The 41,220-nt window shown below is 72.2% G+C and carries 39 protein-coding genes and 1 pseudogene (1 of these 40 only partly in view); 23 read left to right on the top strand and 17 right to left on the bottom strand.

Translation table 11 applies throughout. From position 1 onward, the window contains the following. Positions 1 to 144 precede the first annotated feature (144 nt). Positions 145 to 582 carry a DUF3052 domain-containing protein gene (locus ACIBCJ_RS08735; protein WP_166661640.1) on the bottom strand — a complete coding sequence of 146 codons (438 nt, stop codon included), beginning with the start codon at positions 580 to 582 and terminating at the stop codon, positions 145 to 147. Positions 583 to 1,014: 432 nt separating this feature from the next. Here ACIBCJ_RS08735 and aceE point away from each other — a divergent pair, with 432 nt between their 5' ends. Next, positions 1,015 to 3,771 (top strand): pyruvate dehydrogenase (acetyl-transferring), homodimeric type, encoded by a 2,757-nt coding sequence (gene aceE, locus ACIBCJ_RS08730; protein ID WP_362099002.1) that lies wholly within the window; start codon positions 1,015 to 1,017, stop codon positions 3,769 to 3,771. Between the two features lie 346 nt (positions 3,772 to 4,117). Here aceE and ACIBCJ_RS08725 read toward each other — a convergent pair whose 3' ends face one another. Together ACIBCJ_RS08725 and ACIBCJ_RS08720 are read right to left on the bottom strand one after the other, a co-directional pair. Next, on the bottom strand, positions 4,118 to 4,426 hold the full coding sequence (locus tag ACIBCJ_RS08725; RefSeq protein ID WP_365979282.1) for a small hydrophobic protein: 309 nt from the start codon (positions 4,424 to 4,426) through the stop codon (positions 4,118 to 4,120). Positions 4,427 to 4,732: 306 nt separating this feature from the next. Further along, positions 4,733 to 6,343 (bottom strand): MFS transporter, encoded by a 1,611-nt coding sequence (locus ACIBCJ_RS08720; RefSeq protein WP_362099005.1) that lies wholly within the window; start codon positions 6,341 to 6,343, stop codon positions 4,733 to 4,735. 114 nt (positions 6,344 to 6,457) lie between these two features. On the opposite strand from ACIBCJ_RS08720, the gene ACIBCJ_RS08715 reads away from it, so the two are divergent. From ACIBCJ_RS08715 to ACIBCJ_RS08705, 3 genes are all read left to right on the top strand, one after another. Continuing rightward, positions 6,458 to 7,141: a TetR family transcriptional regulator gene (locus ACIBCJ_RS08715; protein WP_365979207.1), complete on the top strand. Its 684-nt coding sequence runs from the start codon at positions 6,458 to 6,460 to the stop codon at positions 7,139 to 7,141. A 54-nt stretch (positions 7,142 to 7,195) separates the two neighbouring features. Beyond that, the gene (locus tag ACIBCJ_RS08710; protein WP_362099010.1) at positions 7,196 to 8,416 is read left to right on the top strand and encodes an alpha/beta hydrolase family protein; all 1,221 of its coding nucleotides are present in this window, start codon (positions 7,196 to 7,198) and stop codon (positions 8,414 to 8,416) included. Between the two features lie 66 nt (positions 8,417 to 8,482). Next, positions 8,483 to 9,343, top strand: coding sequence for a DUF4429 domain-containing protein (locus tag ACIBCJ_RS08705; protein WP_365979206.1), 861 nt, complete (start codon positions 8,483 to 8,485; stop codon positions 9,341 to 9,343). Positions 9,344 to 9,377: 34 nt separating this feature from the next. Here ACIBCJ_RS08705 and ACIBCJ_RS08700 read toward each other — a convergent pair whose 3' ends face one another. Further along, the gene (locus ACIBCJ_RS08700; protein WP_365979205.1) at positions 9,378 to 10,391 is read right to left on the bottom strand and encodes an aldo/keto reductase; all 1,014 of its coding nucleotides are present in this window, start codon (positions 10,389 to 10,391) and stop codon (positions 9,378 to 9,380) included. Beyond that, positions 10,388 to 10,873 (bottom strand): MerR family transcriptional regulator, encoded by a 486-nt coding sequence (locus tag ACIBCJ_RS08695; protein WP_365979204.1) that lies wholly within the window; start codon positions 10,871 to 10,873, stop codon positions 10,388 to 10,390. The genes ACIBCJ_RS08700 and ACIBCJ_RS08695 overlap by 4 nt, the downstream gene beginning before the upstream one ends. A 96-nt stretch (positions 10,874 to 10,969) precedes the next feature. On the opposite strand from ACIBCJ_RS08695, the gene ACIBCJ_RS08690 reads away from it, so the two are divergent. Both ACIBCJ_RS08690 and ACIBCJ_RS08685 read left to right on the top strand, forming a co-directional pair. Further along, positions 10,970 to 11,437 carry a GNAT family N-acetyltransferase gene (locus tag ACIBCJ_RS08690; protein ID WP_365979203.1) on the top strand — a complete coding sequence of 156 codons (468 nt, stop codon included), beginning with the start codon at positions 10,970 to 10,972 and terminating at the stop codon, positions 11,435 to 11,437. Positions 11,438 to 11,456: 19 nt separating this feature from the next. Then, positions 11,457 to 12,275: a serine hydrolase domain-containing protein gene (locus tag ACIBCJ_RS08685; protein ID WP_365979202.1), complete on the top strand. Its 819-nt coding sequence runs from the start codon at positions 11,457 to 11,459 to the stop codon at positions 12,273 to 12,275. A 10-nt stretch (positions 12,276 to 12,285) separates the two neighbouring features. Here the strand turns inward: ACIBCJ_RS08685 and ACIBCJ_RS08680 are convergent, their stop codons facing one another. Further along, positions 12,286 to 12,942 (bottom strand): pirin family protein, encoded by a 657-nt coding sequence (locus ACIBCJ_RS08680; RefSeq protein WP_362099309.1) that lies wholly within the window; start codon positions 12,940 to 12,942, stop codon positions 12,286 to 12,288. A 61-nt stretch (positions 12,943 to 13,003) separates the two neighbouring features. On the opposite strand from ACIBCJ_RS08680, the gene fasR reads away from it, so the two are divergent. From fasR to ACIBCJ_RS08655, 5 genes are all read left to right on the top strand, one after another. After that, a complete protein-coding gene (fasR, locus tag ACIBCJ_RS08675) occupies positions 13,004 to 14,209 on the top strand; it encodes a fatty acid biosynthesis transcriptional regulator FasR (protein ID WP_362099028.1) in 1,206 nt (401 codons plus the stop codon). An 89-nt stretch (positions 14,210 to 14,298) separates the two neighbouring features. After that, positions 14,299 to 15,225, top strand: a complete 927-nt coding sequence (locus tag ACIBCJ_RS08670) for an ACP S-malonyltransferase (protein WP_365979201.1) — start codon at positions 14,299 to 14,301, stop codon at positions 15,223 to 15,225. Between the two features lie 16 nt (positions 15,226 to 15,241). Continuing rightward, positions 15,242 to 16,309 (top strand): ketoacyl-ACP synthase III, encoded by a 1,068-nt coding sequence (locus ACIBCJ_RS08665; RefSeq protein ID WP_362507691.1) that lies wholly within the window; start codon positions 15,242 to 15,244, stop codon positions 16,307 to 16,309. Between the two features lie 102 nt (positions 16,310 to 16,411). Beyond that, on the top strand, positions 16,412 to 16,660 hold the full coding sequence (locus ACIBCJ_RS08660; protein WP_362099037.1) for an acyl carrier protein: 249 nt from the start codon (positions 16,412 to 16,414) through the stop codon (positions 16,658 to 16,660). A gap of 87 nt (positions 16,661 to 16,747) precedes the next feature. Further along, the gene (locus ACIBCJ_RS08655) at positions 16,748 to 18,037 is read left to right on the top strand and encodes a beta-ketoacyl-[acyl-carrier-protein] synthase family protein (protein ID WP_362099040.1); all 1,290 of its coding nucleotides are present in this window, start codon (positions 16,748 to 16,750) and stop codon (positions 18,035 to 18,037) included. Positions 18,038 to 18,113: 76 nt separating this feature from the next. Here ACIBCJ_RS08655 and ACIBCJ_RS08650 read toward each other — a convergent pair whose 3' ends face one another. Continuing rightward, complete coding sequence (locus ACIBCJ_RS08650) at positions 18,114 to 18,608, bottom strand: DUF3145 domain-containing protein (RefSeq protein ID WP_365979200.1); 495 nt, start codon at positions 18,606 to 18,608, stop codon at positions 18,114 to 18,116. 257 nt (positions 18,609 to 18,865) lie between these two features. On the opposite strand from ACIBCJ_RS08650, the gene ACIBCJ_RS08645 reads away from it, so the two are divergent. From ACIBCJ_RS08645 to ACIBCJ_RS08635, 3 genes are all read left to right on the top strand, one after another. Further along, positions 18,866 to 19,777 (top strand): SGNH/GDSL hydrolase family protein, encoded by a 912-nt coding sequence (locus ACIBCJ_RS08645; RefSeq protein WP_365979199.1) that lies wholly within the window; start codon positions 18,866 to 18,868, stop codon positions 19,775 to 19,777. A 37-nt stretch (positions 19,778 to 19,814) separates the two neighbouring features. Then, on the top strand, positions 19,815 to 20,804 hold the full coding sequence (locus ACIBCJ_RS08640; protein ID WP_362099047.1) for an aldose epimerase family protein: 990 nt from the start codon (positions 19,815 to 19,817) through the stop codon (positions 20,802 to 20,804). Positions 20,805 to 21,077: 273 nt separating this feature from the next. Next, positions 21,078 to 22,367 carry a pyroglutamyl peptidase gene (locus ACIBCJ_RS08635; RefSeq protein WP_365979198.1) on the top strand — a complete coding sequence of 430 codons (1,290 nt, stop codon included), beginning with the start codon at positions 21,078 to 21,080 and terminating at the stop codon, positions 22,365 to 22,367. Here the strand turns inward: ACIBCJ_RS08635 and ACIBCJ_RS08630 are convergent. From ACIBCJ_RS08630 to ACIBCJ_RS08620, 3 genes are all read right to left on the bottom strand, one after another. Continuing rightward, complete coding sequence (locus tag ACIBCJ_RS08630; protein ID WP_365979197.1) at positions 22,339 to 23,163, bottom strand: EI24 domain-containing protein; 825 nt, start codon at positions 23,161 to 23,163, stop codon at positions 22,339 to 22,341. The two genes, ACIBCJ_RS08635 and ACIBCJ_RS08630, sit on opposite strands and share 29 nt — an antisense overlap. 82 nt (positions 23,164 to 23,245) lie before the next feature. After that, on the bottom strand, positions 23,246 to 23,665 hold the full coding sequence (locus ACIBCJ_RS08625; RefSeq protein WP_133885903.1) for an organic hydroperoxide resistance protein: 420 nt from the start codon (positions 23,663 to 23,665) through the stop codon (positions 23,246 to 23,248). Positions 23,666 to 23,826: 161 nt separating this feature from the next. Beyond that, a complete protein-coding gene (locus ACIBCJ_RS08620; protein WP_365979196.1) occupies positions 23,827 to 24,849 on the bottom strand; it encodes an NADP-dependent oxidoreductase in 1,023 nt (340 codons plus the stop codon). A 107-nt stretch (positions 24,850 to 24,956) separates the two neighbouring features. On the opposite strand from ACIBCJ_RS08620, the gene ACIBCJ_RS08615 reads away from it, so the two are divergent. Continuing rightward, on the top strand, positions 24,957 to 25,403 hold the full coding sequence (locus ACIBCJ_RS08615) for a MarR family transcriptional regulator (protein ID WP_362507706.1): 447 nt from the start codon (positions 24,957 to 24,959) through the stop codon (positions 25,401 to 25,403). 91 nt (positions 25,404 to 25,494) lie between these two features. On the opposite strand, the gene ACIBCJ_RS08610 is transcribed toward ACIBCJ_RS08615, so the two are convergent. After that, a complete protein-coding gene (locus tag ACIBCJ_RS08610) occupies positions 25,495 to 26,337 on the bottom strand; it encodes a hypothetical protein (RefSeq protein WP_365979195.1) in 843 nt (280 codons plus the stop codon). A gap of 214 nt (positions 26,338 to 26,551) precedes the next feature. Here ACIBCJ_RS08610 and ACIBCJ_RS08605 point away from each other — a divergent pair, with 214 nt between their 5' ends. From ACIBCJ_RS08605 to ACIBCJ_RS08570, 8 genes are all read left to right on the top strand, one after another. Continuing rightward, the gene (locus ACIBCJ_RS08605; RefSeq protein ID WP_133885895.1) at positions 26,552 to 27,718 is read left to right on the top strand and encodes a mandelate racemase/muconate lactonizing enzyme family protein; all 1,167 of its coding nucleotides are present in this window, start codon (positions 26,552 to 26,554) and stop codon (positions 27,716 to 27,718) included. After that, the gene (locus ACIBCJ_RS08600; RefSeq protein WP_362099068.1) at positions 27,715 to 28,731 is read left to right on the top strand and encodes an alcohol dehydrogenase catalytic domain-containing protein; all 1,017 of its coding nucleotides are present in this window, start codon (positions 27,715 to 27,717) and stop codon (positions 28,729 to 28,731) included. Before ACIBCJ_RS08605 ends, ACIBCJ_RS08600 begins: the two co-directional genes overlap by 4 nt. 141 nt (positions 28,732 to 28,872) lie before the next feature. Then, positions 28,873 to 29,844 (top strand): hypothetical protein, encoded by a 972-nt coding sequence (locus tag ACIBCJ_RS08595; RefSeq protein ID WP_365979194.1) that lies wholly within the window; start codon positions 28,873 to 28,875, stop codon positions 29,842 to 29,844. A gap of 95 nt (positions 29,845 to 29,939) precedes the next feature. Next, positions 29,940 to 31,049: a multiple monosaccharide ABC transporter substrate-binding protein gene (gene chvE, locus ACIBCJ_RS08590; RefSeq protein ID WP_362099073.1), complete on the top strand. Its 1,110-nt coding sequence runs from the start codon at positions 29,940 to 29,942 to the stop codon at positions 31,047 to 31,049. A gap of 32 nt (positions 31,050 to 31,081) precedes the next feature. Further along, positions 31,082 to 32,641 (top strand): multiple monosaccharide ABC transporter ATP-binding protein, encoded by a 1,560-nt coding sequence (mmsA, locus tag ACIBCJ_RS08585; protein ID WP_362099076.1) that lies wholly within the window; start codon positions 31,082 to 31,084, stop codon positions 32,639 to 32,641. Then, positions 32,638 to 33,882, top strand: coding sequence for a multiple monosaccharide ABC transporter permease (mmsB, locus tag ACIBCJ_RS08580; RefSeq protein WP_362099079.1), 1,245 nt, complete (start codon positions 32,638 to 32,640; stop codon positions 33,880 to 33,882). Before mmsA ends, mmsB begins: the two co-directional genes overlap by 4 nt. A 65-nt stretch (positions 33,883 to 33,947) precedes the next feature. After that, positions 33,948 to 35,096, top strand: coding sequence for an aldose epimerase family protein (locus tag ACIBCJ_RS08575; RefSeq protein WP_365979193.1), 1,149 nt, complete (start codon positions 33,948 to 33,950; stop codon positions 35,094 to 35,096). A 113-nt stretch (positions 35,097 to 35,209) separates the two neighbouring features. Then, positions 35,210 to 36,943: a histidinol-phosphate transaminase gene (locus tag ACIBCJ_RS08570; RefSeq protein ID WP_365979192.1), complete on the top strand. Its 1,734-nt coding sequence runs from the start codon at positions 35,210 to 35,212 to the stop codon at positions 36,941 to 36,943. Positions 36,944 to 36,958: 15 nt separating this feature from the next. On the opposite strand, the gene ACIBCJ_RS08565 is transcribed toward ACIBCJ_RS08570, so the two are convergent. The 6 genes and pseudogenes from ACIBCJ_RS08565 to ACIBCJ_RS08540 form a co-directional block, all read right to left on the bottom strand. Next, complete coding sequence (locus tag ACIBCJ_RS08565; RefSeq protein ID WP_365979191.1) at positions 36,959 to 38,251, bottom strand: lytic murein transglycosylase; 1,293 nt, start codon at positions 38,249 to 38,251, stop codon at positions 36,959 to 36,961. A 96-nt stretch (positions 38,252 to 38,347) separates the two neighbouring features. Beyond that, positions 38,348 to 39,127, bottom strand: coding sequence for a hypothetical protein (locus ACIBCJ_RS08560; RefSeq protein ID WP_365979190.1), 780 nt, complete (start codon positions 39,125 to 39,127; stop codon positions 38,348 to 38,350). A 47-nt stretch (positions 39,128 to 39,174) separates the two neighbouring features. Next, entirely contained in the window at positions 39,175 to 39,723 is a 549-nt protein-coding gene (locus tag ACIBCJ_RS08555) for a nuclear transport factor 2 family protein (protein WP_362099094.1), read from the bottom strand. A gap of 26 nt (positions 39,724 to 39,749) precedes the next feature. Next, a pseudogene (locus tag ACIBCJ_RS08550) lies at positions 39,750 to 40,283 on the bottom strand (hypothetical protein); the annotation flags it as partial. A gap of 410 nt (positions 40,284 to 40,693) precedes the next feature. Then, positions 40,694 to 41,206 carry a hypothetical protein gene (locus tag ACIBCJ_RS08545; protein WP_362507726.1) on the bottom strand — a complete coding sequence of 171 codons (513 nt, stop codon included), beginning with the start codon at positions 41,204 to 41,206 and terminating at the stop codon, positions 40,694 to 40,696. Beyond that, on the bottom strand, positions 41,203 to 41,220 hold the 3' end of the coding sequence (locus ACIBCJ_RS08540; RefSeq protein ID WP_365979189.1) for an MlaD family protein. Its footprint extends 1,302 nt past the window's final position; only the last 18 of its 1,320 coding nucleotides appear in the window; its start codon lies off the right edge, out of view — the gene reads right to left on this strand; the stop codon is at positions 41,203 to 41,205. The genes ACIBCJ_RS08545 and ACIBCJ_RS08540 overlap by 4 nt, the downstream gene beginning before the upstream one ends.

Raw genomic sequence — 41,220 nt, 5'->3', positions numbered from 1 at the left:
GGCGTGGTTTTGGGGTGCTGCTCGTGTGTTCTTTATTCTTGTCCCCCCCCCCCCCCCCGCGGGGCGCCCCCCCCCCCCGCCGGGGCCGGCGCCCCCCCCCCCCCCCCCCCCCCCCGGGTCCGGAAGCTCACGGAGCCCGGCGGGCTACCGCTTGGACTTGGCGGCCTTGGGCGTCGCCAGCCGGCTGCCGCTCCAGTCCTTGCCGACGCTGACGCTCTTGGACGCCGTCAGTCCGGCGGTCGTCGCGGCTTCCGAGATGTCACTGGCCTCGACGTACCCGTCACGGCCGGTCTTCGGCGTGAGAAGGAGGATCGACCCGCCCTCTTCGATGTACGTGGTGGCATCCACCAGCGCATCCGTCAGGTCGCCGTCGTCGTCACGGAACCACAGCACGACGGCATCGGCCACGTCCTCGTAGTCCTCGTCCACCAGCTCGCCCTCGACGGCGCCCTCGATGGCCTCGCGGAGCTCCTGGTCGACGTCGTCGTCGTAGCCGATCTCCTGGACCACCTGCCCGGGCTGGAAACCCAGCCTGGCGGCAGGGTTCGTCCGCTCCTCCGCGTGGTCCGCGGTCGCGCTCACGGGTTGCCTCCTGATCAATTTTCGGATGGGGTGCCCCCGGGCCCGTCCACCGGGCCTGGGGGAATCTTCAGCCACGCGCGTGCGCGAAGCTTGGCCGTAGTCCACACGGGCGGGACGGATCGCGCAAGTACCCGGCGTCTGGGACCGCCGAAACGGTGACGATCCCGGCCGTGTCGCCGCAACTCCAGCCATGCCGTCCAGCCCGAAGGTGACGTACACCACACCTATCTGCCCCGTTTGCGTATTTGGGAACCACGTGTGGGTACGAGACTCGAATGAACGTGCCCCCGATTCTCATGGGAGAACCGGTTACCCCACGGTACAGATGACGATTGCCCCCGCGAGGTACACGATGGGGAACCGGCGGGGGAATCGGCGCAGACACCCGGGTAGAACCCCGGAAACACGGCCCTCTGACAGCGAAGGAACAGCGTGGCTTCCGCATCCGATCGCAGTGATCGCAGTCCGATCATCATTGGCGGCCTTCCGAGTCAGGTCCCTGACTTCGATCCCGAGGAGACCCGGGAGTGGCTCGACTCCCTGGACGCCGCCGTCGACGAGCGCGGCCGGGAGCGGGCCCGGTACCTGATGCTGCGGCTGATCGAGCGGGCCCGCGAGAAGCGCGTGGCCGTGCCCGAGATGCGCAGCACGGACTACGTCAACACCATCCCGACCAAGAGCGAGCCGTTCTTCCCCGGCAACGAGGAGATCGAGCGCAAGATCCTCAACGCCACCCGGTGGAACGCGGCGGTGATGGTCTCGCGCGCCCAGCGGCCCGGCATCGGCGTGGGCGGCCACATCGCGACCTTCGCCTCCTCCGCCTCCCTGTACGACGTGGGCTTCAACCACTTCTTCCGGGGCAAGGACGAGGGCGACGGCGGCGACCAGGTCTTCTTCCAGGGGCACGCCTCCCCCGGCATCTACGCGCGCGCCTACCTGCTGGACCGGCTGAGCGAGCAGCACCTGGACGGCTTCCGCCAGGAGAAGTCCAAGGCGCCGCACATGCTGTCGTCGTACCCGCACCCGCGGTCGATGCCGGACTTCTGGGAGTTCCCGACGGTCTCCATGGGCCTCGGCCCGATCGGCGCGATCTTCCAGGCGCGGATGAACCGCTACATGCACGCGCGCGACATCGCGGACACCTCGAAGTCGCACGTGTGGGCCTTCCTCGGCGACGGCGAGATGGACGAGCCGGAGTCGCTGGGCCAGCTGTCCATCGCCGCCCGTGAGGGCCTGGACAACCTGACCTTCGTGGTCAACTGCAACCTCCAGCGCCTGGACGGCCCGGTACGCGGCAACGGGAAGATCATCCAGGAGCTGGAGTCGGTCTTCCGCGGTGCCGGCTGGAACGTGATCAAGCTGGTCTGGGACCGCACCTGGGACCCGCTGCTCGCCCAGGACCGCGACGGCGTGCTGGTCAACCGCATGAACACGACCCCGGACGGCCAGTTCCAGACGTACGCGACCGAGTCCGGCGCCTACATCCGCGACCACTTCTTCGGCGACGACCACCGGTTGCGCGCGATGGTCGAGAACATGACCGACGACCAGATCCTGCACCTGGGGCGCGGCGGTCACGACCACCGGAAGATCTACGCGGCCTACAAGGCGGCCCTGGAGCACAAGGGCCAGCCGACGGTGATCCTGGCCAAGACGATCAAGGGCTGGACGCTGGGTCCGAACTTCGAGGGCCGCAACGCCACGCACCAGATGAAGAAGCTGACGGTCGACGACCTCAAGCGCTTCCGCGACCGGCTGCACCTGCCGATCTCCGACAAGGAGCTGGAGTCCGGCCCGCCGCCGTACTACCACCCGGGCCGGGACACGGAGGAGATCCAGTACATGCACGACCGCCGGCTCGGCCTCGGCGGCTACGTGCCGACCCGCGTCGTGCGGTCCAAGCCGCTCGCCCTGCCGGACGACAAGACGTACGCGACCGTGAAGAAGGGCTCAGGCCAGCAGTCCATCGCGACCACGATGGCCTTCGTGCGGCTCCTCAAGGACCTCATGCGGGACAAGGAGCTGGGCAAGCGGTTCGTGCTGATCGCCCCGGACGAGTACCGCACCTTCGGCATGGACTCGTTCTTCCCGAGTGCGAAGATCTACAACCCCCTCGGCCAGCAGTACGAGTCCGTGGACCGCGACCTGCTGCTCGCCTACAAGGAGGCGCCGAACGGCCAGATGCTGCACGACGGCATCTCCGAGGCCGGCTGCACGGCCTCGCTGATCGCGGCCGGCTCGGCCTACGCCACGCACGGCGAGCCGCTCATCCCGGTCTACGTCTTCTACTCGATGTTCGGTTTCCAGCGCACCGGCGACCAGTTCTGGCAGATGGGTGACCAGCTGGCGCGCGGTTTCGTCCTGGGCGCGACCGCCGGACGTACGACCCTGACCGGCGAGGGCCTCCAGCACGCGGACGGCCACTCGCAGCTGCTGGCCTCCACCAACCCGGCGTGCGTGGCGTACGACCCCGCCTTCGGGTTCGAGATCGCGCACATCGTCAAGGACGGGCTGCGCCGCATGTACGGCGGGGACGACCAGCACCCGCACGGCGAGGACGTCTTCTACTACCTCACCGTCTACAACGAGCCCATCCGGCACCCGGCCGAGCCCGAGAACGTGGACGTCGAGGGCATCCTCAAGGGCGTCTACCGCTTCAGCGAGGGCACCGGCGGCTCGATCCCGGCGCAGATCATGGCCTCGGGCGTCGCGGTGCCGTGGGCGGTGGACGCGCAGCGGATCCTCGCCGAGGAGTGGAACGTGCGGGCCGACGTCTGGTCGGCGACCTCCTGGAACGAGCTGCGGCGCGATGCCGTGGCCTGCGAGGAGCACAACCTGCTGCACCCCGAGGAGGAGCAGCGGGTGCCGTACGTGACGCGGAAACTGGCGGGTGCGCAGGGGCCGTTCGTGGCGGTGTCCGACTGGATGCGGTCGGTGCCGGACCAGATCGCGCGGTGGGTTCCGGGGACGTACCAGTCGCTGGGCGCGGACGGCTGGGGCTTCGCGGACACCCGCGGCGCGGCGCGGCGCTTCTTCCACATCGACGCGGAGTCGATCGTGGTGGGCGTGCTCAGCGAGCTGGCGCGGGAGGGCAAGGTCGACCGGTCGGTGCTGAAGCAGGCGATCGACCGGTACCGCCTGCTCGACGTGACCGCGGCGGACCCGGGGGTGGCCGGCGGGGACGCGTAGGACGGACACGGACGGGACGCCGGCCGCCGCGGCAGCGCGGCGGCCGGCGTGCACGTGCGGGGGCCGATGTGCACGTGCGGGGGCCGGCGTGGACGGACGGCGGCCGGCGGGGACAGGCGGCGGCCGGCGTCGGCGTACGGACGGCGTGGGCGGGACCTGGGTCGGCGTCGGCGGCCGGGAAGGGCATGGACATACGCCGGTGTGACCTGTGGCGCCGGTGAGACCTGCGGCGCCGGCAAGAACCTACGGCGTCCGACGACGTGGCCCGCAGCGCACATGGCTCACCCCCGCCCGTGACGGGCGGGGGTGGGAACACCCGGGCGACGGGTGATGCCGCGATGTGCGGCTAGAACATGCCGTAGCCCGGACTCGCCGCTCCGACGAGCCAGATGAGTGCCAGGAGCATGTCGATGGCCCCCAGGACCAGGGCGACGACGGCCGGCACCGAGCGGGAACCCGCCCAGCTGCGGCCCATCGCGAGCCAGCCGCAGACCATCGCCGCGGGGCCGAGCAGGATGCCCAGCGCGAAGAAACCGACGATCGCGCAGACGATTCCGATGATCCCGAGTGTCGCGCGGTCCGGCCCGCTCCGTGACCCCGTCCGGCCACGTGAGCGGGGGTGCCTGCGCGATTCCTGTCCGAAGCTCGCCATCATCAACTCCCTCGACTCCTTGTGGAGTTCGGGTACCCGCGTGTGACGTGTCATGCCTCTTTCAGGCCGTTTCCGAGCCCGCCTCGGGCGTGCCGCCCGCGCGCCGCCCCCCTCCGGCGGCACGCCGCGGCCTCTCACCCTCCGTGCCCTGCGGAGGACTTGACCCACTGTGACCTGCGGACACCGGCGGCGGGGGCGTTCGTCCGCCCGGTCACCCTGATGGCGGAACCGGGCGACGGGGCGGGCCGAAAAAATCACGGGCCCGTGCGGCCACGAGGCCGCACGGGCCCGGAGATTCCGGGGTGTGGGTCAGATGTGGCCCACGCCCGCGCCCGCCTCCGCGTTCTCACCGCGCTTGGTGAGGAAGGCGACGAACACCGCCACGACCGCGACCCCGGCCGCGACCAGCGAGGCCAGGCTCATGCCGGAGATGAAGGTGTCGTGGGCGACGTCCGCGATCTTCGCGGCGACCGCGGCCGGGGTGCCCTCGGGCACCGGTGCGATGCCCTGCTGCACGGCCTGGCCGGTCAGCTCCTGCTGGGCCGGCGTGAGTTCGGGCAGTCCGGCGTCGGCCCAGTTGCCCGCCAGGTCGTTGTCGACCTTGGAGGCCATGACGGCTCCCAGCACCGCCGTACCCAGGCTGCCGCCGATCTGCATCGCCGCCTGCTGGAGGCCTCCCGCGACGCCCGACAGCTCCATGGGGGCGTTCCCCACGATGACCTCCGTGGCGCCCACCATGACCGGGGCGAGACCGAGACCGAGCAGCGCGAACCACACGGACATCGCCAGGCTGCCGGTGTCCGTCTCCAGGGTGGACATGCCGTACATGGCGATCGCGGTGCACACCATGCCTCCCGCGAGCGGGATGCGGGGGCCGACCTTGGTGATCATCGCGCCGGCCAGCGGCGAGGCGACGATCATCATGGCGGTGAGCGGCAGCAGGTGCAGGCCCGCGTCGATCGGGCTCATGCCGTGCACGTTCTGCAGGTAGAAGGTGACGAAGAACAGGCCGCCCATGAAGGCGATGGCCATCAGGACCATCAGGACCACACCGGCCGACAGCGGCACCGAGCGGAACATGCCCAGCGGGATCAGCGGCTCCTTGACCCTGGTCTCCCAGAAGGAGAACAGGGCGAAGCCCACCACCGACCCGCCTATGTACAGCCAGGTCTGGCCGGAACCCCAGCCCCACTCGGGCGCCTTGATGAGCGCCCAGACGAGAGCGAACATCGACGCGGACAGCAGCACGATGCCGACGACGTCGAAGGAGCGCGGGGCGTTCTCGGCCCGGTGGTCCAGCAGGATCAGCACGCCGAGGACCACGGCGACGACGCCGACCGGCACGTTGATGAAGAACACCGACTGCCAGCTGACGTGCTCGACCAGCACCCCGCCCAGGATCGGGCCGCCCGCGGTGGAGGCACCGATGACCATGCCCCAGATGCCGATGGCCATGTTGAGCTTCTCGGCCGGGAAGGTGGCCCGCAGCAGGCCGAGCGCGGCCGGCATCAGCAGCGCGCCGAACAGCCCCTGGAAGACGCGGAAGACGATGACCATCGCGATGCTGTCGGACAGCCCGATGGCGCCGGAGGACGCGGCGAAGCCCGCCACACCGATGAGGAAGGTCTGCCGGTGACCGAAGCGGTCGCCGAGCTTGCCCGCGGTGATCAGGGAGACCGCGAGCGCGAGGAAGTAGGCGTTGGTGATCCACTGCAGTTCGGACCAGCTGGCGCCCAGGTCCTTGCCGATGGCCGGGTTGGCGATCGCCACGATGGTGCCGTCCAGGGCCACCATCATGACCCCGACCGCGACCGTGACGAGGGTGACCCACGGATGGCCGCGCCATCCCTTGGCGGGCGACGAACCCGCCGGGGTGCCTTCACCCGGTCCCAGCTTGTCGATGGTGGTCTGACTAGTCATACCGCTGAGGCTAGTGACAGCCGCTGACAGTTGACAAACGGATTCACGAGTCAGTAACTGACAGGACATCCCCCGATAGCCTGAGCTGCGGAAACCGCACGAAGGAGACGACTTTTGAAGGTGGCCGGCACGTCGGCGCCGCCGGGGACCGCTGCCGCGGCCTCCCGTCCCGGCCTGCGCGAACTCAAGAAGCAGCGCACCCGGGACCTGCTGCTGCGCTCCGCCCTCGAACTGTTCACGCAGCGCGGTTACGAGGAGACGACCGTCGACGACATCGCCGAGGCGGCGGAGGTCTCGCAGCGCACCTTCTTCCGCTACTTCGCCTCCAAGGAGGACGCCGCGTTCTTCGTGTCGCGGCTCGCGGAGTCGCGCTTCGTCGAGGCCGTGCACGCGCGCCCGCCGGACGAGGCCCCCCTGGACGCGCTGCGGACGGCTCTCGGCGAGAGCTGGAGCACCATCGGCGAGGCGGTCGAGCAACTGATCCCGCTCGAACTGCACATGCGCTTCTACCGGGTCATCGAGTCGACTCCCGCCCTGCTCGCCGCCCACCTGCGGCGGGCGACGGAACTGGAGGAGGAGATCGCCCGCGTCGTCGCCGCGCGGGAGGGCCTCGACCTGGACGCGGACCCGCGGCCCCGCGTGGTCGTGGCCGTGTTCGGAGCGGTGATGCGGGTCACCGAACGGATCTGGTCGGCGCGCGACGACGCCGGCCTGGCCGACCTGCGGGACCTGACGGCCGCTTACCTCGACCAGGTGACGCCCGCGCTCACCGGGAACTGGCGTCGCGCCGAAACGTGATCCGTGTCACTGGATTCACGCGAGACCGGCCCGTTCTCCTAGTGTGTCCTCCCAGTGACTTCCTTCGACACCTCCCCGCAGCTGAACGTCTGGCGCGCCCTGCTCGCTCTGGCCGTGGTGTTCGTGATGCTGGCGACCACCGGCTGGACCGCCCTGCGCAACCAGCGGGGCCCCACCGCCCTCGAAGCGTCGGTCTCGGCCTGGGAGCACGGCCGGATCGACGGACGGCGGCTGCCCGACGCGCAGGCGGCTCCCGCCCGCCTCGCCCGCTTCTTCTCCTCGCTCACCGCGTGGCAGCGCACGAGCCTGGCCCACCGCTATCCGCTGGCCGTCGGCAACATGAACGGCGCCCCCGTCGAGCTGCGCTACCTCGCCAACCGTTCCGCACTGCGCAAGGCGCGGTCGGTGGAGCTCGGCCGGGTGCACGACAAGCGCCTGTCCCTCGCCGGGCAGCGCGAGGCCGGGCGGCGGATGCACAGCTACGAGTCGCTGCTCGAACCCGGCCGGCACATCCTCGCCTTCGACCCGGCGGGGTCGGGCCGGGTCGCCGAGGTGTTCGGGAACCTGAACCGCGCCGACCGGGTGTCCGTCGTCGTGCCCGGCGTCGACACGGAGCTGGTCACCTTCCAGCGCACCGACCACAAGAAGTACGCGGCGCCCGTCGGCATGGCCGAGTCGCTGTACGCGGCCGAGCGCGCGGCGAGCCCCGCCACCGGCACGGCCGTGATCGCCTGGGCCGACTACACCTCCCCCAGCGGCCTCGGCATGGAGGCGGCCACCGCGAACCGGGCCGAGCACGGGGCCGCGCGGCTGAACGCGCTGCTGCGGGCGCTGCCCGGCCGGTCCCCGGTCTCCCTCTTCTGCCACAGCTACGGCTCGGTGGTGTGCGGCCTGGCCGCCGACACACTGCCCCGCCGGGTGACCGACATCGCGGTGGCCGGCAGCCCCGGCATGCGCGCCGCGAGCGCCTCCCGCCTGGACACCGACGCCCGGGTGTGGGCGATGCGGGACGCCGACGACTGGATCCAGGACGTGCCGTACCTGGAGGTCGGCGGCCTCGGGCACGGTGCCGATCCGGTGTCCGCCGGCTTCGGGGCACGGGTGCTGTCGGCGCGGAGCGCCCGGGGGCACAGCGGCTACTTCGTCCCCGGGACGGACAGCCTGCGCAACTTCGCGGGGATCGGCGTTGGCGCGTACCGCACGGTCGCCTGCGCCGGCGACTCCGACACATGCCGGGCGGATTTGTCCGTGGCGACGGCGGCCGGACGCGCGTAGAGGCGCAGAAACTCCGGTTTGCACGGAGAGGGGACGGAGAGGCTCGTGCCGCATACGATGAGCCGCATGGGTGACGTACTGGCCGGATTTCATGCCACCTGGGAGTTCGAGTCCGACTCCGTGCTCATCCGCTACGAACGGGGGATTCGAACACCCAAGCTGTTTCAGGCCCTGGGGGAGCGCCGTGTGCCCCTGGCGGCGATCGAGGGCGTCACGCTGACGCCCGGCCGGCGCGGCAGCGTCGTGCTGCGCCTCGAACCGCGCGCGGGCGCCGATCCGCTGATGGAGGCGGCAGCCGGGCAGCTGAAGGAGGGCTGCGACCCCTACCGGCTGGTGCTGCCGGCCGAGCGGGAGACGCTGGCGGAGTACTACGCCGACGAGCTGCGGGCGCTGCTGACCGGGTCCGGCAGGACGGAGCGTTTCCTGGTGGCCCCGCCCGAGGCGCCGCTGCACTTCAAGGCGTACGACGGCAAGGCGTCCTTCGACGGGGAGGCGGTGTCCTTCCGGTGGTTCTGGACGGGCGCGTCCTCGGCGAAGTGGAAGGCCGGCGACCAGCGCTTCCCGGTGGCCGGCCTGGGCGGGGTGGAGTGGCGCTCCCCGGAGGTGTTCGACGGCTACCTGCGGCTGCTGCCGCGCGACGCGGACGCCTCGGCCGCCCCGGCCGTGCCCCAGGCCGACCAGGATCCGGCGGCGGTCGTCTTCGGGCTGGGATACGGACCGGTGCACGAGTCGCTGCCGTTCGCGGCGGCGGTGGCGGCGGCGGTGCGGGAGCGGAGCGCCGTGGCGCCCGTGCCGGTGCCGGCGCCCCGGCGGGACCCCGCGGACATCGCCGAGCGGATACGGCACCTCGGAGAGCTGCACCAGCAGGGGCTGGTGACGGACGAGGAGTTCTCCTCCAAGAAGGCGGAGCTGCTCGCCCAGCTCTAGCGTCCGCCGGGTGCGGTCCCGTTGCGGGTGCGGCTCACTCCCGGCCGGCGGAGCTGAACGTCATGTCCGCGTAGCGGTCGCCCGCGACCTTCTCCGCGATCGGCTCCAGCAGGGACAGCTCGTCCTCCGTCAGTACGATCCCGGTCGCCGCGGTGTTCTCCTCCACCCGCGCCGGCTTCCGGGTCCCCGGGATCGGGATCACCGGCAGGCCGTGCACCCGGGCACGCTGCTGCACCCAGGCCAGGGCGATCTGGCCGAGGGTGGCGCCGTGGGCCTCGGCGACGGTGCGGACCGGGTCGAGGAGGGCCGCGTTGGCCCGCGCGTTGTCGCCGGTGAACCGGGGCTGCTGACGGCGGAAGTCGTCGGCGGCGAGACCGTCGGTACCGGTGACGGAACCGGTGAGGAAGCCCCGGCCCAGCGGCGAGTACGGCACCAGGGCGACGCCCAGCCCGGCGGCGGCCGGCACCACGCCCGCCTCGATGTCCCGGCTGAACAGCGACCACTCCGACTGGACGGCCGCGATCGGGTGGACGGCGTGGGCGGCCCGCAGTTCCCCGGCGGTGACCTCGCTCAGGCCCAGGTGCTTGACCTTGCCCTCGCGCACCAGGTCGGCCATGGCGCCGACGGTCTCCTCGATCGGCACGTTCACGTCGCGGCGGTGCATGTAGTAGAGGTCGATCACGTCGACGCCGAGGCGTTCGAGGCTCGCCTCGACGCACTGGCGGACGTACGTCGCGTCGCCCCGGATGGTGCGCTTCGTCGGGTCGACGTGGTCCAGGGAGAGGGCGAACTTGGTCGCGAGGACGACCTCGTCGCGGTGCGCGCGGAGGAAGGGCGCCAGGAACTTCTCGTTCTCGCCGAGCCCGTAGACGTCCGCGGTGTCGTAGAGCGTGACGCCCAGCTCCAGCGCCCGCTCCAGGGTCGCCCGCGACGCGTCGGCGTCCGCCGGTCCGTAGGCGAAGCTCATCCCCATGCAGCCCAGACCCTGGACGCCCACCTCCGGGCCGCCGTCGCCGAGCCGGGCGGTGGGCATGCTGCTGTCGGTCATCGGGTCCCCTCCGTGTCACGGGCACGTCCCGCGTCCCCGTAAAAACTGATCTTGCGGTCGAGCACGGCGACGGTGTCCTGGAGTTCGGCGATCCGCGTCAGCACGTCGCGCCGGGTGGACTCCAGCAGCTCCCGCCGGTCGAGGTAGGTGTCCTCGCCCGCCCGCACCATCTCGGCGTACCGCACCATGTCGGCGACCGGCATGCCGGTCATCCGCAGCTTGCCGACGAAGTCGAGCCAGTCCAGGTCGCGGTTGCTGTAGCGGCGCTGTCCGGTGTGCGAGCGGTCGATGTGGGACATCAGGCCGATCCGCTCGTACCAGCGCAGCGTGTGGGCCGTCAGGCCGGTGAAGGCGACGACCTCGCTGATCGTGTACTGGTCCTGCCCGTCGGGGCGCGGGTGGCGCCGGGGCGGGGCGGAGCAGATGTCCGTTCTGGTGGCGTTCGGTGCGAGGGTCCCGGCCGTGGTCTGCATCACCGTCATGGCCACCACGCTATGACCTTGGAGTGCACTCCAGGCAAGCTCCACCGGTGAGAAATGCGCGGGACACCCGGCCCCGCCGGTCACTACCGTGCCGGCATGAGTCTTGTACGCCGTGCCACGGCCGAGGACGCGGAGGAAGTCCTCCGGCTGCGCCAGGTGATGATCGCCTCCATGAACCCCGACGCCTCCACCGACTGGCAGGCGGCGTCCCTGCCGGCCCTGCGGGCGAGGCTCGCCGATCCGGACGGGGGCTTCGCGGCCTTCGTGGTCGACCGTCCCGGGCGGCCGGACGCGCTGGCGGCGCTGGTGGTGGGGACCCTGGAGTACCGGATCGGCGGGCCGGGCCGGCCGGGGGGCCTGCTCGGGTACGTCTTCAGCGTCGCCACCGACCCGGACGCCCGGCGCCGCGGGTACGCGCGCGCGTGCATGGACGAGCTGCTGGAGTGGTTCCGCGAGCAGGGCGCCGGGCACGTCATGCTCACGGCCTCCCCCGACGCCGAGCCCCTGTACGCGTCGATGGGCTTCACCCGCGACACGACCCCCTCGATGAGGCTGTACCTCTGAGCCGCTTAGGCTCGGTGGCATGTCCTTGAAGAGCTTGGCGTTGATCGAGAACTGGCCGGTCCCCACCGCCGCCGCGGGCGTCGTACGGGCCGACGGCACCACCCTCGGCACCCACGGCCCGGCCACGCACCGCTTCCCGCTCGCGTCGGTCACCAAGCCGCTCGCGGCGTACGCGGCGCTGGTGGCGTACGAGGAGGGCGCGATCGAGCTGGACGAGCCCGCAGGGCCGCCCGGGGCGACGGTCCGTCACCTGCTCGCGCACACCTCGGGTCTTGCCTTCGACGAGCACCGCGCGACCTCCGCGCCCGGGGAGCGCCGGCTGTACTCGAACGCCGGTTTCGAGCAGCTCGGCGACCACATCGCGAAGGCCGCGGACATGCCGTTCGCCGAGTACGCGCGGCAGGCGGTGCTGGAGCCGCTGGGCATGGCGGCGACCTCCCTTGAGGGCTCCCCGGCGAAGGACGGCGTGTCGACGGTCGAGGACCTGCTCCGGTTCGCCGCCGAGGTGCAGGTGCCGCGGCTCCTCGACCCGCGCACGGTCGCCGAGGCCATGACCGTCCAGTACCCGGGCACCAAGGGCGTCCTGCCGGGCTACGGCCACCAGAACCCCAACGACTGGGGGCTCGGCTTCGAGATCCGCGACGGCAAGTCCCCGCACTGGACCGGCGCCTCGTCCTCGCCGCGCACCTTCGGGCACTTCGGCCAGTCCGGCACGTTCCTGTGGATCGACCCGGACGCGGGCATGGCCTGCGTGGCCCTCGCCGACCGCGCCTTCGGTCCGTGGGCCGCCGAGGCCTGGCCCCCCTTCACGGACGCGGTGCTCGCCGAGGCCCGGTAGCCCGGCCCTGTCAGGTCCGGGTCATCTCCCACATCAGTGTCTCGGCCCCCGTCACCGCCACCGCCTCGACCCCGTCGGCGTCCGTGACGCGGGCCGCGTCGCCCGGGCCGAGTTCCCGGTCGCCGAGGCGGACCCGGCCGCGCACGACGTGGACGTAGACGTACGCCGCGTCCGGCACCGCGGTCCGCTCCCCCGGCGACAGGCGGCGGACGTGCAGCAGGGCGCCGGCCTCGGGGACGGCGTACGGGGTGGAGTCGGCGATGCCGCGGACGATCTCGTAGGCGGGGTCGCCGCCGGGATCGCGCGGGGCCAGCCACATCTGGACGAAGGCGAGGGGGACCGACGCGTCGTTGCGCTCGACGTGCCGGACGCCGCCCGCCGAGCTGAGGCGCTGCACGTCCCCGGCGCGGACCACCGTCTCGTGGCCGGTGCTGTCGCGGTGGGTCAGCTCGCCCTCCGTCACCCAGGTGACGATCTCGGTGTGGCTGTGCGGGTGCTCGTCGAAGCCCGCGCCGGGGGCGAGGCGCTCCTCGTTGCAGGCGAGCAGGGCACCGAAGCGGAGGTTGTCGGGGTCGTAGTGCGGGCCGAAGGAGAAGGCGTGGCGCGACTCGATGCCCGCCTCCGGGTCGCCTCCGGGGTAGCGCTCGTCGGCGCGGCGTACGTCCATCACATCGTTCACCGTAGCCCCGGGGGCACAGCCGCCCGTCCCGATAAGGCAGTCTTGTCCCGTGCCCGAACCCGAAACCGGCAAGCCCGACGCCCCCGCCCAGCCCGCCCACCCGCACACCGCGACGCTGAAACGGCTGGAGCAGTCCTCCGGATCGCTCGCCGCGCAGGCCATCGCGCGCATGGACGAGACGCTGCCGTGGTACCGGGCCATGCCACCGGAGAACCGTTCCTGGATCGGGCTGGTCGCCCAGGCCGGCATCGCCGCGTTCACCGAGTGGTTCCGGCGTCCGGACGCGCCGCAGGCCATCTCCACCGACGTCTTCGGCACCGCGCCGCGCGAGTTGACCCGGGCGATCACGCTGCGGCAGACCGTGGAGATGGTGCGCACCACCATCGAGGTGATGGAGTCCGCCATCGACGAGGTGGCGGCCCCCGGCGACGAGTCGGTGCTGCGCGAGGCGCTGCTCGTGTACGCCCGGGAGATCGCCTTCGCGACCGCCCAGGTGTACGCCCAGGCCGCCGAGGCACGCGGTGCCTGGGACGCGCGGCTCGAGTCGCTGGTGGTGAACGCCGTGCTCAGCGGCGAGGCCGACGAGGGCGCCGTGTCCCGGGCCGCCGCCCTCGGCTGGAACTCGCCGGAGCACGTGTGCGTCGTGCTGGGCACCGCTCCCGACGGGGACTCCGAGCTGACCGTGGAGGCCATCCGGCGCGCGGCCCGGCACGCCAAGCTCCAGGTGCTGACCGGGGTGCTCGGGGACCGTCTGGTGGTCATCGCCGGCGGCCGCAACGATCCGCTGGCGGTGGCGAAGTCGCTGATCGGACCGTTCGCGCAGGGTGCGGTCGTCGCCGGGCCCGTGGTGCCCGACCTGCTGGCCGCGACCCGGTCCGCGCAGGCCGCCGCCGCCGGGCTCAAGGCGTGCACCGCCTGGCCGGACGCTCCGCGCCCGGTGCTCGCCGACGACCTGCTGCCGGAGCGCGCGATCGCCTCCGACCCCTCCGCTCGCGAGCAGTTGGTGGAGGAGATCTACAGACCGTTGGAGGAGGCCGGGGCGGCGCTGCTGGAGACGCTCAGCGTCTATCTCGAACAGGCGAGCAGTCTGGAGGGCGCCGCCCGGATGCTCTTCGTTCACCCGAACACCGTGCGCTACCGGCTCCGACGTGTGACTGACGTCACCGGATGGTCGCCCTCTGATGTACGGTCTGCGTTCACACTGCGGATCGCGCTCATCCTGGGGCGTCTGGCCGATGGAGATCAACAGCTCTAGGATTTTGTGCGGGTTCCACAAATCCCGCTCCTGTTCTTCGTCCCTGTCCCCACGGGCGGCCGTGGCCGTCCTCAAGAGAGAGTGTGAGAGTGCTCGTACTCGTCGCTCCCGGCCAGGGCGCCCAGACGCCCGGCTTCCTGACTGACTGGCTCGCCCTCCCCGGCGCCGCGGACCGCGTCGCCGCGTGGTCCGACGCCATCGGACTCGATCTCGTCCACTTCGGCACCAAGGCCGACGCGGACGAGATCCGTGACACGGCCGTGGCCCAGCCGCTGCTCGTCGCCGCCGGACTCCTGTCCGCCGCGGCACTCGGTGACATGTCCGAGATCGCACCGGGCGTGGTCGCGGGCCACAGCGTCGGCGAGATCACCGCCGCCGCCTTCGCGGGCGTCCTGGACGACACCGCCGCGCTGACCCTGGTACGCCGTCGCGGCCTGGCCATGGCCGAGGCCGCCGCGGTCACCGAGACCGGCATGTCGGCGCTGCTCGGCGGCGACCCCGAGGTGAGCGTCGCGCACCTGGAGAGGCTCGGCCTGACCCCGGCGAACATGAACGGCGCCGGTCAGATCGTGGCCGCCGGCACGATGGAGCAGCTGGCCGCGCTGAACGAGGACAAGCCCGAGGGCGTCCGCAAGGTCGTCCCGCTGAAGGTGGCCGGCGCCTTCCACACGCGCCACATGGCGCCCGCGGTGGACGAGCTCGCCGAGGCCGCGAAGGCGCTGACGCCGGCCGACCCGAAGGTGGCGTACGTCTCCAACAAGGACGGGCAGGTCGTCGCCTCCGGTACCGAGCTCCTCGACCGGCTGGTCGGCCAGGTCGCCAACCCGGTGCGCTGGGACCTGTGCATGGAGACGTTCAAGGAGCTGGGCGTCACCGCACTCATCGAGGTGTGCCCGGGCGGCACGCTGACCGGGCTGGCCAAGCGGGCCCTGCCCGGGGTGAAGACGCTGGCCCTGAAGACCCCCGCCGATCTCGACGCGGCCCGCGAGCTCGTCGCCGAGCACACCCAGGCCTGACAAGGAGCGCGAGAGCATGTCGAAGATCAAGCCCAGCAAGGGCGCCCCGTACGCGCGCATCCTCGGCGTCGGCGGTTACCGCCCGACGCGGGTGGTGCCGAACGAGGTGATCCTCGAGAAGATCGACTCGTCCGACGAGTGGATCCGCTCGCGCTCCGGCATCGAGACCCGGCACTGGGCCGGCCCGGAGGAGACGGTCGCCGCGATGTCGGTGGAGGCCTCCGGCAAGGCACTGGCCGACGCCGGGATCGACGCCTCGCGGATCGGTGCCGTGGTCGTCTCGACCGTGTCGCACTTCAGCCAGACCCCGGCCATCGCCACCGAGATCGCCGACCGGCTCGGCACGGACAGGGCCGCGGCCTTCGACATCTCGGCGGGCTGCGCGGGCTTCGGCTACGGGCTGACGCTCGCCAAGGGCATGATCGTCGAAGGTTCGGCCGAGTACGTGCTGGTCATCGGCGTGGAGCGGCTGTCCGACCTGACCGACCTGGAGGACCGGGCCACGGCCTTCCTGTTCGGCGACGGCGCCGGCGCGGTGGTGGTCGGTCCGTCCCAGGAGCCGGCCATCGGTCCGACGGTGTGGGGCTCGGAGGGCGACAAGGCCGAAACGATCAAGCAGACGGTCTCCTGGGACCGTTTCCTCCCCCACCTCCGGCTCCGCTCCGGCGGGGGGACCCCCACCGGTGACGTCTCCGAACTCCCCCTCGACTCCGAGGGCAACGTCAAGTTTCCTGCGATCACGCAGGAGGGCCAGGCGGTGTTCCGCTGGGCCGTGTTCGAGATGGCGAAGGTCGCGCAGCAGGCGCTGGACGCGGCCGGGATCAGCCCGGACGACCTGGACGTCTTCATCCCGCACCAGGCCAACGTGCGGATCATCGACTCGATGGTGAAGACGCTGAAGCTGCCGGAGCACGTCACGGTCGCCCGTGACATCCGCACCACCGGCAACACCTCGGCCGCCTCGATCCCGCTCGCGATGGAGCGGCTCCTGGCGACCGGCGACGCGAAGAGCGGCGACACCGCGCTCGTCATCGGCTTCGGGGCGGGTCTCGTCTACGCCGCGACGGTCGTTACCCTCCCCTAGGCACTGCGTGCCGGATCATGCGGTCCGGGACGGAGAGCAGCAGCACCCGCCGCGACGCGGCGGGCCGCCACACCCTCTGGACAACAAAGAAGGAGCGCCATCATGGCCGCCACTCAGGAAGAGATCGTCGCCGGTCTCGCGGAGATCGTGAACGAGATCGCCGGCATCCCGGTTGAGGACGTCCAGCTGGACAAGTCCTTCACCGACGACCTGGACGTCGACTCGCTGTCCATGGTCGAGGTCGTCGTCGCCGCCGAGGAGCGCTTCGACGTCAAGATCCCGGACGAGGACGTCAAGAACCTCAAGACGGTCGGCGACGCGACCAGCTACATCCTCAAGAACCAGGGCTGATCGACCGATCACTGTCCCTGGGCAGACTGCCCCGCCGCCCGGCGGTGGCGCCGTACGAATCCGTATCCCGTTGGAGAAAGAATTCCCGTGAGCTCGACCAATCGCACCGTGGTCGTCACCGGTATCGGCGCAACCACACCGCTGGGTGGCGACGCAGCCTCGACCTGGGAGGGCCTGATCGCCGGCCGGTCCGGCGTCAAGCCCCTGGAGCAGGAGTGGGCCGCCGACCAGGCGGTCCGCATCGCCGCGTCCGCCGCCGTGGACCCCTCCGAGGTCATCCCGCGGCCGCAGGCCCGCCGTCTGGACCGCTCGGCGCAGTTCGCGCTGATCGCGGCCCGGGAGGCGTGGAAGGACGCCGGGTACTCCGGCAAGGCGGGCGAGAGCCCCACCGAGGACGGGGCGGCCCACGTCGACCCCGACCGGCTCGGCGCGGTCATCGCCTCCGGCATCGGCGGCGTGACGACGCTGCTGGACCAGTACGACGTGCTGAAGGAGAAGGGCGTCCGCCGCGTCTCCCCGCACACCGTCCCCATGCTGATGCCGAACGGCCCCTCGGCCAACGTGGGCCTGGCCGTGGGCGCCCGCGCGGGCGTGCACACCCCGGTCTCCGCCTGCGCCTCGGGCGCCGAGGCCATCGGGTACGCCATCGAGATGATCCGCACCGGCCGCGCCGACGTCGTCGTCGCGGGCGGCACGGAGGCGGCGATCCACCCGCTGCCCATCGCCGCGTTCGGCAACATGATGGCGATGTCCAAGAACAACGACGACCCGCAGGGTGCCTCGCGCCCCTTCGACACGGCCCGCGACGGCTTCGTCCTCGGCGAGGGCGCCGGCGTCCTGGTCCTGGAGTCCGCCGAGCACGCCGCCGCGCGCGGTGCCCGCGTCTACGCGGAGGCGGTCGGCCAGGGCATCTCCGCCGACAGCCACGACATCGTGCAGCCGGAGCCGGAGGGCCGCGGCATCTCCGCCGCCCTGCAGAACCTGCTGGACGGCAACGACCTGGACCCGGCCGAGATCGTGCACGTCAACGCGCACGCGACCTCGACGCCGGCCGGTGACATCGCCGAGCTGAAGGCGCTGCGCAAGGTCCTCGGCGACCACGTCGACCACATGGCGGTCTCCGGCACCAAGTCGATGACCGGTCACCTCCTCGGTGGCGCGGGCGGCGTGGAGTCGGTGGCGAGCGTGCTCGCCCTGTACCACAGGGTGGCGCCGCCGACCATCAACGTCGAGAACCTCGACCCGGAGGCCGAGGCCCACGCGGACATCGTCCGCGGCGAGGCCCGCAAGCTCCCGGCCGAGGGCCGCATCGCCGCGCTGAACGACTCGTTCGGCTTCGGCGGGCACAACGTGGTCCTCGCCTTCCGGACGGTCTGAGCGACCGCCGTACGCACGTGAAGGGCCCCCACCGGCCGGTGGGGGCCCTTCACGTGCGTACGCGACGGACGGGGGGTCACACCACCTGGTGCAGCCAGCGGACCGGGGCGCCCTCGCCGGCGTGGCGGAAGGACTCCAGTTCGTCGTCCCAGGGCTTGCCGAGGAGCTTGGCGATGTCCGACTCCAGGTCGGTCTCGCTGCGCTGGGAGCGGACCAGGGCGGCCCGCAGCCGGTCCTCGGGGATCATGATGTCGCCGTGGATGCCGGTGACGGCGTGGAAGATGCCGAGGTCGGGAGTGCAGCTGTAGCGCTCGCCCTCGGCGTTCGCGGACGGTTCCGCGGTGACCTCGAAGCGCAGCAGCTGCCAGCCGCGCAGTGCGGAGGCGAGCTTGGAGGCGATGCCGGCCTGCCCCTGCCAGGAGAACTCCGAGCGCCAGGTGCCGGGCGCGGCGGGCTGCCGGGTCCAGTCCAGGCCGACGCGCGTGCCGAGGACGCCGGCGATGGCCCACTCGACGTGCGGGCAGAGCGCGCGCGGCGCGGAGTGCACGTACAGGACTCCACGTGTCGTCACCGGAACCTCCGGGCTGAGCGGGACATCTCGGAACGGGTGGAACGGCCGTGACCGGGGCGGCCACGTGTAGGGCGAGGCTACCGTGCGACGGGGCAAGGAGTGTGACGTACCGTCGGTCCCGCCGCCGACAAACCGCCGCCATTCACCCGGCAGGACGCTTGTACGGGTGTGAGCCGTCGCATCGCCGCCCTCGGGAACCCTCGCGCGGTGTCATGGGTTGAGCACGGTGGAGACACGAGGCGAGGGGTGGGACCGGAATGGGACGAGGGACGGACCAGGGGGCGCGGTACGGCCGTCGCCGGACGCGCGCCGCGCTCGCCGTCCTGACCGCGGCCGTCCTGGGGGCGGCGGGCTGCGACGCCGGGGGCGGCGGCTCCCCCGCCCCGTCCGCGGGCGCGTCGAAGCGGCCGAGGCCGGCCCCGGCGTGGGACACGAGCCCGGAGTCGGTCGCCGCGGTGGGCGACTCCATCACGCGCGGGTTCGACGCCTGCGCGGTGCTGTCGGACTGTCCCGAGGTGTCGTGGGCGACCGGCAGCAGCGCGAAGGTCGACTCGCTCGCCGTGCGGCTGCTGGGGAAGGCGGACGCGGCCGGGCACAGCTGGAACTACGCGGTCACCGGGGCCCGGATGTCCGATCTGACCGTCCAGGTGACGCGGGCGGCGAAGCGCCGGCCGCAGCTGGTGGCGGTGATGGCCGGGGCGAACGACGCGTGCCGGTCCACGACCTCGGCGATGACCCCGGTGGCGGACTTCCGGGCCCAGTTCGAGGAGGCGATGGCCACCCTGCGCAAGAGGCTGCCCAAGGCGCAGGTGTACGTGTCGAGCATCCCGGACCTGAAGCGGCTGTGGTCGCAGGGGCGCACCAACCCGCTGGGCAAACAGGTGTGGAAGCTGGGCCTGTGCCCGTCGATGCTGGGCGACGCGGACTCCATGGACGCGGCGGCAACCCTGCGGCGCAACACGGTGCGGGACCGGGTGACGGACTACAACGAGGTGCTGCGGGAGGTCTGCGCGAAGGACCGGCGGTGCCGCACCGACGACGGCGCGGTGCACGCGTTCCGGTTCGGCACGGACCAGTTGAGCCACTGGGACTGGTTCCACCCGAGTGTGGACGGCCAGGCCCGGCTGGCGGAGATCGCGTACCGCACCGTCACCGCGAAGTCGCCCTGACCTGGGCATGTCCCGGCCATGTCCTAGAGTTCCGCACATGAGCGAACTCTTCGGCACACTTTCCGACGGCACCCCGGTTCACCGCTGGACCCTGGAGCGGGCCGGCGTACGGGTACGGGTCCTGTCGTACGGCGGGATCGTGCAGTCGGCCGAGGTGCCGGACCGGGACGGGAACACCGCCGACGTGGTGCTGGGGTTCGCCGGCCTGGACGGCTACGTGACGCACCCGGAGCCCTATCTCGGCGCGCTGGTGGGGCGGTACGCCAACCGGATCGCGGGCGGGCGCTTCCCGCTGGACGGGCGGACGTACGCGCTGGCGCCCAACGAGGGGGCCAACACGCTGCACGGCGGCGAGCGGGGCTTCGACAAGCACGTGTGGGACGTGAGCCCGGTCGGGGACGGCGGGCACGGCGTCCGGCTGAGCCGCGTCTCGCCGCACGGCGAGGAGGGCTTCCCTGGGCGCCTGGAGATGTCGGCGACGTACACGCTGGAGGAGTCGGGCGCGCTGCGGATCGCGTACGAGGCGGTCACGGACGCGCCGACGGTGCTGAACCCGACGAACCACAGCTACTTCAACCTGAGCGGTTCCGGGCACGCGGGCGGGCACGAACTGCGGCTGGCCGCCTCCCGGATCACGCCGGTCGACGCCGGCCTGATTCCGGCGGGCGACCCGCAGGACGTGGCGGACACGCGCTTCGACTTCCGGCGGGCGCGCAAGGTCGGTTCGGGCTACGACCACAACTTCGTCCTGGACAAGGGCGTGACGGACGCCGCCGAGGAGGTCGCCGAGCTGTACGACCCGGCGTCGGGGCGGGTGCTCACGGTGGCGACGACCGAGCCGGGCCTCCAGCTGTACACCGCCGACCACCTGGGCGAGCCCTTCGCGCCCGGTGACGGGATCGCGCTGGAGACCCAGCACTTCCCCGACTCGCCGAACCGGCCCGACTTCCCGAGCACGGTGCTGCGGCCGGGCGAGGTGTTCCGCTCGGAGACGGTGTACGCCTTCTCGGTGCGCCGGGAGGCGTAGCAGCGGACGAGGGGGACTGAGCCCCGGCCCGGCCGTCAGGTTCCGGACCGGGGCTGTTCGCGGGGGCGCGCGTACGGCGGCGTCCCGGGTCCGACGGTAACCGTCGCGGTGTCCCGGTGGTCCGCGATCACCCGCCCGATCACAAGTTCGTACGAACCCTTCACAAACAGCCACGAGTCGGTCGCCATGCGCCATGGCGCGCTCCCCTCCCGTCACGCGATACTGCCGCCGTCCCACAGCGCACCCCACGGCGACGGAAGGACCTGGACTCCCTTGACAGCCCTACGTGTTCGGATCGGCGTACTCGGACTGGCCCTGGTGGCGGGACTCGCGGCCCCCGCCACGGCGACGGCGGCACCCCCGGCGGGCGGCGCCGCGCCCGCACCGACCGTGGAGGAGCGGCGGCTCGACGGGGACGTGCCCCGGGAGATCCTGCGGCGCTCCGGCTTCGCGGAGGTGGCACCGGCGTTCACCCGGGAGCTCGGGCGGGCGGACTCCTACCGCGAGGCCCGGCGTGTCGTCGCGCACGAGGGTGCGGCGCTGTGGCGCAGGGCGGTGGACCGGGTACGGGGCCGCGGGCCGGCCCGCGGCGACCTCAGCCGCGACGACGACCGGCCGCTGTACTGGGCCCGGCTCGGGATGACGCGGGAACTGCGCACGTGGCAGCCCGCGTTCGGGCTGGGCGAGCGGCAGCGGGCCGCGCTGCTGACGGAGCTGGAGCGCACCTCGCGGGGTCAGCGCGACCTGCGCCTGCCGCGCGAGGTACGGGACGGGCGCGGCAAGGGCGTGAAGCGGGTGCTGCTCACCGGTTTCGACCCGTTCACCCTGGACCGCGACATCCGGATCTCCAATCCGTCCGGCGCCGTCGCACTCGCCCTGGACGGCGCGGTGATCGACACCCCGGAAGGTCCCGCACGGGTGGAGACGGCCGTCTTCCCGGTGCGCTGGGCGGACTTCGCCGAGGGGGCGGTGGAGCGGGCGCTGCGGCCGTACCTGCCGCGGGTGGACCTGTTCACCACGGTGAGCCAGGGCCGGGCCGGGCGGTTCGACGTGGAGCGGACCAACGGGGCCTGGCGGGGCGGCTTCCCGGACAACGACGGCGTCTCCCGCACGGAGACCGTCCCGGTGACCGGCCCGGCCGCGCAGCCGCAGTGGACGACGACCACGCTGCTCCACGCGGCGATCACGGCCGCGGACACGGGACGCTTCCCGGTGTACGACCACACGAGCGTGACCGAGATCCCGGCGGGAGGCACCGAGCCCGTCGTGCGTCCGGACGGTCCCACGCCCGGTTCGACGGCCCGGGCGGGCGGCGGCGGTGACTACCTCTCCAACGAGATCGCCTACCGCGCGACGCTGCTCCGGGACCGGCTCGGGCTGCACGACTCGCTGCCGGGCGGGCACGTGCACACGCCGGTGCTGGAGTTCGGGGACGGGAACACCGATCCGGCTACGGGGGCGGTGACCGACCCGGGGTTCGTGCGCAACCGGCTGGACATCGTGGCGCAGACGCGGGCGATCGTGGCCGTGGCGGTCAGTGCCCCGGGGCCGGACCGGGGCTGACCGCCGAGTCCGCGGCGGTGTCCCCCGAGTGGTCGTCGGCGCCGTCGCGGGTCTCCTCGCCCAGCAGCTCGCGGGCGAGGAGGGTGGCACCCGCGACCGCGCCCGGCATCAGGAACACCGCGACGAACGGCACCAGGAAGGACACGCCGAGCGGGGTGCCGAAGCCCCAGACCAGCATGCGGCGCGAGCGCAGCAGGGCGAGGCGCTCGCGCAGTTCGACGCCGCGGCGCTGGAGGGCGACGGCGGCGAGTTCCTCGGTGAGGAAGAAGCCGGTGACGAAGAAGCCGATCACCGGGACCACCGTCTGGCCGACGACCGGGACGAAACCGAGCGCGAAGAGCAGCACGCCCCAGACGGCGGCGCGCACGAGGATCCGCAGGCTGTCGCGGCCGGAGACCCACAGCTCGCGCCAGAGCGGCAGGCCGGACTCGGGAGCGGTGCCGTCCGGGGAGACGTCGCGGTCGACCCGCTCGGAGAGGGCCTCGTAGAAGGGCTGGCCGACCAGCAGGGTGACCGCGGTGAAGGTGAGGACGGACAGGAGCAGCGCGAGGGCGAACAGCACGGCGGTGAGGAAGCCGCGGAAGAGCCCGAGCCAGGGGCTGGACCAGTCGTCGGCGAAGGGGGTGGCCCAGCCGACGAAGTCCTCGCCCCACAGCGCGAGCGCGATCAGCACGCCCACGTACAGGACCAGGGTGATCAGGCCCGGAACGAGCCCGAAGCCGTAGCTCCTGCCGTGCCGGGCCACCCAGCGCTGGCCCTTCAGAAGGTGGCCGAATCCCGCCCCGAGATCACGCATGGGCGGCACTCTACCGGGCGGCGCGCCGGCCCGTTCCCGCGCCCGCTCCCGCGCCCGATCCCGGTCCCGGTCCCGGTCCCGGTCAGACCAGCGTCACGGTGATGTTGCCGCGGGTCGCCTTCGAGTACGGGCAGACCTGGTGGGCCTTCTCCACCAGCGACCGCGCGGTGGCGGCGTCGACCGACGGGATCTCGGCGGAGATCTCGACGATGATGCCGAAGCCGTCGTCGTTCTTGCCGATGCCGACCTTGGCGGTGACGGTGGAGCCGGTGATGTCGGCGCCCTCCTGGCGTGCCACGACGCCCAGCGCGCCCTGGAAGCAGGCGCTGTACCCGGCGGCGAACAGCTGCTCCGGGTTGGTGCCGGCGCCGTTGCCGCCCATCTCCTTGGGCGGGTTCACGACCACGTCGAGCTTGCCGTCATCGGTGGCCACCCGGCCGTCGCGGCCGTTCTCGGCGGTGGCGACGGCGGTGTAGAGGACTTCGGACTGCTGGATGGGCATAAGGGTGTCTTCCTCCTCGGTCCGCCGGGACTCGCGCCCACGATCACGACGGATTTCGGAAAGACGCTACCGCATGCCGGAAACCGGGGGAAGCCCGCTCCCGGTCGCCCGGTCACCCCGACGGGTGCCGGCCGCTCCGCCGAGCGGGCCTCCGGTGGACGTCAGAGCTTGACGATCATCTTGCCGGTGTTGTCGCCGCGCAGGACGCCGAGGAACGCCTCCAGGTTGTTCTCGATGCCCTCGACGACCGTCTCGCGGTACTTCAGCTCGCCGGAGCGGACCCAGGGGCCGACCTCCTCGACGAACTGCGGCTGGAGGTCGTAGTGGTCGCCGACCAGGAAGCCCTCGATGCGGCCACGGGTCTGGATGAGCCGGGCGAGGTTCTTCGGGCCGGGCGCGGGCTCGGTGTTGTTGTAGACGGAGATCGCGCCGCAGATGGCGATGCGGCCGTTCAGGTTGAGGGAGCCCACGGCGGCCTCCAGGTGGTCGCCGCCGACGTTGTCGAAGTAGACGTCGACGCCGTCCGGGGCGGCGGCCCGCAGCTGCTCGCTCACCGGGCCGTTCTTGTAGTTGAAGGCGGCGTCGAAGCCGTACTCGTCGAGGAGCAGCTTGACCTTCTCGTCGGAGCCGGCCGAGCCGATGACCCGCGAGGCGCCCTTGAGCTTGGCGATCTGCCCCACCTGGCTGCCGACGGCGCCCGCCGCGCCCGAGACGAAGACGGAGTCGCCCTCCTTGAAGGAGGCCGTGCGCAGCAGACCGGCGTAGGCGGTGAGCCCCGTCATGCCGAGCACGCCGAGGTACGTGGACAGCGGCGCCGCGTCCGGGTCCACCTTCACGGCGTGCTTCGCGTCCAGGGCGGCGTACTCGCGCCAGCCGAAGAAGTGCAGGACGTGGTCGCCGACGGCGATCCCCTCGGCGTTGGAGGCGATGACCTCGCCGACCGCGCCGCCCTGCATCACCTTGCCCAGCTCGTAGGGGGCGGCGTAGGACTTGGCGGCGCTCATGCGCCCGCGCATGTACGGGTCGACGGAGACGTACCGGTTGCGCACCAGCACCTGACCGTCGCCCGGGGTGGGGACCTCCGCCTCGACGAGCGCGAAGTCCTCCGGCTTCGGCCAGCCGACCGGGCGGGTGACCAGGTGCCATTCGCGGTTGACGGTGGGGAGGGCGGGGGAGTCGGTCATGGGGCACCTTCCTGGATGCGCGGGTGAGACCCGCGGTGTTTCATGTCCTGAAACAACCATGCGGCTGAACATTTCATGTTGTCAAACAACTGGGTACCCTGGTTTCCATGGCCACACCACGCGACACCACGCTCCGACCCGACGCTCTCACCCACGAGGTCGTCCAGCTGATCGCCGAGGTCGTCGCCCGCTACCACGCGGACTACGAGGAGGCGGCGGCCGAGCGCGCGCTCACCGGGGCGCAGGCCAAGCTGCTGAGCCTGCTGTCGCTGGAGCCGCTGCCGATGCGGAAGCTGGCCCACAAGCTGAAGTGCGAGCCGTCGAACGTCACGGGGATCGTGGACCGGCTGGAGGCGCGGGGGCTGGTCGAGCGGCGGCCGGATCCCGGCGACCGCCGGGTGAAGGTCGCCGCGGCGACGGAGGAGGGGCGCCGGGTGGCACGGGGGCTGCGGGAGTCACTGCGGTTCGCCCGGGAACCGCTGGCCGGACTGTCCGAGGCGGAGCGGGTCGCGCTGCGGGACGCACTGCGCCGGATGCTGGGGACGGACGGCTGAGGACTGACGGCCGACGACTGAGGACTGATGGCTGACCGCTGACGCCCGACGGCTGACGGCCGACCGCTGACGGCCGACGGCCGGAGCAGGCTCAGGTGCACCACCACAGGAAGCGGTCGCAGGTCTCCGTCGGGGTCGGGTCCGGGGACGGCGGCGGGGCGGGGGTGGTCACCGGGGGCGGATCGTCGGAGGGCTCGGGGGACGACGGTTCCGGGTTCGCGGGGTCGGCGGGGTGCGAGGTACGGGGGCGGGAGGCCGCGGGCGGGTCGGACTCGGCCGACGTCGTCGACTCCGTCGCCTCCGGGGACGCCGAAGGGGACGCGGACACCGTTGTCGTCACCGACGCGCCGGTGGTCGGTGCGCCCGGGGTCCGGTCCGTGCCCGAGGTGTCGTCGACCGGGACGGCCGGGGCCTCCCCCACCTCTCTCGTCGCCTCGCCGTCCGCCGACTCGCCGCCCGCCGCGGCCGGCTCCCGCGGGGAGTGCGGGGCGTCCGTGCCGAGTTCGGCGAGGCTCAGCCCGCCGGCCGCCAGGACGAAGCCCGCGACGACGAACAGGGTGCGTCGGCGGCGCCTGCGGTGTGCCGCGGCCTTGCGGTCACGGCGGCTGGACCGGGCGCCGGGCGGCGCGGCGTCGCCGGGGTCCTCTTCGGGGTCGTCCTCCAGGCCCAGCCCGGGGTCTTCGCGGGGGACGGCACCGGGATCCTCACCGGCGTGGATGCCCGGCCGTCCCCCGGCGTGGGCGCCGGGGCCCGCACCGAGGTCGTGCCGGGGACGCCCGCCGGCCACGGCCGCCCCGTCGGCGGTGCGCGGCGGCGTCGCTCCACCCACCGTCAGGCGGGCTTCGGACGCGCGGAGTTGTTCGGCGGGCGTGCCGCACCCCGGGCAGGCGAGGGCGCCGTTGAGGTGCCGTCGGCACGGGTGGCAGAAGTCCATGACGCGGGAAGGTTAAGTTCCGGGGCGGGCGGGTTCCTAGAGGCCACTGTGAAGGTTGTGTGGGAAAGGGCCCTGGGGCGCCTCTCCCCCGCTGTCCAAACTGCCGAAACCGTTATGTGTCCGACCCATTGACACTCCGAGTGCCCCGTCCTTACTGTCACGCCAGCATTTCGAACGAGTGACGAAATATCGAACAGAGTGAAGGGCAACCGCCGTGCGCATCACCGGAATCAGCACACACGTGGTCGGGACGCCGTGGCGCAACCTGACCTACGTCCAGGTGCACACCGACGAGGGCATCACCGGAGTCGGCGAGACCCGGATGCTGGGGCACACCGACGCCCTGATCGGCTATCTGAAGGAGGCCGAGGCCAACCACATTCTCGGTTCCGACCCGTTCGCTGTCGAGGACCTGTTCCGCCGCATGAAGTACGGCGACTACGGCCGCGCCGGCGAGATCGTGATGTCCGGCATCGCCGTCGTCGAGATGGCCTGTTGGGACATCAAGGGCAAGGCGCTCGGCGTCCCGGTCTGGCAGCTGCTGGGCGGCAGGGTCACCGACAAGGTGAAGGCGTACGCCAACGGGTGGTACACGACCGAGCGGACGCCGGAGGCGTACCACAAGGCCGCGCAGGGGGTCATGGAGCGCGGGTACCGGGCGCTGAAGATCGACCCGTTCGGCACCGGGCACTTCGAGCTGGACCAGCAGCAGACGAACTACGCCGTGTCGCTGATCGAGGCCGTGCGGGACGCCATCGGGCCGGACGCCGAGCTGATGCTGGAGATGCACGGCCGGTTCTCGCCCTCCACCGCCGTCCGGCTCGCCCGCGAACTGGCCCCCTTCAAGCCGGCCTGGCTGGAGGAGCCGGTCCCGCCGGAGAACCTCAAGGCGCTGCGGAAGGTCGCCGAGAAGGTCGACATCCCGGTCGCCACCGGCGAGCGCATCCACGACCGGATCGAGTTCCGCGAGCTGTTCGAGGACCAGTCGGTGGACGTCGTCCAGCCCGACGTCGGTCACATCGGCGGCATCTGGGAGACCAGGAAGCTGGCCGCGACCGCCGAGACGCACTACACGCTGGTCGCCCCGCACAACGTCGGCGGCTCCGTGCTCACCGCGGCCTCCCTCCAGGTCGGCTTCACCTCCCCCAACTTCAAGATCCTGGAGCACTTCAACGACTTCGCGGACGCGGAGATCAAGAAGGTCGTGAAGGGCGCCCCGCAGGTGGACCCGGAGGACGGGTGCTTCCACCTCTCCGACGCGCCCGGTCTCGGCGTCGAGCTGGACACCGACGCAGCGGCCGAGTTCCCGCAGCAGCAGGCCCGTTTCGACCTGTGGGCCGAGGGCTGGGAGAAGCGCGCCCCCAAGGGGACCGGGGCATGAGCGGCGCGGTCGTCGTCGAGGCGCCGGGAGTGCACCGGCTGGTGCCGCACGAGCCGCGTGAACCGGGGCCCGGCGAGGCGCTGGTGCGGGTGCACGCCGCCGGGATCTGCGGCAGCGACCGCGAGGTCTACCAGGGCAACCGGCCCGAGGGTTACGTGCGTTACCCGGTCACCCCGGGTCACGAGTGGTCCGGGACGGTGGAGCGGGTCGGCGCCGGGGTGCCGGACTCGCTCGCCGGCCGGAAGGTCGTGGGCGAGGGCTTCCGCAACTGCCAGGTGTGCGACCGCTGCCACGCGGGCGAGACGACGCTGTGCACCGCCGGGTACGAGGAGACCGGGTTCACCCGGCCGGGCGCCATGGCCCCGACGCTGACCCTGCCCGCCCGGCTGCTGCACGTCCTGCCCGACGACGCCGACCTCACCGCCGCAGCCCTGCTGGAGCCCGCGGCCTGCATCGCCGCCGCCGCGCTGAAGGCGAACGCCCGGCCCGGCGAGCGGGTCGCCGTCGTCGGCACGGGCACGCTCGGCATGTTCGCCGTGCAGTTCCTGCGCGCCGCGTCCCCGGCCGAGTTGCTGGTCGTCGGTACGCGCGGGGACCGGGAGGCGCTGTCGCGGCGGTTCGGCGCGACCGGCTTTCGCACCAAGGACCGGCCGCTGCCGGACGACTTCGACGTCGTGATCGAGACCGCCGGGTCCGCGGACGCCGCGCGTACGGCCGCGTCTCTGCTGCGCCGGGGCGGACGGCTGGTGCTGACCGGCATCCCGGCGCCGGGCGCCGACGGGCTCGACCCCACCGACCTGGTCGTACGGCAGCTGGAGGTGCACACCGTCTTCGGGGCGCCGCCGGACGCCTGGGCGCACACGGTGCGGGTCTTCGCGGCCGGTCTGCTCGACCCGCGGCCGCTGGTGACGCACGAACTGCCGCTCGCGGAGTTCTCCGAGGCCATCGAGCTGGTGGGCTCCGGCGACCCCAAGGTCGGCAAGGTGCTGCTGCACCCGGACGCCGGCCCCTGAGCCGTACGCCGGTGCGGGGGCGACCTGACGGCCCCCGCACCGGCGTACACCCACCGGACCGGACGCCCCGCCCCTCTCCCGCAGCCGCCCGCACCCGCCGTCGCGAACTTCGTCCGACATATCGAACACTAAGGAACGCCCGTGACCGACCCTTCCGCCAAGGCCGCCGCACGCAGGCCCGGCGAGCAGGCCCTCACCGCCCTCGGCCTGGCCGCGCCCGACCCCGATCCCGCCGACGCCTCGCCGCACTCCTTCCCGGGCGGTGGCCGGTGGCGCACCGAGGTCCCTTCCTGCGAGGGGCCGGAGGCACTGGCGGTGGTGCTCAAGGAGGCCTCGCGGCTCGACGTGCCGATCCACCGGATCAGCCAGGGCAGCGGCGTGTGGATGCTGACCGACGCCGAGATCACCGAGATGGTCGAGGCCACCGCCGAACGGGACATCGAGCTCTGCCTGTTCACCGGTCCACGCGGCACCTGGGACATCGGCGGCTCCACCCGGACCGACTCGGGCGGTGCGGGCCTTCGTGCGCGCGGCCACGCCGCGGTCGCCGGATGTGTCGAAGACGCCGTGCGGGCATGCGAGTTGGGCGTCACGTGCCTGCTCGTCGCCGACGAGGGCGTGCTGTGGACACTGCACCGGGCCCGGTCCCGCGGCCTCCTGCCCGCCGACACCACGCTGAAGCTGTCGGCGCTCGTCGGCCCGGTCAACCCGGCCTCGTACGCGGTCTACGAGCGGCTCGGCGCCGACTCCATCAACGTGCCCAGCGACCTGACCACGGATCACCTGACCGAAATACGGCGCGTTTCGGCCGCACCGATGGACATGTACATCGAGGCTCCGGACGACCTCGGCGGCTACGTGCGGATGTACGAGGTCGCCGAACTGATCCGTCGCGGTGCTCCGCTGTACCTGAAGTTCGGCCTCTCCAAGGCGCCCGGGATCTATCCGTACGGGCACCACCTGCGGGAACTGACGCTGGCCACCGCCAAGGAGCGGGTGCGCCGCGGCCGGCTCGCCCTCGACCTGCTCGCCCGGCACGGCGCGGACGGGGACATGGCGCCGCTCGGCACCCGACTGCCGGGGACGCTCAACCGGTTCGAGATCTCGTCATAACGTTCCGGAAACTCCCTTCTCAAAAGACGACACGACCGCGCACAATCCCACACACCTGTCTCGCCGGCCCAGCCCTCACATCAAGGATGATGACCATGCGCAACCGCAGAGCCGCACTCGCCGCGATAGCCTCCGCCGCCTCGCTCGCCCTCACGCTGACCGCCTGCGGCCAGAGCAGCGAGGGCGGCAGCGAGGAGGACAAGGGAGGCGGCGACGGCGCCACGGTGGGCATCGCGATGCCGACCAAGTCCTCCGAGCGCTGGATCACCGACGGCGCCAACGTCGAGAAGGAACTGAAGGGCAAGGGCTTCAAGACCAAGCTCGTCTTCGGCGAGGACGACCCGGACCAGCAGGTCTCGCAGATCGAGAACATGATCACGCAGGGCGTGGACGCGCTGATCGTGGCGGCGATCGACAACAAGTCCCTGGGCAACGTCATGCAGCAGGCCAAGGACGCCGACATCCCGGTGATCTCCTACGACCGGCTGATCCTCGGCACGGAGAACGTCGACTACTACGCCTCGTTCGACAACGAGAAGGTCGGCGAGCTGCAGGGCGGCTACATCGTCGACAAGCTCGGCCTGAAGGCGGGCAAGAAGGGCCCCTTCAACATCGAGCTGTTCGCCGGCTCCAACGACGACAACAACACCCGGTACTTCTTCCAGGGCGCGATGAACGTCCTGAAGCCCTACATGGACAAGGGCCAGCTGGTCGTACGGTCCAAGCAGACCGCCCTCAACCAGGTCACCACGCTGCGCTGGGACGGCGGCACCGCGCAGAAGCGCATGGACGACCTGCTCACCTCCAGCTACCGCAGCGCCCGGGTCGACGCGGTGCTGTCGCCCTACGACGGCATCTCCATCGGCATCCTGTCCGCCCTGAAGTCGGACGGCTACGGCTCCGGCAGCAAGGCCATGCCCGTCGTCACCGGCCAGGACGCCGAGATCGCCTCGGTGAAGTCGATCATCTCGGGCCAGCAGACCCAGACCGTCTTCAAGGACCTGCGCCAGCTCGCCAAGGTCGCCGCGAACATGGTCGACGCGGTCCTCGACGACAAGAAGCCCGAGGTCAACGACACCAAGTCGTACGACAACGGTTCCAAGGTCGTCCCCGCCTACCTGTTGCAGCCGGTCAGCGTCGACAAGGCGAACTACGAGAAGGTCCTCGTCGACGGCGGCTACTACTCCGCGAACGACCTCAAGTAACCGGGCCCCCTCAAGGATTGGAAGGCACGACCATGGCGGGACCCGTCCTGGAAATGCGCTCGATCGTCAAAACCTTTCCCGGTGTCAAAGCGCTGTCGGACGTCACGCTGACCGTTCGCCAGGGCGAGGTCCACGCCATCTGCGGGGAGAACGGCGCCGGCAAGTCGACCCTGATGAAGGTGCTCTCCGGCGTCCATCCCCACGGAAGCTACGAGGGGGACGTCCTCTTCGAGGGCGAGACCTGCCGGTTCAAGGACATCCGGGCGAGCGAACAGCACGGCATCGTGATCATCCACCAGGAGCTGGCGCTGGTGCCGTACCTGTCCATCGCGGAGAACATCTTCCTCGGCAACGAGCACGCCAAGCGCGGACTGATCAACTGGAACGACACCCTCAGGCACGCCGCCGAACTCCTGCGCCGGGTCGGTCTCGACGAGCACCCGGAGACCCGCGTCGCCGACATCGGCGTGGGCAAGCAGCAGCTGGTGGAGATCGCCAAGGCGCTGTCGAAGAAGGTGAAGCTGCTCATCCTCGACGAGCCGACGGCGGCGCTGAACGACGAGGACAGCGGCAAACTCCTCGACCTGATCCTCCAGCTGAAGGAACAGGGCATCACCTCGATCATCATCTCGCACAAGCTGAACGAGATCCGCCGGGTCGCCGACTCGGTCACGATCATCCGTGACGGGCGCTCCATCGAGACGCTCGACGTGAAGGCGGCGGAGACGACCGAGGACCGGATCATCAGCGGGATGGTCGGCCGCGACCTGGAGAACCGCTTCCCTGACCGCACCCCGCACCAGCCCGAGCAGGGTGCGGCACCGGCCCTGGAGATCCGCAACTGGACCGTGCACCACCCCATCGACCAGCAGCGCAAGGTCGTCGACGACGTCTCCATCGAGGTGCGGCGCGGCGAGATCGTCGGCATCGCCGGACTGATGGGCGCCGGCCGCACCGAGCTGGCGATGAGCGTCTTCGGCCGCACCTACGGCCGGCACGCCGGCGGCACCGTCCTCAGGGACGGTAAGGAGATCCGCACCAAGACCGTCCCCGAGGCGGTCGGGCACGGCATCGCGTACGTCACCGAGGACCGCAAGCACTACGGCCTCAACCTCATCGACACCATCAACCGGAACATCTCGCTGACCGCGCTGGGCAAGGTCTCCAAGCGGGGCGTGGTCGACGAGCACGGCGAGCGGCAGGTCGCCGAGGACTACCGCAAGTCCATGAACATCAAGGCGCCGACCGTGTTCGAGCCGGTCGGCAAGCTGTCCGGGGGCAACCAGCAGAAGGTCGTCCTCAGCAAGTGGATCTTCGCGGGTCCCGAGGTGCTGATCCTGGACGAGCCCACGCGCGGCATCGACGTGGGCGCCAAGTACGAGATCTACACGGTCATCGACCGCCTGGCGGCCGAGGGCAAGGCGGTCGTGTTCATCTCCTCCGAGCTTCCGGAACTGCTCGGCATGTGCGACCGCATCTACACGATGGCCGCGGGACGGCTGACGGGTGAGTTCTCGCGGGCCGAGGCCTCGCAGGAAGCGCTGATGCGGCAGATGACGAAGGACAAGAAGGACAAAGAGGTAAGCCGATGAGCACGGACGTGACCGCCAAGACCCCGGCACCGGCGCCGCCCGGCGATGAGGGTTCGGCCTCCGGCGGCGGGCTGTTGCAGCTGATGCTCGACGGCATGCGCCGCAACATGCGCCAGTACGGCATGCTGATGGCCCTCGGCCTGATCGTGGTGCTGTTCGCGGTGTGGTCGGACGGCGACCTGCTGCTGCCGCGCAACGTCTCCAACCTGGTGCTGCAGAACAGCTACATCCTGATCCTCGCGATCGGCATGATGCTCGTCATCATCGCGGGTCACATCGACCTGTCGGTGGGCTCACTGACCGCGTTCGTCGGCGCGACGGCCGCCGTCCTGATGGTCAACCACGACCTGCCCTGGCCACTGGCGGTGGTCCTGTGCCTGGCCATCGGCGCCGCCGCCGGCGCGGTGCAGGGCTTCTTCATCGCCTATCTCGGCATACCGTCGTTCATCGTGACCCTCGCGGGCATGCTGCTCTTCCGCGGTCTGACGGAGATCTTCCTCAAGGGCCAGACCCTCGGCCCGTTCCCCAAGGACCTTCAGAAGATCGCCAACGGCTTCCTGCCCGAGGTCGGCCCGAACACCAACTACCACAACCTCACCCTGCTGCTGGGCTTCGCCCTGATCGCCTTCGTGGTGTACCAGGAGGTCCGCGACCGCAAGCGGCAGCTGGAGTTCTCCCTCGACGTGCCGCCGGTCAAGCTGTTCGTGCTCAAGCTGGTCGCGCTGGTCGCCGCGGTCCTCGTGGTCACGCTGCTGCTGGCCAGCTACAAGGGCGCCCCGATCGTGCTGCTCATCCTGGGCGTGCTGGTGGTCGGCTTCGGCTATCTGATGCGCAACGCGATCGTCGGCCGCCACATCTACGCCATCGGCGGCAACCTGCCCGCGGCCAAGCTGTCGGGCGTGAAGGACAAGAAGGTCACCTTCCTGGTCTTCCTGAACATGGGCATGCTCGCGGCCCTGGCGGGTCTGGTCTTCGCCGCCCGCTTCAACGCGGCCTCGCCCAAGGCGGGTCTCAACTTCGAGCTGGAGGCCATCGCCGCCTCCTTCATCGGCGGCGCGTCGATGAGCGGCGGCGTCGGCACGGTCCTCGGCGCGATCATCGGTGGCCTGGTCCTGGGCGTGCTGAACAACGGCATGAACCTCGTGGGCATCGGCACCGACTGGCAGCAGGTCATCAAGGGCGCGGTGCTGCTGGCGGCGGTCGGGTTCGACGTGTGGAACAAGCGCAGGGTCGGTTCGTAACGGATCTCGGGCCCCGCCACTCACGGCGGGGCCCGCTTCTCTTCACGGAAGTACAGGAGCCGCACATGGAACTGAGCAGACGAACGGTCATCGCGTCGGCGGCCGCGGCCGGTGTGGCCGCCACCGCGATCGGCGGCACGGCGCACGCGTCGGGAGGCGGGAAACCGGTGAAGGAACTCTTCGGCAGACTCGCCGACGGGACGAAGGTGTACCGCTGGTCGCTGGAGAACGGCGGCACGCGAATGAAGGTGCTGTCCTACGGCGGCGTCGTGCAGTCCCTGGAGATCCCGGACCGCCGGGGACGCTACGCGAACGTCTCCCTGGGCTTCGACAACCTCGACGACTACGTGGCCCGCAGCCCGCACTTCGGCGCCCTGATCGGCCGGTACGGCAACCGCATCGCCAAGGGCCGCTTCACCCTGGACGGCAAGGACTACCAGCTCTCCGTCAACGACGGGGAGAACTCCCTGCACGGCGGCGCCCTCGGCTTCGACTACCGGGTGTGGGACGTGGAGCCCTTCACCCGGGGCTCCGACACCGGCCTGGTGCTGCACTACACCAGCGTCGACGGCGAGATGGGCTACCCGGGCACGCTGCGGGCCAGGGTGACGTACACCCTGACCCGGCACGGCGACTGGCGCATCGACTACGAGGCCACCACCGACAAGGCCACCGTCGTCAACCTCACCAGCCACGTCTACTGGAACCTGGCCGGCGAGGGCAGCGGCTCGATCGAGGACCACGAACTGTCCATCGACGCCTCCCGCTTCACGCCCACCGACGCGGGGCTGATCCCGACCGGCGAGCTGGCCCGGGTCTCCGGCACGCCCTTCGACTTCCGCCGGGCCAAGCCGATCGGCCGGGACATCCGGGACGCCCACCCGCAACTGGTCACCGCCAAGGGCTTCGACCACAACTGGGTGCTCGACAAGGGCATCACCGACCGCCCCGAGCACATCGCCACCCTGCGCGAGAACGCCTCGGGCCGCACCCTGCGCATCGCCACCGACCAACCCGGACTGCAGTTCTACTCGGGCAACTTCCTCGACGGCACCCTGACCGGCACCGGGGGCTCCCTCTACCGGCAGGGCGACGCGCTGTGCCTGGAGACCCAGCACTTCCCGGACGCGCCGAACCACCCCTCGTTCCCGTCGACCGTGCTGCGGCCCGGCGAGACGTACCGGACCTCCACGGTGCACTCGTTCGACGCGTGACCCGCGGCGACCCTCGGGCACATTTCCTTCACATGCGTTGAACGGTGTCCCGTCCGCCTCCGTATGCATGGGCGGTCCGCGCTCCCGCGGGCCGCCCAGCTACGGAGGTCCACGTGTCCGGCAACGTCACCTCGTTGTTCCGCAGCACCGCGGCGCACAGCCCCTCGATGGCGGCGCTGACGCGGGAGAGCGGCGAGGCGGGCGCGGGACCGGTGGACTTCTGCATCCCCTGCAACCCGTACTTCCCCACCCCGGCGATGTTCGAGGAAATGGCCGGCCGGCTGCGCGACATCGTCACGTACTACCCGAGCAGCGCCGACACCATCACCGCCGAGCTGTGCAGTCTGCTCCAGCTCCCGCCGCAGTGCGTGGCGATGGGCAACGGCTCCACCGAGCTGATCACCTGGATCGACCACCTGCTGGTCCGGGAGTCCCTCGCCGTCCCCGTCCCCACCTTCGGCCGCTGGACCGACCAGCCCATGGAGACCGGCAAGCGGGTCGACATGTTCCCGCTCCAGGAAGCGAGCGGCTTCGCCCTCGACCTGGCACGCTACGCCGAGTTCGTCCGCGCCCGGGGCACCCGGGCCGTGGTGGTCTGCAACCCCAACAACCCCGACGGCGGCTACCTCCACAAGCAGGCGCTCGTGCAGTTCATGGACGCGATGGCCGACCGGGACCTGGTGGTGGTCGACGAGTCCTTCCTGGAGTTCGCCGACGCGGAGAGCGAACCCAGCGTGATCCAGGAGGCGATGCTGCGCCCCAACGTCGTCGTGCTGCGCAGCCTCGGCAAGAACTTCGGGCTGCACGGCATCCGCTTCGGCTACCTCGTCGCCAACCCGGCGCTCGCGGGCCGGGTGCGCTCCATGCTGCCCAAGTGGAACCTCAACTCCTTCGCGGAGCACGTGGTGTTCATGCTGCGCGACCACGGCCCCGAGTACGCGCAGAGCCTGCACCAGGTGCGGCGCGACCGCCTGGAGATGGCCGCCCGGCTGTCCGCGCTGCCGGGCCTGACCGTCTATCCCTCCCAGGGCAACTTCCTCTTCGTCCGCCTCCCCGTGGGCGCGGAGGGCACCGCCGTGCGGGACCGCATGCTCACCGAGCACCGGGTGCTGGTCCGCGAGTGCGGCAACAAGATCGGATCGTCCAGCCGCTTCCTGCGTCTCGTGGTGCGCCCCCAGGTCGACGTACGTCGCCTGGTGTCGGGCCTGGAACAGGTGCTCTACGGGGCCGGGAGGGGAGCCGCCGTGCCCGGGCCGGCCACCGGGACCGGCTACAGCTCGGGCACGGCGGCGGTGGACCGCCTGATGTACGAGACCAACGGTTCCGGTATGCGCGCGATCACCGCACAGACCGCCGGTACCGGCGCCCCGGGGATCGCCGCCGCTCCGGCCCCCGCCACGGGCACCGGTACCGGCATGCCGCTGCCCGCCGCGGTGCCCGTCGCTCCGGCGGCGGCCGCCGTCCCCGGGCCGGCGCCGGTCGCCCAGCCGGTGCCGTACCCCGGACCGGTGCCGGTCCCCCACCCGGCACCGGTCCCTCAGCAGCCCGTGCCCGCACCGCAGCCCGCGCCCATGCCGGTCCCGCAGCCCGCCCCCGCGCCTATGCCGCAGCCCGTGCCCGCGCCGATGCCGCAGTCCGTGCCCGCACCGATACCGGCGGCCGCTGCCTATCCGCCGCCCGTCGGACCGGCACCGCCCTTCGGGCCGACCCCGTCCTTCGGGCCGACCCCGCCCGGCGTGCCGGCCCGCGGTGGCCTCACGGCCGCCCAGGTCAGGGGCACCAACGGGCTGGAGTCGGTCCCGGCGACGGGCTGGCCGAACGCGGCCGGGATGGGCCAGGCGGGCTGAGTCCCGCCGGGTTCCCTACCCGGCCGGAGTGCCGGTGGCGGCCGACGTGTCCGACGGGCTCGGGCAGGGGGTGCCCGTCGGGGAGGCCGTGGGGTCGGGCGACGGGGACGGCGATTCCGTGGGCCCGGAGCAGTCGTCCGTGTCGGTGGGCGAAGGGCCCGGGCCGGTCGGGTCCGGCGAGGGGTCCGGGGACTGCGTGGGCGGCCGGGTGGGCCCCGGGAGGGTCGGCGGCACCGACGGGGAGGTCGGGGCCGTGGACGGTACGGGACGGGACGGAGCGGGGGACGGCGAGGGGGACGGCGCCGGGCCGCCCGGCGTGCCGCTCGGGTCCGGACCGATGACGATGCCGTCGTCCCTGCCTCCCCCTCCCCCTTCCCCTTGGCCCGCGCCACCGCCGCTGCCGCCCTCCCCGTCGACGGGCTTGCTCGCCGGGGTGTCGCCGCCCGCGCCGGGGCTCTTCGGGACGACGCCCTTGCCGTCGGGGACGGTGTGGACGCCGCGGCTGTAGAACTCCAGCCAGTACCGGACCGTCTCCAGGTAGGTGCGGGAGTTGTTGTAGCTGAGCACGGCCCGGTCCAGGTCGGCCGCCCGGCCCAGGTCCCGGTCGCCCGCGCACAGGTAGTGCCCGGCCGCGAGGGCCGCGTCGAAGACGTTGTTCGGGTCGGCCCGGCCGTCCCGGTTGCCGTCCGCGCCCCAGCGGGCCCAGGTGGACGGCAGGAACTGCATCGGTCCCACCGCCCGGTCGTAGACCGCGTCACCGTCGTGGGCGCCGCCGTCCGTGTCCCGGATCAGGGCGAAGCCCCGGCCGTTCAGGGGCGGTCCGGTGATCCGGCCCAGGGTGGTGCCGCTGCGGTCGACCGCGCCGCCGCGTGCCTGGCCGGACTCCACCTTGCCGATCGCCGCGAGCAGTTCCCAGGGCAGCCGGCAGCCGGGGTCCGTCCGGCCGACCGCCGTCTCGGCGGCGCGGTAGGCGCGCAGCACGGTGGCCGGGATGCCCGACTGGGCACGGACGTCGGCGGCCTGCCCCGGCGCGGGGGCCGCCGGTGAGCCGCCTCGCGTCACCAGGGGCGGGAGTTCGGTGTGGTAGGAGCCGTCGCCCGGCGGGACGAGCCCGGCGGAGGGGCCGTCCGCCGTCGGCAGGCCCAGGTCGTCGGCCGCCGGTTCGGAGCGGGTGTCCAGCGCGTCGCGGGCCAGGCCGGGGGCCTGGGAGGCGGTGAGGGCCGCCATGGCCGCCACCGCGAGAGCGGTCGTGCGCAGTCCCTTGCGGGTCCGCCCGGGGTACAGGCGTCGGGCACGGCGTACGGACATGGTCGTCACTCCTGTCGGATCCGTGGGGGGGTGCGGGGCGGGTGCGGGGCGGGAGGCGGGCCGCGGGTGCGGCCGGCGGACCGGTGCTCAGCGGCCTCAGCGGCCGAAGGTGTCCAGGGCGGAGATCCGCCAGCGTCCGTCGCGGTGCACGACGTCGACCGCGAGCATGGCCGCCGCGTACACCCCGTCGTCCTGGGCGGCGCTCTTGTCCTTCGCGGCCGCCTTCCCGGCGGTGGCGACGCTGCTCTGGTCGGCGTAGACGAGGACGCGGGCCCGGTCGCCGTCGATCCGTTCGACCGCGCTCTCGGTGACCGTCGTGGTGATCACCGCCTTCTGCTCGTCGGCCCGCGCGCGGACGTCGGCGAGCAGTTCCCGGTGCTGGTCGACGGCCTTGCCGGTCAGCAGGCTCTTCGCCGCCGCGTCGAGGGCGCCGGGGTCGGCGTGGTCGTAGGAGAAGAGCCGGTCGACGGCCTTGGCCACCTGGCCCTTGATCTCGCTGGTGCGGGCGAGGTCGGTCAGCGCGGTGTTGCTCCGCGCGGGCTCCGACCTGAGCCCCTCGGCCTTCGCGTGGGCCCAGCCGGCGAAGCCGCCGAGGAGCACCGTCAGCACGCACAGCAGCACGAGGGCCGGGGGGCGGCGGCGCGACCGGGCCCGGGGTTCCTCCGGTCCGTCCCCGGTGGTGGACGCGCCGTCGGTGGCGTCCTTCGCGGGTTCCAGTACGGCCGTGGCGCCGCGCGTGCCGGTCCGGGCCGGCTCGCGCTCGGCCGCCCGGGAGCGCTCCGGACGGCCGGCCGAGGCAGCGGAGGCGGCGGCGGGCCGGGTCTCGCGGGCCTGGCGGCGTCGCTGGCGGTTGATGTGGTGACGGGTGGTCGACATGGTGCGTGTCCTCCTCGCTGCGGCCGGCTCGCTCGGTACGGGACCGGTCAGCCGGTCGATGTGCCGCCCACCGGGGCCTGGCCCAGGGCGCTGAGTTTCCAGCGGCCGTCGGTCCGGGTGAGTTCGCCGAGCATGCGGCTGTCCTTGTCGCTCCTGGCCCCGTCGGCCGCCTCGACGGTGACGCGCAGGGCGACCAGCACCCTGGCCCGGCCGGCGCGGTCGTCGAGTTCGGTGACGGCGCCCGACAGCACCCGGGCCGTGCTCACCGTCTTGGCCTCCTTCACCTGCGCGGTGAACGCCTCGCGGCCTGAGGCGAGTTGTTCGTGCAGCTCGCCGGTGGTCGAGGACTCCCACAGGTCGAGGCCGCGCTTCAGCTCGCGGTGGTCGAGCGTGTTCAGGTTCTGCACGGCCTGCTCCCCCGCGGAGAGGGCCGCGTCCCGCTGGGCGGCGTACGCGGCCCGGTCGTCGTGGGCCGCCCGGTACCAGTCCTGGCCCGACCACGCGGCGAAGCCGCCCGCGACGAGGGTGAGCGCGAGGGCCAGGGCCGGGAGCGGCCGAAGGCGGCCTGCGCCGGGCAGGCGGACCGGGCGTCTCATGGGGTGCTCCCGTCTCCCGCGCATGGTCAGCGGGCCTTGATGTCGACGATGCGCCAGCGGTCGGCTTCCAGCCGTGCCGTGACGGTGAGTTGGGCCGCGGCGGTGGTGGGCTCGGCCTCGCCGTCGCCCTTGCCGTCACCCTTGCCCCGGTGGGAGGTCTGGTCGAGGAAGACCAGCAGGCGGGCCCGGTCACCGTCGAGTTCGATCACTCCGGTGCGTACGGCCCGGGTGCTGAGGGTGACGCGCTGCTCGGTGAGGTCGTCGCGGACCCGGGCGAAGAGGGTCGCGTACTGGCGGGCGGCCCGGCCGTCGAGGACGGTGCCCGCGGAGCGCTCGGCGGCCGCGGTGCCGTCCGGCGTGTAGGAGAAGACCCGGGCGAGGGCGTTGCCGACGTCGCCCGCGACACGGGAGGTGGCCCCGGTGTCGGTGAGCGCCTGGTTGCGGGCGGGCGCGGCCGACCTCAGCTGGTGGGCGGCGTAGAGGAAGCCGCAGCCGCCGAGGACGAGGGCGACGGCGGTCCCGGCCAGGACGGCTTGCCGCAGGCGCCCGGCGGACCGGCGGGAGGCGGGACCGTCGCTGGGGGCGCCGGAGGCGTCGGGGGTGTCCGAGGCCCCGGGGGCCCCGGAGACGTCGTCGGAGGCCCCCGAGACGTCGGGGCTGCCGGAGGTCCCGGAGGCGTCCGGGGTGCCGGAGGCGTCGGACGCGTCCGGAGTGTCGGAGGCGTCGGACGCGTCCGGGGCATCGAGGGCCCCGGAGACGTCGGCGCTGCCGGAAGCACCGGAGGTCCCGGAGACATCCGGGGCGCCGAAGGTGCCAGACGCGTCCGGGGTGCCGAGGGTCCCGGAGGCACCGGAGGTCCCGAGGCGGATCTTCGCGGGTTCGTCCACGGCGTCCGCTTCCCGGTGCCGGGGCCGCTCGTCCTCCGTGCCGGGTTCCGGCCGGCCGGCCCTGCGCGGCCACCACGTCGGTGTCATCGCTCCTCGCCCCTCTCCTGCGCGACCGGCACCGCGCTCAGCGCCCTCACCTTCCACTCCCCCTCGCCCGTGCGGGACAGCACCGCCTCCAGGCGCTTGCGGTCGGTGGCCGGCTTTGCCTTCCCGGCCGGGGTGACCTCGACGCGGACGGTGGCGATGAGCTTGGCCGTGCCGGACCGGGTGTCGAGCGCGGTCACGGCGGCCTCGGTGACCGTGCCGCGCGCCGAGCTGCCCGCCTCGGGCTCGGTGCCGCCGAGTTCCTCGCGCAGCGGCCCGGTGGAGACGGCGCGCCAGTCCCGGATGCTGCGCTCCGCCCGCTGTCGGGTGGCGGCGTCGAGCGTGGTGAGCACGGCGATGCCCTCGCGCCCGTCGGCGAGCGCCTCGTCCCGCTCCCGGCCGTACACCAGCGCGTCGTCGGTGCGTGCCTGCGTGTACGTCCACGCGCCGGTACCGCAGAAGGCGAGGGCCAGCACGAGCCCCGCCGTGGTGAGGATCCGCGCCCGCCTCATCGCGCGCTCCCGGT

Origin of the sequence: Streptomyces sp. NPDC051136 (assembly GCF_044455745.1) — a bacterium.
In the GTDB taxonomy this organism is placed as follows: domain Bacteria; phylum Actinomycetota; class Actinomycetes; order Streptomycetales; family Streptomycetaceae; genus Streptomyces.
This window is presented reverse-complemented; position numbering and strand designations above follow the sequence as displayed.

Coding starts and splice junctions, on each gene's coding strand:
- ACIBCJ_RS08720 (WP_362099005.1), bottom strand. CDS start 6,343: ATGACTAGTCAGACCACCATCGACAAGCTGGGACCGGGTGAAGGCACC.
- mmsA (WP_362099076.1), top strand. CDS start 31,082: ATGGCGGGACCCGTCCTGGAAATGCGCTCGATCGTCAAAACCTTTCCC.
- mmsB (WP_362099079.1), top strand. CDS start 32,638: ATGAGCACGGACGTGACCGCCAAGACCCCGGCACCGGCGCCGCCCGGC.
- ACIBCJ_RS08700 (WP_365979205.1), bottom strand. CDS start 10,391: ATGACCGACAGCAGCATGCCCACCGCCCGGCTCGGCGACGGCGGCCCG.
- ACIBCJ_RS08695 (WP_365979204.1), bottom strand. CDS start 10,873: ATGACGGTGATGCAGACCACGGCCGGGACCCTCGCACCGAACGCCACC.
- ACIBCJ_RS08725 (WP_365979282.1), bottom strand. CDS start 4,426: ATGATGGCGAGCTTCGGACAGGAATCGCGCAGGCACCCCCGCTCACGT.
- ACIBCJ_RS08625 (WP_133885903.1), bottom strand. CDS start 23,665: ATGCCCATCCAGCAGTCCGAAGTCCTCTACACCGCCGTCGCCACCGCC.
- chvE (WP_362099073.1), top strand. CDS start 29,940: ATGCGCAACCGCAGAGCCGCACTCGCCGCGATAGCCTCCGCCGCCTCG.
- ACIBCJ_RS08690 (WP_365979203.1), top strand. CDS start 10,970: ATGAGTCTTGTACGCCGTGCCACGGCCGAGGACGCGGAGGAAGTCCTC.
- ACIBCJ_RS08660 (WP_362099037.1), top strand. CDS start 16,412: ATGGCCGCCACTCAGGAAGAGATCGTCGCCGGTCTCGCGGAGATCGTG.
- ACIBCJ_RS08615 (WP_362507706.1), top strand. CDS start 24,957: ATGGCCACACCACGCGACACCACGCTCCGACCCGACGCTCTCACCCAC.
- ACIBCJ_RS08640 (WP_362099047.1), top strand. CDS start 19,815: ATGAGCGAACTCTTCGGCACACTTTCCGACGGCACCCCGGTTCACCGC.
- ACIBCJ_RS08610 (WP_365979195.1), bottom strand. CDS start 26,337: ATGGACTTCTGCCACCCGTGCCGACGGCACCTCAACGGCGCCCTCGCC.
- ACIBCJ_RS08645 (WP_365979199.1), top strand. CDS start 18,866: ATGGGACGAGGGACGGACCAGGGGGCGCGGTACGGCCGTCGCCGGACG.
- ACIBCJ_RS08665 (WP_362507691.1), top strand. CDS start 15,242: ATGTCGAAGATCAAGCCCAGCAAGGGCGCCCCGTACGCGCGCATCCTC.
- ACIBCJ_RS08555 (WP_362099094.1), bottom strand. CDS start 39,723: ATGAGACGCCCGGTCCGCCTGCCCGGCGCAGGCCGCCTTCGGCCGCTC.
- ACIBCJ_RS08565 (WP_365979191.1), bottom strand. CDS start 38,251: ATGTCCGTACGCCGTGCCCGACGCCTGTACCCCGGGCGGACCCGCAAG.
- ACIBCJ_RS08575 (WP_365979193.1), top strand. CDS start 33,948: ATGGAACTGAGCAGACGAACGGTCATCGCGTCGGCGGCCGCGGCCGGT.
- ACIBCJ_RS08685 (WP_365979202.1), top strand. CDS start 11,457: ATGTCCTTGAAGAGCTTGGCGTTGATCGAGAACTGGCCGGTCCCCACC.
- ACIBCJ_RS08620 (WP_365979196.1), bottom strand. CDS start 24,849: ATGACCGACTCCCCCGCCCTCCCCACCGTCAACCGCGAATGGCACCTG.
- ACIBCJ_RS08630 (WP_365979197.1), bottom strand. CDS start 23,163: ATGCGTGATCTCGGGGCGGGATTCGGCCACCTTCTGAAGGGCCAGCGC.
- ACIBCJ_RS08600 (WP_362099068.1), top strand. CDS start 27,715: ATGAGCGGCGCGGTCGTCGTCGAGGCGCCGGGAGTGCACCGGCTGGTG.
- ACIBCJ_RS08705 (WP_365979206.1), top strand. CDS start 8,483: ATGGGTGACGTACTGGCCGGATTTCATGCCACCTGGGAGTTCGAGTCC.
- ACIBCJ_RS08680 (WP_362099309.1), bottom strand. CDS start 12,942: ATGGACGTACGCCGCGCCGACGAGCGCTACCCCGGAGGCGACCCGGAG.
- ACIBCJ_RS08560 (WP_365979190.1), bottom strand. CDS start 39,127: ATGTCGACCACCCGTCACCACATCAACCGCCAGCGACGCCGCCAGGCC.
- ACIBCJ_RS08545 (WP_362507726.1), bottom strand. CDS start 41,206: ATGAGGCGGGCGCGGATCCTCACCACGGCGGGGCTCGTGCTGGCCCTC.